The 57,671-nt window shown below is 65.1% G+C and carries 37 protein-coding genes, 1 pseudogene and 2 riboswitches (2 of these 40 cut by a window edge); of the genes and pseudogenes, 19 read left to right on the top strand and 19 right to left on the bottom strand.

Going from position 1 to position 57,671, the window contains the following annotated elements; all coding sequences use genetic code 11:
- The 3 genes and pseudogenes from sohB to CAG31_RS24820 all read left to right on the top strand — a co-directional run.
- On the top strand, positions 1-102 hold the 3' portion of the coding sequence (sohB, locus tag CAG31_RS24830) for a protease SohB (protein ID WP_085586180.1). It extends 921 nt beyond the left edge of the window; the window shows 102 of its 1,023 coding nt (coding positions 922-1,023); its start codon lies beyond the left edge, outside the window; the stop codon is at positions 100-102.
- A 198-nt stretch (positions 103-300) separates the two neighbouring features.
- Entirely contained in the window at positions 301-5,157 is a 4,857-nt protein-coding gene (locus tag CAG31_RS24825) for a dermonecrotic toxin domain-containing protein (RefSeq protein ID WP_085586178.1), read from the top strand.
- A 182-nt stretch (positions 5,158-5,339) separates the two neighbouring features.
- A pseudogene (locus CAG31_RS24820) lies at positions 5,340-9,200 on the top strand (dermonecrotic toxin domain-containing protein).
- 55 nt (positions 9,201-9,255) lie between these two features.
- Here CAG31_RS24820 and CAG31_RS24815 read toward each other — a convergent pair.
- Positions 9,256-9,750, bottom strand: coding sequence for a DUF934 domain-containing protein (locus CAG31_RS24815; RefSeq protein WP_085586176.1), 495 nt, complete (start codon positions 9,748-9,750; stop codon positions 9,256-9,258).
- Entirely contained in the window at positions 9,734-11,392 is a 1,659-nt protein-coding gene (locus CAG31_RS24810) for a nitrite/sulfite reductase (protein ID WP_085586174.1), read from the bottom strand. The genes CAG31_RS24815 and CAG31_RS24810 overlap by 17 nt, the downstream gene beginning before the upstream one ends.
- A gap of 524 nt (positions 11,393-11,916) precedes the next feature.
- Between CAG31_RS24810 and CAG31_RS24805 the strand changes: the two genes are divergently transcribed.
- Positions 11,917-12,990, top strand: coding sequence for an ABC transporter substrate-binding protein (locus CAG31_RS24805; protein ID WP_085586172.1), 1,074 nt, complete (start codon positions 11,917-11,919; stop codon positions 12,988-12,990).
- Positions 12,991-12,996: 6 nt separating this feature from the next.
- On the opposite strand, the gene CAG31_RS24800 is transcribed toward CAG31_RS24805, so the two are convergent.
- Together CAG31_RS24800 and metH are read right to left on the bottom strand one after the other, a co-directional pair.
- Positions 12,997-13,215 (bottom strand): DUF2970 domain-containing protein, encoded by a 219-nt coding sequence (locus CAG31_RS24800; RefSeq protein ID WP_085586170.1) that lies wholly within the window; start codon positions 13,213-13,215, stop codon positions 12,997-12,999.
- A 162-nt stretch (positions 13,216-13,377) separates the two neighbouring features.
- Positions 13,378-17,088: a methionine synthase gene (gene metH / locus CAG31_RS24795; RefSeq protein ID WP_085586168.1), complete on the bottom strand. Its 3,711-nt coding sequence runs from the start codon at positions 17,086-17,088 to the stop codon at positions 13,378-13,380.
- A gap of 156 nt (positions 17,089-17,244) precedes the next feature.
- Here metH and CAG31_RS24790 point away from each other — a divergent pair, with 156 nt between their 5' ends.
- Both CAG31_RS24790 and nfuA read left to right on the top strand, forming a co-directional pair.
- Positions 17,245-19,527 carry a fatty acid cis/trans isomerase gene (locus CAG31_RS24790; RefSeq protein ID WP_085586166.1) on the top strand — a complete coding sequence of 761 codons (2,283 nt, stop codon included), beginning with the start codon at positions 17,245-17,247 and terminating at the stop codon, positions 19,525-19,527.
- Positions 19,528-19,685: 158 nt separating this feature from the next.
- Positions 19,686-20,270, top strand: a complete 585-nt coding sequence (gene nfuA, locus CAG31_RS24785; RefSeq protein ID WP_085586164.1) for a Fe-S biogenesis protein NfuA — start codon at positions 19,686-19,688, stop codon at positions 20,268-20,270.
- A gap of 92 nt (positions 20,271-20,362) precedes the next feature.
- Here nfuA and cobM read toward each other — a convergent pair whose 3' ends face one another.
- From cobM to CAG31_RS24735, 10 genes are all read right to left on the bottom strand, one after another.
- On the bottom strand, positions 20,363-21,109 hold the full coding sequence (gene cobM, locus CAG31_RS24780) for a precorrin-4 C(11)-methyltransferase (RefSeq protein ID WP_085586162.1): 747 nt from the start codon (positions 21,107-21,109) through the stop codon (positions 20,363-20,365).
- Positions 21,110-21,199: 90 nt separating this feature from the next.
- Positions 21,200-21,613: a cobalamin biosynthesis protein gene (locus CAG31_RS24775; RefSeq protein ID WP_085586160.1), complete on the bottom strand. Its 414-nt coding sequence runs from the start codon at positions 21,611-21,613 to the stop codon at positions 21,200-21,202.
- Positions 21,610-22,311, bottom strand: coding sequence for a CbtA family protein (locus CAG31_RS24770; protein ID WP_085586158.1), 702 nt, complete (start codon positions 22,309-22,311; stop codon positions 21,610-21,612). The genes CAG31_RS24775 and CAG31_RS24770 overlap by 4 nt, the downstream gene beginning before the upstream one ends.
- A gap of 11 nt (positions 22,312-22,322) precedes the next feature.
- Complete coding sequence (locus CAG31_RS24765; protein WP_085586156.1) at positions 22,323-22,520, bottom strand: CbtB domain-containing protein; 198 nt, start codon at positions 22,518-22,520, stop codon at positions 22,323-22,325.
- Positions 22,521-22,638: 118 nt separating this feature from the next.
- A riboswitch (cobalamin riboswitch) is annotated at positions 22,639-22,859 on the bottom strand.
- Between the two features lie 34 nt (positions 22,860-22,893).
- Positions 22,894-23,220 carry an AzlD domain-containing protein gene (locus CAG31_RS24760; RefSeq protein WP_139831372.1) on the bottom strand — a complete coding sequence of 109 codons (327 nt, stop codon included), beginning with the start codon at positions 23,218-23,220 and terminating at the stop codon, positions 22,894-22,896.
- Positions 23,207-23,905 (bottom strand): AzlC family ABC transporter permease, encoded by a 699-nt coding sequence (locus CAG31_RS24755; protein WP_170930009.1) that lies wholly within the window; start codon positions 23,903-23,905, stop codon positions 23,207-23,209. The genes CAG31_RS24760 and CAG31_RS24755 overlap by 14 nt, the downstream gene beginning before the upstream one ends.
- On the bottom strand, positions 23,895-24,812 hold the full coding sequence (locus tag CAG31_RS24750) for a sugar phosphate isomerase/epimerase family protein (RefSeq protein WP_085586150.1): 918 nt from the start codon (positions 24,810-24,812) through the stop codon (positions 23,895-23,897). Before CAG31_RS24750 ends, CAG31_RS24755 begins: the two co-directional genes overlap by 11 nt.
- Positions 24,809-27,229, bottom strand: coding sequence for an acetyl-CoA carboxylase biotin carboxylase subunit family protein (locus tag CAG31_RS24745; protein WP_085586148.1), 2,421 nt, complete (start codon positions 27,227-27,229; stop codon positions 24,809-24,811). The genes CAG31_RS24750 and CAG31_RS24745 overlap by 4 nt, the downstream gene beginning before the upstream one ends.
- On the bottom strand, positions 27,226-28,506 hold the full coding sequence (locus CAG31_RS24740; protein ID WP_085586146.1) for a hypothetical protein: 1,281 nt from the start codon (positions 28,504-28,506) through the stop codon (positions 27,226-27,228). Before CAG31_RS24740 ends, CAG31_RS24745 begins: the two co-directional genes overlap by 4 nt.
- Positions 28,506-29,258, bottom strand: a complete 753-nt coding sequence (locus CAG31_RS24735) for a 2OG-Fe dioxygenase family protein (RefSeq protein WP_085586144.1) — start codon at positions 29,256-29,258, stop codon at positions 28,506-28,508. Before CAG31_RS24735 ends, CAG31_RS24740 begins: the two co-directional genes overlap by 1 nt.
- Positions 29,259-29,605: 347 nt before the next feature.
- Positions 29,606-29,820: riboswitch (cobalamin riboswitch) on the top strand.
- Positions 29,821-29,918: 98 nt separating this feature from the next.
- Here CAG31_RS24735 and cobW point away from each other — a divergent pair.
- The 6 genes from cobW to CAG31_RS24705 all read left to right on the top strand — a co-directional run bounded on the left by cobW (position 29,919) and on the right by CAG31_RS24705 (position 41,116).
- The gene (cobW, locus tag CAG31_RS24730; RefSeq protein ID WP_085586142.1) at positions 29,919-30,986 is read left to right on the top strand and encodes a cobalamin biosynthesis protein CobW; all 1,068 of its coding nucleotides are present in this window, start codon (positions 29,919-29,921) and stop codon (positions 30,984-30,986) included.
- 3 nt (positions 30,987-30,989) lie between these two features.
- On the top strand, positions 30,990-34,808 hold the full coding sequence (cobN, locus tag CAG31_RS24725; RefSeq protein ID WP_085586140.1) for a cobaltochelatase subunit CobN: 3,819 nt from the start codon (positions 30,990-30,992) through the stop codon (positions 34,806-34,808).
- A 135-nt stretch (positions 34,809-34,943) separates the two neighbouring features.
- Positions 34,944-35,945 (top strand): ATP-binding protein, encoded by a 1,002-nt coding sequence (locus CAG31_RS24720; protein WP_085586138.1) that lies wholly within the window; start codon positions 34,944-34,946, stop codon positions 35,943-35,945.
- A 2-nt stretch (positions 35,946-35,947) separates the two neighbouring features.
- Entirely contained in the window at positions 35,948-36,610 is a 663-nt protein-coding gene (locus CAG31_RS24715) for a VWA domain-containing protein (RefSeq protein ID WP_085586136.1), read from the top strand.
- 260 nt (positions 36,611-36,870) lie between these two features.
- A complete protein-coding gene (locus tag CAG31_RS24710) occupies positions 36,871-38,517 on the top strand; it encodes a phospholipase D-like domain-containing protein (protein ID WP_085586133.1) in 1,647 nt (548 codons plus the stop codon).
- Between the two features lie 73 nt (positions 38,518-38,590).
- Positions 38,591-41,116 (top strand): P-loop NTPase fold protein, encoded by a 2,526-nt coding sequence (locus CAG31_RS24705; RefSeq protein ID WP_170930393.1) that lies wholly within the window; start codon positions 38,591-38,593, stop codon positions 41,114-41,116.
- Positions 41,117-41,164: 48 nt separating this feature from the next.
- Here CAG31_RS24705 and CAG31_RS24700 read toward each other — a convergent pair whose 3' ends face one another.
- Complete coding sequence (locus CAG31_RS24700; RefSeq protein WP_085586129.1) at positions 41,165-42,388, bottom strand: NADH:flavin oxidoreductase/NADH oxidase family protein; 1,224 nt, start codon at positions 42,386-42,388, stop codon at positions 41,165-41,167.
- Positions 42,389-42,465: 77 nt separating this feature from the next.
- Between CAG31_RS24700 and CAG31_RS24695 the strand changes: the two genes are divergently transcribed.
- The 3 genes from CAG31_RS24695 (at position 42,466) to CAG31_RS24685 (ending at position 46,135) form a co-directional block, all read left to right on the top strand.
- A complete protein-coding gene (locus tag CAG31_RS24695) occupies positions 42,466-42,870 on the top strand; it encodes a MerR family transcriptional regulator (RefSeq protein ID WP_085586127.1) in 405 nt (134 codons plus the stop codon).
- 408 nt (positions 42,871-43,278) lie between these two features.
- The gene (locus CAG31_RS24690) at positions 43,279-44,838 is read left to right on the top strand and encodes a TerC family protein (protein WP_085586125.1); all 1,560 of its coding nucleotides are present in this window, start codon (positions 43,279-43,281) and stop codon (positions 44,836-44,838) included.
- Positions 44,839-44,995: 157 nt separating this feature from the next.
- Complete coding sequence (locus CAG31_RS24685) at positions 44,996-46,135, top strand: kelch repeat-containing protein (protein ID WP_085586123.1); 1,140 nt, start codon at positions 44,996-44,998, stop codon at positions 46,133-46,135.
- Between the two features lie 10 nt (positions 46,136-46,145).
- On the opposite strand, the gene mapR is transcribed toward CAG31_RS24685, so the two are convergent.
- The 3 genes from mapR to CAG31_RS24670 form a co-directional block, all read right to left on the bottom strand.
- Complete coding sequence (mapR, locus tag CAG31_RS24680; protein ID WP_085586121.1) at positions 46,146-47,555, bottom strand: GntR family transcriptional regulator MpaR; 1,410 nt, start codon at positions 47,553-47,555, stop codon at positions 46,146-46,148.
- A gap of 103 nt (positions 47,556-47,658) precedes the next feature.
- Positions 47,659-49,089, bottom strand: coding sequence for a cytochrome c oxidase accessory protein CcoG (gene ccoG, locus CAG31_RS24675; RefSeq protein WP_085586119.1), 1,431 nt, complete (start codon positions 49,087-49,089; stop codon positions 47,659-47,661).
- A 195-nt stretch (positions 49,090-49,284) separates the two neighbouring features.
- Positions 49,285-49,518 (bottom strand): DUF3203 family protein, encoded by a 234-nt coding sequence (locus CAG31_RS24670; protein WP_085586117.1) that lies wholly within the window; start codon positions 49,516-49,518, stop codon positions 49,285-49,287.
- Between the two features lie 121 nt (positions 49,519-49,639).
- Here CAG31_RS24670 and CAG31_RS24665 point away from each other — a divergent pair, with 121 nt between their 5' ends.
- Positions 49,640-50,140, top strand: a complete 501-nt coding sequence (locus CAG31_RS24665) for an MgtC/SapB family protein (RefSeq protein ID WP_085586115.1) — start codon at positions 49,640-49,642, stop codon at positions 50,138-50,140.
- On the opposite strand, the gene CAG31_RS28515 is transcribed toward CAG31_RS24665, so the two are convergent.
- A complete protein-coding gene (locus CAG31_RS28515; protein WP_170930007.1) occupies positions 50,128-50,304 on the bottom strand; it encodes a hypothetical protein in 177 nt (58 codons plus the stop codon). The genes CAG31_RS24665 and CAG31_RS28515 overlap by 13 nt on opposite strands.
- A gap of 212 nt (positions 50,305-50,516) precedes the next feature.
- Here CAG31_RS28515 and CAG31_RS24660 point away from each other — a divergent pair, with 212 nt between their 5' ends.
- The 3 genes from CAG31_RS24660 to glgB form a co-directional block, all read left to right on the top strand.
- Positions 50,517-52,511 carry an alpha-1,4-glucan--maltose-1-phosphate maltosyltransferase gene (locus CAG31_RS24660; RefSeq protein ID WP_085586113.1) on the top strand — a complete coding sequence of 665 codons (1,995 nt, stop codon included), beginning with the start codon at positions 50,517-50,519 and terminating at the stop codon, positions 52,509-52,511.
- A 162-nt stretch (positions 52,512-52,673) separates the two neighbouring features.
- On the top strand, positions 52,674-56,021 hold the full coding sequence (gene treS / locus CAG31_RS24655; protein WP_085586111.1) for a maltose alpha-D-glucosyltransferase: 3,348 nt from the start codon (positions 52,674-52,676) through the stop codon (positions 56,019-56,021).
- Positions 56,018-57,671, top strand: the 5' portion of a protein-coding gene (gene glgB, locus CAG31_RS24650; RefSeq protein WP_085586109.1) for a 1,4-alpha-glucan branching protein GlgB. 578 nt of this gene lie beyond the right edge of the window; 1,654 of the gene's 2,232 nt are visible here — the first part of the coding sequence; it begins with the start codon at positions 56,018-56,020; the stop codon falls past the right edge of the window. The genes treS and glgB overlap by 4 nt, the downstream gene beginning before the upstream one ends.

The following is a 57,671-nucleotide window of genomic DNA, read 5'->3' as shown; positions in this document are numbered from 1 at the left end:
CGCAAAAGCCTGCAGGAACGCATCGGCATGGCGGCCAGCGGTTCGGTGGACCGTGTGCTGCTGAACTGGTGGAGCCGCTTGACCCAGCAACGGTTCTGGTGAGTCCCGTCAGGCGCCTTGTCCGCATCGTCGCAGACAGGGCGCCAGACACATTCAAGTGTTGAATGTGCGGTGCTTATCTATTTCAAACTTCCATATTGTTGTTGCCTGACTCGGTTCAATGATCAGGTATTCCCGCTTTTTCCATGAATGTCTAAACCTTAAGCTGTTTGATCAAAATGGCATGAAAGGTTGTTTTACATGGAAGTTGAAAAGACCCAATCCCCTCCGCAGATGACCCCAGCTCAGCAAGGCGTATTCTTCGACCTGCTGAAGAATCAAATACCGGCCTGGGTGCTGGAATCATCGCAAGAGTCCAGGGCGGCGCTGTATGGAAGTCTGAAATCCGGTTTCCGTTCCCGATTCGCGGTGCTTGAAGAGTTGCGTGCCTTCAAAAGTCCGGAAAGTTTTTGTGCGCCGCTGCTCGCCAAGGCGTTGTCGGCAAAGCTGGTCGAGCCTGTACAGGTTGAAGGCGTCATTTTTCAACATGTTCGCTCCACCTCAAGCCTGCTCGGACTGAGAAGGAAACTGGTGCTGCCAATCGACCGCGATCTGTTGGGGGCCGCTTGCGAAAACTTCGAACTCAGCGAAACTCGCGCAGAAAACTATCATGAAAGTTCATTGATCTATATTCCGGAACGGGTCAGCGGACACCCCCACAGGATTCTCCCGATCCGGCCCCATGAGTTTGCGCAACTTTGCCGTGTGCTGGATCTGGGCAAAAGCTATCAGGCCCATGTGTCTGAGTTCTTTGGAAACAAGACGCAACTTGGCAGGCTGCGAAAGAAGGCGGTCGCTTGCCTGAAAGACCGGTTTGAGGTTGAACGGCATCTCGCGTATATGCAAAGGCATATAGGAAAGGATGTCTATGAGATGTTGAGGTCCGTCGTCGAGCGCAAGCCGTCGATCATCCTGGGCAAGAACACCCTGGGCTATCAACAGCTGAAGATGCTCGACACGACACTCAATGGCCCGATGTTCATCGGGCCCGTCAGCGAACATGAGGATGATGACTACCGGTGTGTTGTGTACGTGCCCGGAGATCCATTGCACCCCTTGAAGGAATATGCCTCGTTCTCCCACTTCGAGGGAGAGCTGAGCCGTCGCTTGAAGTCACCTGCATTCCGCCAGTTCTTCATGCGCTTCATCAAACTGGAGGATCGGGCCGAGTTTCTCGGAAGCCTGGATCAGAGCCTTTCAGTCAAGGTTTCCCTCTGGAGCAACAATTACGTGCAGGTCGATGGACTTGACCTGGACGCCGAAAGCAACAACGACCTGTTTCTGGCGATCTATCGACAGCATGCCGAGAAAGTGCTGGCCGATGCCCGCTTGCTCGTTGTCCCGACCGACGACGAGGATGAGAAAAGCCGGCTGGCGAGGCTCGAAACCTACAAGGCCATTGGCATCAATGCGTTGCTGTTCATGGGGGCATTCGTTCCGATAGTGGGCGAGGTCCTGTTCGCCGTCGCCGGCATCCAGCTGCTGGCGACGGTCTACGAAGGGGTTTCCCATTGGGCCGCCGGGGAACAGGAACTGGCGGCGGACTGCCTGTTCGATACCATCGAGAACCTGATCTTGATGGCGGCACTGGGTACGGCCGCCAAGGGGGGAAGCAGCCTCTTCAAAGTCGTGCGCCAGAGCGATTTCGTCTTGAGCTTGCGCAAGGTGCCGATTTCGTCCAAGGGTATGCGCTTGTGGAAGCCCGACCTTACGCCTTATCGCGCAAGGCAAAGTCTTCCCCAAGGACTTGAGGTGAGCGAGCAGGGGCTTGTCACGTTTGGCCAGGACCGATACTTGAATATCGGCGCGGATCACTTTGCGGTTCAGCCCAAGAAAGACACGAATGTCTGGGAAGTGCGCCCGCAACAGTCCGAACGCTATCTGCCGGTACTCGAAACCAACGGAGCCGGTGCGTGGCGGCACGACTCCGAGCTGTTCCAGGACTGGAGTCCGCTGACGTTGTTCCGGCGCCTCGGTTACCGCGCAGAACGTGTGCCGGATGCCCAGGCCTCGCAGATTCTGGGTGTCGTCGGCGTGGGAGAGCCTCAACTGCGCCGATTGTTTGCCGAACGCCGCAAGCCGATGGCGACATTGGAGGACACGGTCAGGCGATTTAGCGCCGACAGTGCCGTCAATCGGTTCATCGAGCAGATGGGCAAGCCGACATCCGCCCCTGCGGCGGATGCTGACCTGCAACTGTTCCTGCTGACCGCTTCCGCGAAATGGCCAAGAGACACGGCCGTGAGCGTTGTCGACGGCCTTGGCAACGAACTCAAGCGCTACGGCCCGGCAACGGCGGAACAAGAGCTGAGGCTCGGCCAAGAGCTATTGCGTAAGGGAACGTTTTACCCATCGCTGTTGGCAGGCCTCAAGGCCCCGCAACGACATCGGTTGCTGGGCATCACATCCCAAGACTCGGCCAGCCACACTGCAGCGCTCGTGGAAATGCTAGCCAACGACGCCGAACGCTTGCGGCTGAATGTGTTTGAGCGGTTGTATGAGCGCACCGACATCAGCAGTGAACCGTTGGCGGCTGCGGTGAAGCAAGCGTTCCCCGAATTGCCGGGGGCGGTCGCCGATGAGTTGGTTCTCAATGCCGACGCCAGTGAGTGGCAACAGCTCGAAGCCGGCAAGCTGCCATTGCGCATCGACGAGGAGGCGCGGCGATACACGCAGGTGGTGAACTTGAATCGCGCGTATGAGGGGCTCTATCTGGATGCTCCGCGTGACTTGAGCACTGACCTGATAGTGCTCGACACCTTGGCCAGGCTGCCGGGTTGGCCGGAGGATGTGTTCTTCGAAATCACGGAGCAGAACGCGGCCTCCAGTGACAGGGCCCAGACGGGCCCGGCCGAAGCCCGGCACAAAGTGTCGTTCAAGGCGCTTGAGGCGCGTTACCGGGCGGTCGATGCCAATGGGCAATTGCTGGCAGAGTCCGCCTCGAACACCCGCGCGCATTATTTCCAGACGTTGTGGCAGAGCCTGCCTGCCCACGCAAGAAAGGCGCTGGGTGTCGAGAGAGACGAGTCGGGCGCGCAGTTGCGCCGGAAAATCACCACGTCGGCCCTGCAACAGCGTGACGATATCGCCCGTTTGGTGGCCGGGCAGTCGTGGCGGGCAGGTTATCGTTCGCCAATGGGATTGGCCGACCCTCGCGGTGAACCTGTGGTGGAGTTCAAGCAATCGACTCCCGCCTCCGCGATCGCCGAAGTGGCAGCGCTGCGACAGCGGGCCCGTGAACTGTACCCCTTGCACTCACTTGCGCGGATCGAAAGTTTTCTGATGACGCTGGGCGACGACGAGGTGCTGGCGACGCGATCCCTCGAAGTGCTCAGGCAGCAATACCTGAAGATGCGCAATACCCTGGAGCAGTGGATAAACAGCCAAACCCATTACCAGAAAGCGGATGACGCCCGGCACACGGTTCCCCGGCGCAGCAAAGCCCTGGCTGCGCAGGCGATCCTGCGGGCATGGCGCAAAGAGCCGGGAACCGTCGGGCAGCTCCCTGAAATATTCGACAGACTGACGTTCGATGCGCAGCCGCTGGGATCGCTGCCGACGATCATCGCAGACTTCAGGCACATCGGCGCACTGGAAATGAACAACGTCGGAGAGAGCGCGGGGCTGAATGCGTTTCTGAAAAACTTCCCGAACCTGCACACGCTGAGCCTGACCGGAAACGGCCTGACCCGGCTGCCCCTGGCGATCCATGACATGCCGCGCCTGACCCACCTGGACCTGAGTGACAACCAGATCGTCCTGACGGCAGAGGCAGCGGCCGCATTGGGTGCCAAAGAACATCTGCAATCGTTGAACCTGAGTTTCAACCCCGGCCTCAGGCGGCTGCCGTCCTTTGCTTCGATGCGCAACCTGCAGCATTTGGCCTTGCGCGGCAGCGGAATCGACGAATGGCCGACGGGCCTTGAAGAGCATCCGATGCTTCGGACCCTTGACCTGCGCGACAACCAGATCAAAGTGCTGGCGGACGCGATCTTCAAGGCGCGGACGGAGCTGAACCAAGGCACCAACATCGACGGCAATCCTTTGTCGGCCAAGGCGCTGGAGGATATTGCCCGATATCAGCAGTCCACCGGCGTCAATCTCGGCGTGATCACCGTCGACTATACCCATCCGCCCGTCGACCTGTTGCCCGACAGTGGTCCCGGCGCCCATTGGGAGAGCGGGCTGGCGCAGGAGGACATTGCGCAGATGCAGGCCGCATGGGCCTCGTTGTCGGCTTATCCACGTTCCCGGGACTTCTTCCTGGTGCTCGATCAGATGCGCGATTCGGCCGATGACGTGCGTGAGCATTCGAACCTGGCCGCTCGCGTCTGGAACCTGCTGCGGGCGGCCGCGGAAGATGACAGCTTGCGCAGCGAACTGTTTCGCATGGCACGGATCGGACGGGTCAGCGCCGATGAGGCCGGCAGTGTGTTCAATGATCTGGAGATCAGGGTGCTGGGCTATCGCGCCATGAGGGCGGCACGCACGGGCGAGCGATCGCTGGAGGGCGAACTGGTGCGGTTGCTGCGAGGGCTGTTTCGCCTGCAGGAACTGAAGAGGCAGGCTCAGATCGAGATCGGCAATCGCCTGCGCGACAACACCCTCAGCCGCCGGCAGGCGTCGGAACTGAGCCTGATCTATCGGGTCAGGCTGGCGCGCCGCCTGGAACTGTTGGCCCAGCCAAGTGCGATCGACACCGCGTTCGACGTCGACGTGACCGAGCAGCAACTGGACAAGGCTTACGCAGAAGTGGTAAAGGCGGAAAACTCACCCGCGTTGCTTGATCTGATCGATACCCAGCCTTTCTGGACGGAGTATCTGCATTCGACCCATCAAGAGCTGTTCTTCGGCGTGGAGGAACGCGCCGCCCAAGCGTTTGCCGAGCTGGAGACGCAAAACGATCTGTCGCGTGAGGCCGCGACGCAGAGGACGATGGCGATCGTGGACAATTTCCGCAATGAAAACCGGAGCCTGTACCAACGACTGACGCAAGAGGCGCTGGCTCGGCATCCGGGCCTGGCGCTGCCCGAACCGGCGACGGCCGGGCTCCGATGAACGCTCTTGCCCTCGTCGGCGCCTGAACGAACCGTGGTCCTGCCACGGTTTTTCTTTGCCCGGCGCTTGCGGGCGACAAGGAGAAAAATCCATTCGGTGCCGCTGACCGTTCCTACTTTCAAATCACATGCGTCGGGTTACGTTGCGCTATCTCCAGCACCGCAAAGGATTGCATTGCGACCATGACCGACAACAACGACGAATCCCTTTCCCTGAACCCTCCCGGCCCGGACATGCGCTCGGCGCTGAACGCCACGGTGGCGTCGGCGCTGCCCTTGACGCCGGAAGCCTTCGGCATCGCCCGGATCCGCGCCCGGTGGGGCGCCGACATCGACCCGCAGACCGCCCGGATGGTCACGCTCGACTACGACCGTGACTGGGATCAGGGCAAAAACGGCGTGCATCACGGCAAGGTGCGGCGTTCGCACACGCTCATCCGGGCCTTGCTGGACAATGACCAGACCGTGGCGGACGGCGCGTTCGGCGAAAACCTGTTCGGCCTGTATACCCCGCCGGACATCGGTCCGACCGTCGTGATCCAGGACGAAAGCGCAGCGGACGCGACGAATGAGCCGGGTTGGCTGCGCGACTACGAAGGCATCTACCGCCAGACCACGCCTCAGGTCTACGGCCCTGCCACGCAATTGCCCATCCGTGCGGCGGACTTCAAGCGATGGGTCTGGACCCTGGAGCTGCGCCCGCTGTACCAGGACTACCTGGACAGTGTCTGGCCGTCGGACAGGATCCTGTTGGCCGATGCTCCCTATCCCTTGAGAACCACCGTGAAAGCGGCCTTCATCATGAGTGCCTTTCTCCAGCGCAGAGAGCGCAGCCTGAGCCGTGAAGGGTTGGCGCTGGCGTTGCGTTGCGCCGGTCTGGCGCCGGATCTGCGCTGGAAAGATCTGACCTTCGCGCAATTGCAGGCAGCCACCCGGCCGGCGGAAGGGATCGAAACCGGGCGTCTGGCCATCTACCGCTATACGTCAAAGGACATCTGATACTTCCATGACCGTGCCAGCCACCGGGTGCTTCTGCACATTCCCGGCAACTCGTCGCCGCTGCACGAATTCACGGACACCGGCCGGTTGCGCCAATGGCTCGCGGCTCAAGGCCGGACCGAAGGAGGACGGCGGGCATTGGGGACGCATTTTGCCGAGGACGACATCGAGGACGGGCTGTTCCACGCCGGTGTCCTGACCGCGCTGGACGGCATCGGGCTGTATCCGAAGGAGCACTGGCTGGGCCGGACGGCCGGATTCTTCAACAATGACGGTTACTGGAACCCCGACGACTACGTCGTGCTGGAGCCGTTCAAGGGACGCTGCGATCCGTTCGCCCAATGGGTGCTGACGATGAAACAGGACGCGCTGGCCAGTGCCGACGGCATCCGCGACGACGCCCAGGTCAATCGCGATGAACTCAGCGCCGTGGTCGAGCCGGTCGTGCAATGGATCAACCGTCTGGCGCCGTTGGCGTTGTTCGTGCCCGGGGGCGAGGGCGTGCTGGCGCTGGCGGGGCTGATCGATGCGGGCTATGGCCTCGATGCCGCCGTCAACGGCAGCTCCGCGCCGGCCCAGTCCGAAGGGCTGACGCGCACGGTGTTCGGCCTGCTGAACGCGTTGCCGGTGGCCGGGGAGCTCGCGGCGGTGAAGAGTGAAGCGCGGGCCTTGCGGGCGTCGGAGGAGGGGGCTGCTGTCCTGCTGCCGGCCGGCAAGGTCTCCGGCGATGCATGGGTGCCTGCCGCCGCGCGCCTGGCTGCGCTGCGCGGACTGGGCGAGCCTGTCGCCGCCTTCACCGATGAGGTGCTGATGCAGATCGGCCGGGTGATCGACTGGAGCGATGAGGAGCGGCCGCTGACCGGCGACGGTTCGACACCGTTTCCTTTGCTGGCGGACGCCATCGACCGGTTCAGGCTTGAGCAGAGCATTGATCCGACGCTGGATCCCGCCGTGCGCACAGAGCAGTTCAACAGGCGCTACCGGGCGCTCCAGCGCTCGGAGCGCGCATGGGTGCGGTTGTGTCAGGAACAGTACCCGGGATTGCCCAAGGCGGCCATCGAACAGCTACTCGCACGCCTAGACATCGATGCCGCACGTCCTTTCGATCCGAATGAAGCCCGGCGTGCGCTCCGGGCGCTGGACGGCAAGGCCCGTCAGTACCAGGCCCATGCCCGCCTGGATCAGGCCTATGCGGGGCTGTACCTGCGCGCCGTGAACCATCCCGACACGGACAGGCTTGCGCTGCACACCCTGAGGCATCTGCCGGGCTGGCCATCGGGTGTGGCCGTGCAGGTACTGGACAGCTCGATCAGCGGTCGTGTGCTGGAGCGTGCCGGGGTGCCGGGCGGCCATGACATCCGCCGGTTGATCAAGGCAGGCAGCCGTTACCGCGCCAGTGATGGGGCACCGGATGAAGCCGGCGATCTGTACCGGGCCTTGTCTGCCGTGCTGACGGAACAGGAGCGTTCCTCGCTGGGCCTGGCCTCGGCGGATCCTGCCGGTGCCTTGCGCCTGAAGCTGGGCGAGCATGCGTTGCCCCGCGACGAACTGCAGCGGGGCCTGCAGCGAACGGACGCGGGCCTGGCGTTCGAGTCCTGGGGGCGGCTGGCGGGGGGCGGCTTTCCCACAACCCTTGAAGGGCGGAGCTTGACGGTCGAGGTGGATCGCCTGCAGGTCCAGGAACTCTATCCCGAGTTCGACGCTGCCCAGGCGGATGCCTGGCTGCTTCAGGCCGGCCCGCAGGCGCAGTCGACGCTGGCGGCGTTGCGCCTGGAGCTGGATCAGCTGAACCTCGACCTGAATGACTGGATCGGCCTGTCGGCGACCGACGTCGATGAAATGGACATCGACTTTCTGGCGCCGGGCGACGCCGAGGCGGCGCACATGCCTCCGGCGCAACTGGCCGAGCACAACCAGAACCTGCTGGAGGAAGCCATTGCCCAGGAACGCGTCATGCGCACCGAACTGGCCCAGGAGTTGATCGCCATCTGGCAGAAGCGGCCTCCCAGGGTCAATCGTGTGACGGCCGGTGAGCAGAGGGAGGTGTACCGTCTCGATCTGGATTTCGAGGACTATTTGCGCCTGCCGATCACCCCGGTCCGTTTCGGGGAAGTGTTCGAGCTGTCGATGCGAGGCTTGCATGTGATCGAGCAGGAAAGCCTGGACGGTTTCCTCGAGAGCTTCCCGAATCTGCGCACCTTGAACCTGGAAAGCGTGGACATCCGTCGCCTCAACGGCAACAACGTGCTGGAGGGGGCATTGCCGCCATCGATCCTGAGGATGCGCCATCTGACCCGGCTGAACCTGCGCTCGACCTTCCTGGAGCTCAAGGAGTCCACGGCCTCGCAGTTCCGGGAACTGACGCACCTGCAAGAGCTCGACCTGAGCGACAACCCGCTCACGGAGGCGCCGGTGGTGCTGGGGATGGGCGAACTGCGCGTCCTGAACCTGAGGAATGCCGCCATCACCCGATGTCCCGTCGGGATCCCGGAGCAGCCTCGCTTGGCCCTGCTGAACCTGGCCGAAAACCGGATCGAACGGGTGCCTGCGGCGGTGTTCAGCCAGGCCGTCTCGCGTCAGCGGGTCATGCTCTGGGGCAATCCGCTGTCCGACGAAGAGACGCTGGAAAGGGTCGTCGAACACCGCAGGCGCACCGGCATCAACCTGTGGCTCGATCCCTCCCGGGAGGAAAGCGGCGCAGAACCCTGGCTTGGGGAAGGCAATGAGGTGCTGAACCGGGCACGCCGGTCGATATGGGCGAGCGTGGCCGCGAAACCGTCCGGCCCGGATCTGCTGCGGATGGTGAGCGGTTTGAGCCTGACGGCGGACTTCCGGGTGGCCTATCGGGATCTTCAGGTGCGCGTATGGTTGCTCCTGGTGCAGGCCGATGCCAGCGATGAGCTGTGGGGATTGTTGAGCGGTTGGCTGGCGAGTGCGTTCGGCGATGCCGAGAACCCGTTCGTGGCGTTCGAGGCGTTGGAGGGCCGGGTGAAGTTCTACAGGGACTGGGTGGCGTCGGGGCGGCCTGTGCCGATGATCGGCTGAGCCGGTGGTGCGTCGTTGTCCTGCCCGCTTCGGTCAAAGCGGGCAGGACGGACGTTCAGCGGCGACGGAACAGCGGCAGCGGTTCGTCGGTGGCGGCCTGGTAGGTCACCGAGAAGTCCTTGAGGCTTTCCAGGGCTTCGTAGGGATCCTTGTCGGCGCGCAGCGCGTAGGCGTCGAAACCGCAGCGGCGCATGTAGAACAGCTGGTCGCGCAGCACGTCGCCGATCGCCCGCAGTTCGCCCTTGAAGCCGTAGCGGTCACGCAGCAGGCGGGCGTTGGAGTAGTTGCGCCCGTCCGTGAAGGCCGGGAAGTTCAGGGCGATGACCTGGAACTGGTCCACGTCGTCGCCGATCTCCTCGGCTTCTTCGTCCGCGTCCAGCCAGACGCCCAGGCCGCCGTCGCGGGCCTTGAGCGCATGGGCGTGGTCACGCCACAGGGCCAGCGGCACGATCAGGTCGTCGCAGTTGGAGATGCCGTCGAGGGTCGAGTCCTTGGGCAGCAGGTGCCAGGTTTCGTCGATGACCTCGTTGTTCTTAATGATTCGCTGCATAGACGCGTTCCTTGAAGAGGTCGATGCCGATACGCTGGTAGGTGTCGATGAAACGCTCGTCTTCGGTGCGCTGTTCCACGTACACGTCGATCAGCTTGGAGATCACGTCGGGCATGTCTTCCTGGGCGAAGGACGGGCCGAGGATCTTGCCCAGGCTGGCGTCGCGGCTGGCGCTGCCGCCGAGGGACACCTGATAGAACTCTTCGCCTTTCTTGTCCACCCCGAGGATGCCGATGTGGCCGACGTGGTGGTGGCCGCAGGCGTTCATGCAACCGGAGATGTTCAGGTCCAGCTCGCCGATGTCGAACAGGTAGTCCAGGTCGTCGAAACGGCGCTGGATCGATTCGGCGATCGGGATCGACTTGGCGTTGGCCAGGGAGCAGAAGTCGCCGCCCGGGCAGCAGATGATGTCGGTCAGCAGACCGATGTTCGGCGTGGCGAACCCTTGCTCGCGCAGCTCGCCCCACAGGGTGAACAGCTGGCTCTGCTCGACGTCGGCCAGGATGATGTTCTGCTCGTGGGAGGTGCGCAGTTGGCCGTAGCTGTAGCGCTCGGCCAGGTCGGCGACGGCGTCGAGCTGCTTGTCGGTGATGTCGCCCGGCGCGACGCCGGTCGGTTTCAGCGACAGGGTGACGGCCACATAGCCCGGCTTCTTGTGGGCCAGGGTGTTGCGGGTGCGCCAGCGGGCGAAGCCCGGGTGCTCCTTGTCGAGCGCGGCCAGTTCGGCGGCCTGGTCGTCCAGGGCCTTGTAGTCCGGGTCGACGAAGTGTTTGGCGACGCGATGCACTTCGGCTTCGGTCAGGGTGGTCTGGCCGCCGCGCAGGTGCTGCATTTCGGCTTCGACCTTTTCGGCGAAGACCTCAGGGGTCAGCGCCTTGACGAGGATCTTGATCCGCGCCTTGTATTTGTTGTCGCGACGGCCGTAGCGGTTGTAGACCCGCAGGATGGCGTCGAGGTAGCTCAGCAGGTCCTGCCACGGCAGGAACTCGTTGATGAACGCCCCGACCACCGGGGTACGGCCCAGCCCGCCGCCCACCAGCACGCGGAAGCCCAGCTCGCCGGCGGCGTTGTGCACCGGCTCAAGGCCGATGTCGTGGACTTCGATGGCGGCGCGGTCGGAGGTCGAACCATTGACGGCGATCTTGAACTTGCGCGGCAGGTAGGCGAATTCCGGGTGGAACGTGGTCCACTGGCGGACGATCTCGCACCACGGGCGCGGGTCGATCAGTTCGTCGAAGGCGACGCCGGCGAACTGGTCGGTGGTGACGTTGCGCAGGCAGTTGCCGCTGGTCTGGATCGCGTGCATCTGCACGGTGGCCAGTTCGGCGAGGATGTCCGGGATGTCTTCCACCGCCGGCCAGTTGAACTGCACGTTCTGCCGGGTGCTGATGTGGGCGTAGCCCTTGTCGTAGTCGCGGGCGATCTTGGCCATCATGCGCACCTGACGCGAGGTCAGCTGGCCGTAAGGCACCGCCACCCGCAGCATCGGGGCGAAACGCTGGATGTACAGGCCGTTCTGCAGGCGCAGCGGCCGGAATTCCTCTTCGCTCAGCTCACCTGCCAGATAGCGTCGGGTCTGATCACGGAACTGCTTGACGCGGTCCTCGATGATCCGCTGATCGTATTCGTCGTATACGTACATATAAGTCCTGTTCTCAGGCTTGGGCCACTCGGAAAACGCTGCTTTTGTTTGCTTGCTTGAGACCGAGGGATGCTCTGCAATTCTGCGCGCACGGCCGCGCACTCCCAACGGAGCCGGGGCAATATACCCGTTTGCGTTTATGCGCAAAAGTGATGTTTGAGTATATGTAAAGAACCAAATCGCCTAACAGGGGCGGGTATCCGCTAACCCACATTTGTCGTGCGGACAATCATCGTCTTAACTGTGGTCGAGTCTTCTGCAATCACCGACAAAACCGACAAGAGGCGATGCAATGAGCAACCCAACCAAAGCAAGGAAGAGCGACAGCACCGTTGATGCCTGGGCCATTCTGTTCCTGATCATTCTGGTCGTGGGCACGGCGGTGTTCTGGGTCAGTCATCAATAAGCGACCCGTCCGGGCCCGCTACCGACGGTTGTCGGACAAATTGCAGGATCAAGCGCCAGTGGCCGGTTGATCGAAGGCTATAATGCGCCGCCGTTTTTCCTATGGGCCCGGATGTTTCATGTTGAAGATTCTCCACCTCAGCCTGCTGCTGTTCGGCGCGGTTTTCGGATCCTGCGCGCGGGCGGAATCGGTGCTGTTCCTCAATCCGGGCACGGAACAGGAAGCCTTCTGGGTAAGCTATTCGCAATTCATGCAGGCCGCCGCCCGGGATCTGGGCATCGACCTTGAGATCGTCTATTCCCAACGCCGTCCCGAACAGACCCTGGCCCAGGCACGGCTGGCGCTGCAGGGCACCCGCCGTCCGGATTACCTGATGTTCGCCAACGAGCAGTACGTGGCGCCGCAGATCTTGCGCATGGCGTACAACAGCGGCGTGAAGCTGTTCATGGTCAACGCTGCCTTGACCCCCAATCAGCAAAGCCTGGTGGGCGAGCGCGCCGACCGGATCGGCAGCCTGGTGCCCAACGACGAGGAGGGCGGCTACCTGATGATGAACGAGCTGATCCGCCTGCATCCGGCGGTGGCGCCCGGTGAGGAGATCGAGTTGCTGGCGTTCTCCGGGCTCAAGATCACGCCGTCGGCGCAACTGCGTGAAAGCGGCATGCAGCGGGCGCTGGCCGAGCATCCCCAGGTACGGCTGCGCCAACTGGTCTACAGCGGCTGGACACGCCAGCGCGCCTACGAGCAGGCCAAGCAGTTGCAGGCGCGCTACCCGAAGGTGTCGCTGGTGTGGTCGGCCAATGACGAAATGGCGTTCGGCGCGATGCAGGCCTTCGCCGAAGCGGGCAAGGTGCCGGGCAAAGACGTGCTGTTCAGTGCGGTCAATACTTCGCCTGCGGCCTTGCAGGCGTTGCTCGACGGTCGTCTGAGCGCGTTGCTCGGCGGGCATTTCACCTTGGGCGGCTGGGCGCTGGTGGAATTGCACGACCATGCGCAGGGCGTGAACCTGGACCGGTACGGCGGCCGCGACCGGCAGATCCCGCTGATGCAGTTGATCGACAAGGCCCAGGCCCGGCAGATGCTGGCCATGGGCAATTCGCCGGACTACGGCGTGCCGTTCCGCAAGCTGTCGGCCAAGGGGCGGCCGGCGTCCTACCGTTACCCCTTCAGCCTGCAGACATTGATGCACTGATCCGCGTCAGACCCCCGCCAGATGCACCACCAGCTTGACGATGGCGAACAGCGTCAGCGCGAACAGCGCCGTAAAGGCAATGCCGAGGATCACGAAGTGGCTGGGCTTGCCGTGGGTGAAGTCCCGGGCGCGGTTCTTCCCGCTCTGCACCCCGAACGCGGCGGCCATGACGCTGTGCACCATCTGCCAGAAGGTCGGTGGCTTGTTGTCGACTGGATCGTCCATAAATCCCCCGTCTGTGTGTTTGCCCTTTGAGCATAGCCAATCCTGCTCCCGTTGCCTGGAGCCTTGGCCGAGCCCGCACGGCGCGGGGACGATGCGGGGGAGGGAAGCCCGGAGAGGCCGGCCCTTGCGCCTTGGGCGGGCACAAGGGCGGCGAGGCCGGTCTCAGTCGTCGTAGCCCAGGTTCGGCGCCAGCCAGCGCTCGGTGACGCTCAGTTCCTGGCCCTTGCGCGAGGTGTAGCTCTGCACCTGATCCTTGTCGACCTTGCCCACGGCGAAGTACTGCGCCTGCGGGTGGGCGAAGTACCAGCCGCTGACCGCCGCCGCCGGAAACATCGCGTAGTGCTCGGTGAGGAACACGCCGCTGCGGCCGGCGCGCATCTCGCTGGACTCGGGGTCGAGCAGGGCGAACAGCGTGGCCTTCTCGGTGTGGTCCGGGCAGGCCGGGTAGCCCGGTGCCGGACGGATGCCGGAGTACTGCTCCTTGATCAGCGCTTCGTTGTCCAGGGCTTCGTCCTTGGCGTAGCCCCAGTGCTCCTTGCGCACCTGTTCGTGGAGCCATTCGGCGCAGGCCTCGGCCAGGCGGTCGGCCAGGGCCTTGACCATGATCGAGTTGTAGTCGTCGCCGGCGTCCTGGTAGGCCTTGGCCACTTCCTCGGCGCCGATGCCGGCGGTGGTGATGAAGCCGCCCACGTAGTCGGTCACGTCGCTGTCCTTCGGCGCGACGAAGTCGGCCAGGGAGAAGTTCGGCTTGCCGTCGGTCTTGATCGCCTGCTGGCGCAGGTGGTGCAGGCGGGCCAGCGGCTTGCCGTCGTCGCCGTACAGCTCGATGTCGTCGTCATGCACTTGGTTGGCCGGCCAGAAGCCGAACACCGCGCGGGCGCTGATCAGCTTCTCGTCGATCAGTTTGCTCAGCATTTCGCGGGCGTCCTTGTACAGCACGGTGGCGGCCTCGCCGACCACTTCGTCCTCAAGGATGCGCGGGAACTTGCCGGCCAGGTCCCAGGAGATGAAGAACGGCGTCCAGTCGATGTATTCGGCCAGCACGTTCAGGTCGATGTCGTCCAGCACCCGGGTACCGGTGAAGGTCGGCTTGACCGGCGCGTAGGCGGCCCAGTCGAACTGCGGTTTCTTGGCGATGGCGGCCGCGTAGCTCAGGCGCTCGGTGCGGGCGCTGCGGTTGGCGGTGCGCTCGCGCACGTCGACGTATTCGGCGCGGGTCTTCTCGACGAAGCCGGCCTTCAGCTCTTTGGACAGCAACTGGGTGGCGACGCCCACCGCGCGGGAGGCGTCGGTGACGTAGACCACGGCATCGTTGCTGTACTTGGGCTCGATCTTCACGGCGGTGTGCGCCTTGGAGGTGGTGGCGCCGCCGATCATCAGCGGCAGGTGGAAGTCCTGGCGCTGCATCTCGCGGGCCACGTGCACCATTTCGTCCAGCGACGGGGTGATCAGGCCGGAGAGACCGATGATGTCGCACTTCTCGTCGCGGGCCACCTGGAGGATCTTCTCCGCCGGCACCATCACGCCCAGGTCGACGATGTCGTAGCCGTTGCAGCCCAGCACCACGCCGACGATGTTCTTGCCGATGTCGTGCACGTCGCCCTTCACGGTGGCCATCAGGATCTTGCCCTTGGCCTCCGGCTTGTCGCCTTTTTCCAGCTCGATGAACGGGATCAGGTGAGCCACGGCCTGCTTCATCACGCGGGCGGACTTCACCACCTGCGGCAGGAACATCTTACCGGCGCCGAACAGGTCGCCGACGATGTTCATGCCCGCCATCAGCGGGCCTTCGATGACCTCGATCGGCCGGGCGAACGACAGGCGCGACTCTTCGGTGTCTTCGACAATGTGGGTGGTGATGCCCTTGACCAGCGCGTGTTCCAGACGCTTGTTGACGTCCCAGCTGCGCCACTCTTCGGTTTCGGCTTCCTTGACGCTGCCGTCGCCCTTGAACTTGTCGGCGATGGCGAGCAGGGCGTCGGTGGCGTCGCCGTTGCGGTTGAGGATCACGTCCTCGACGGCGTCGCGCAGCTCCTGCGGGATCTGGTCGTAGATCTCCAGCTGGCCGGCGTTGACGATGCCCATGGTCAGGCCCGCACGGATCGCGTACAGCAGGAACACCGAGTGGATGGCCTCGCGCACCGGGTTGTTGCCGCGGAACGAGAACGACACGTTGGACACGCCGCCGGAGCTCAGGGCGTACGGCAGCTCGTCGCGGATGTAGGCGCAGGCGTTGATGAAATCGACGGCGTAGTTGTTGTGCTCTTCGATGCCGGTGGCGACGGCGAAGATGTTCGGGTCGAAGATGATGTCTTCCGGCGGGAAGCCGACTTCGTTGACCAGGATGTCGTAGGAGCGCTTGCAGATTTCCTTCTTGCGCGCCTCGGTGTCGGCCTGGCCGACCTCGTCGAACGCCATCACCACCACGGCGGCGCCGTAGCGCTTGCACAGCTTGGCGTGGTGGATGAACTGCTCGACGCCTTCTTTCATGCTGATCGAGTTGACGATGCCCTTGCCCTGGATGCACTTGAGGCCTGCTTCGATCACGTCCCACTTGGAGGAGTCGATCATGATCGGGACGCGGGAGATGTCCGGCTCGCCGGCGATCAGATTGAGGAAGGTCACCATGGCCTTCTTCGAATCGAGCATGCCCTCGTCCATGTTGATGTCGATCACCTGGGCGCCGGCCTCGACCTGCTGCAGGGCGACTTCCAGGGCTTCGGTGTAGTTGTCCTCGCGGATCAGGCGGGCGAACTTGGCCGAGCCGGTGATGTTGGTGCGCTCGCCCACGTTGACGAACAGCGAGCTGCGGTCGATGGTGAACGGCTCCAGGCCCGACAGGCGGCAGGCCTTGGGGATGTCCGGGATCTGCCGCGGCGCGTAGCCGGCCACGGCCTTGGCGATGGCTTCGATGTGCCCCGGCGTGGTGCCGCAGCAGCCGCCGACGATGTTGAGGAAGCCGCTCTGGGCGAATTCTTCGATGACTTTGGCGGTGTCCGCCGGCAGTTCGTCGTATTCGCCGAACTCGTTCGGCAGGCCGGCGTTCGGGTGCGCCGAGACGTGGGTGCTGGCCTTGTCCGACAGCTCTTCCAGGTACGGGCGCAGCTCGCGGGCGCCGAGGGCGCAGTTCAGGCCGACGGAAATCGGCTTGGCGTGGGCCACGGAGTTCCAGAACGCTTCGGTGGTCTGGCCCGACAGGGTGCGGCCGGAGGCGTCGGTGATGGTGCCGGAGATCATGATCGGCAGTTCGAGGTTCAGTTCCTCGAACACCCCTTGCACGGCGAAGATCGCGGCCTTGGCGTTGAGGGTGTCGAAGATGGTCTCGATCAGGATCAGGTCGGCGCCGCCCTCGATCAGGCCTTTGGTGGCCTCGGTGTAGTTCTCCACCAGTTCATCGAAGGTGACGTTGCGGTAGCCGGGGTTGTTCACGTCGGGCGACAGCGAGCAGGTGCGGCTGGTCGGGCCGAGGACGCCGGCGACGAAGCGCGGCTTGGCCGGGTTCTCCAGGGTTTTCGCGTCGGCCACCTTGCGGGCCAGGCGGGCGCCTTCTACGTTGAGTTCGTAGACCAGCTCTTCCATGCCGTAGTCGGCCATGGAAATCCGGGTGGCGTTGAAGGTGTTGGTCTCCAGAATGTCGGCGCCGGCATCCAGGTAGGCCTTTTCGATGCCGCCGATCACGTCGGGGCGGGTCAGCACCAGCAGGTCGTTGTTGCCCTTGACGTCGCTCGGCCAGTCGGCGAAGCGCTTGCCGCGGTAATCCTGCTCTTCGAGCTTGTAGCTCTGGATCATCGTGCCCATGCCGCCGTCAAGTATCAGGATGCGCTCTTTGAGAGCTTGCTTGAGGGCCTGGAGGCGGACGCTGCGATCGGACATTGGGACTACTCGAAAAGACCATGACGAAGGGCCGGAATCATAACAAACCTGCGCGGATTTAGAGCAGGCGGCGCATTTTCATGAATATCGCTCATGTTGGAGCGGGCGTACCGGCGGTAGAATCGCGCGGTTTTCTTCAGGATCGGAATCAGGGATATGTTGAACCGCGTCATCGGCACCGTGTTGCTGCTTTTAAGCTTTGGCGCGGGGGCGCAGGGGACGGCCATTTCCTACACCCGCGACATCCAGCCGATCTTCACCGAGAAGTGCGTGGCCTGCCACGCCTGCTACGACTCCGCCTGCCAACTGAACCTGGGCAGCGGCGAGGGCGCGGCCCGCGGCGCCAGCAAGATGCCGGTCTACGACGGCGAACGCACCCAGGCCGCGCCGACCACCCGGCTGTTCTATGACGCCTTCGGCAAACGGCAATGGCAAGAGAAGGGCTTCTATTCGGTGCTCGACGCCCAGGGCAGCCAGGCCGCGCTGATGGCGCGCATGCTGGAGCTGGGCCACAAGACGCCCCTGCAACCCAACGCCAAGCTGCCCGAAGACATCGTGCTCGGCCTGCAGCGCGAGAACCTCTGCGCCATGCCCGCCGAGTTCGAGGGTTATGCCCAAAGCCATCCGACCGAAGGCATGCCGCTGGCCGTGACCGGCCTGACCCAGCAGCAGTACCAGACGCTGCAGCGCTGGCTGGCGTCCGGTGCGCCCATCGATGAGCAAGGGCTGACGCCCAGCGCCAAAGAGGCGATGCAGGTCGTGCAGTGGGAAAACCTGCTCAACACCCCCGGCGCCCGGCAGAGCCTGGTGGGGCGGTGGCTGTTCGAGCACTGGTTCCTGGCGCACATCTACTTCAAGGACGGCGAGCCGGGTCACTTCTTCCAGTGGGTGCGTTCGCGCACGCCGACCGGCCAGCCGATCGACCTGATCAACACCCGTCGCCCCAACGACGACCCGGGCACTCAGGTGTACTACCGCCTGTGGCCGGTGCAGGGGGTGATTGTGCATAAGACCCACATCACCTATCCGCTGAGCGCGGCCAAGCTGGCGCGGGTCAAGAGCCTGTTCTACAACGGCAAGTGGCAGGTGCATGCCTTGCCGGGCTACGGGCCCCAGAGCCGGGCCAACCCGTTCGCCACCTTCGAGGCGATCCCGGCCCAGGCGCGCTACCAGTTCATGCTCGACAACGCCGAGTACTTCGTGCGCACCTTCATCCGCGGGCCGGTGTGCCGCGGGCAGATCGCGACCGACGTGATCCGCGACAACTTCTGGGCGCTGTTCCAGGCCCCGGAACACGACCTGTACATCACCGACCCGAACTACCGCGGCCAGGCCACGCCGTTGCTGGCGATGCCGGGGCAGAACGACGACGTCGGCAGCGTGCTGAGCCTCTGGCACGACTACCGCAACAAGCGCAACCAGTACGAAGCCCTGCGCCGCGACAGCTACGCCGAAATGCCTGCGCCGAGCTGGTCCACGCTGTGGGCCGGCAACGACAACGCGCTGCTGAGCATTTTCCGTCACTTCGACAGCGCTTCGGTCACCAAGGGCCTGATCGGCGAAGTGCCGCAGACGATGTGGCTGTTCGACTTCCCGTTGCTCGAGCGCACCTATTACCAGTTGGCGGTCAACTTCGATGTGTTCGGCAACGTCTCCCATCAGGCGCAGACGCGCCTGTACTTCGACCTGATCCGCAACGGCGCCGAGCAGAACTTCCTGCGCCTGATGCCCGCCGACTCCCGCGAGGGCTACCTGGACGATTGGTATCAGAGCAGCGGCCAGTTCAAGATGTGGCTCGACTACGAGGCCATCGACGACGACAAGCCGACCGCGCTGAAGCTCGACGCCAAGGACCCGAAACGCGATTTCGCCCGCCAGTTGCTGGCCCGCTACGGTGACCTGAACGCCCGTCCCGACCCGATCAACCGCTGCGAGGACGCCTATTGCTCGCGGCCGAACATCGACCCGGCCCTGCAGAACGCCGAGCAGGCCCTGAGCCGCCTGGCATCGCGCCCGGCCGCCGGGCTCAAGGTGATCGATCAGTTGCCGGAAGCGACCCTGCTGCGCGTCGAGACCGCCAGCGGCAAGCGCGAGGTCTACAGCCTGCTGCGCAACCGGGCCCACAGCAACGTGGCGTTCCTGCTCGGCGAATCGCTGCGCTACCAGCCGGGGCTCGACACCCTGACGATCTACCCGGGCGTGCTCACCAGCTATCCGAACTTCATGTTCAACCTGCCGGCGGACCAGGTGCCGGCATTCGTCGATGCGATGGAGGGCGCGAAGGATCAGGAGCAGTTCGAGAAAATCGTCGAACGCTGGGGCATCCGCCGCAGCCATCCGCAATTCTGGTTCTATTTCCATGACCTGAGCCGCTACATCCACGATACGGATCCGGTGGAAGAGGGCGTGCTGGACATGAACCGCTACGAGAACCTCTGAAGCGGCGATGTCGCCACCCATCCTGCGGGAGCCACTGGAGGCTCCCGCAGGGTAGGGGCTGCCACCCGGCGATTTGCGAACTATTCCTACGTAAATACTAGGACTTTGTCCCGGGCGCCGATTGGCGTAAACTCCGCCCAAGCCTGCGAGGAGTTTCCATGACCGCTATCACCATCACCGACGCCGCCCACGATTATCTGGCTGATCTGCTTTCCAAGCAGAACACCCCGGGCATCGGCATCCGCATCTTCATCACCCAGCCTGGCACCCAGTACGCCGAAACCTGCATTGCCTACTGCAAGCCGGGCGAAGAAAAACCCGAAGACAAGGCGCTGGGGCTCAAGAGCTTCACCGCGTACATCGATTCGTTCAGCGAAGCGTTCCTCGACGATGCCGTCGTCGACTACGCCACCGACCGCATGGGCGGCCAGCTGACCATCAAGGCACCGAACGCCAAGGTGCCGATGGTCAACGAAGACAGCCCGATCAACGAGCGCATCAACTACTACCTGCAAACCGAGATCAACCCGGGGCTGGCCAGCCACGGCGGCCAGGTCAGCCTGATCGACGTGGTCGACGACGGCATCGCCGTGCTGCAGTTCGGCGGCGGCTGCCAGGGCTGCGGCCAGGCGGACGTGACCTTGAAGGAAGGCATCGAGCGCACCCTGCTCGAACGCATTCCGGAGCTCAAGGGCGTTCGCGACGTGACCGACCACACGCAGAAAGAAAACGCCTACTACTAAGGCGTTCCCTGCGGACACAAAAAAACGGCGCCCCGTGAGCGCCGTTTTTTTATGGGTGAACATCACGGATGCCATCACCGGCAGGCTGGCCGCTAAGGCCGATACAAATGCGCATGCCCCGCACGGTACAGCGACGATTCGCTGAAATGGTCGCTGCCCAGCACCCGCCCCACGATGATCAACGCCGTACGCCTGAAGCCCTTGGCGGTCACCTTCGCGGAGATGTCCTCCAGCGTCCCCATCACCCAGTCCTGATCCGGCCAGCTCGCCCGGTGAACCACCGCGATCGGGCAGTCCGCGCCGTAGTGCGGCAGCAGTTCGCCGACGATCTTCTCCAGATGATTGACCCCCAGATGAATGGCCATGGTCGCGCCGTGCTGCGCCAGGCTGCCGAACTCCTCGCCGGCGGGCATCGCGGTCTTGTCCGCGTAACGGGTCAGGATCACGGTCTGCGACACGTCCGGCAGGGTCAGCTCGGCCTCCAGCAGCGCAGCGCATGCCGCCGTGGCGGTCACGCCGGGGATGATCTCGAATGCAATGCCCAGCTCGCGCAGGCAGCGGATCTGCTCACCGATGGCGCCGTACAGGCTCGGGTCGCCGGAATGCACCCGGGCGACGTCCTGGCCATTGGCGTGGGCGGTCTTGATCAGGTCGATGATCTGTTCCAGGTGCAGTTCGGCGCTGTTCACCACGCTGACCGCCTGATGCCCCTCCAGCACCGCCGCCGGCACCAGCGAGCCTGCATAGATGATCACCGGGCAACTGCGGATCAGCCGTTGGCCTTTGACGGTGATCAATTCGGGATCGCCGGGGCCGGCGCCGATGAAGTAGACGGTCATTGTTCCATCCTGAAAAAGGGAGCGGTGCAGGGCGTCATGAGGGTCCCGCATGAGCGTTGCTCATGATCGAAAGCGGGGATTATCGGGAATTCAGGCCGCGCCGGCCAATGCCAATGTGGCCTGGGCGTACTTTTGCCGCGGAATCAGCAGCTTTGCCGGCGCCTGGATCAGTTGCTCGGCCAGCGCCAAGGCGGCGCTTTCCGCCACGCCGTAGCAGCCGGTGCGCTCGAAGGCGATCTGCGACTGGTGGCTCAGGCGCGGCCGGTAACCGGCCAGTTCCGCGCTGCTGAAGTACAGCAAGGGCAGCGCCAGTTGCGCGGCCAGTTCCCGCAAGCCGGGCTCATCGCGCTTGAGGTCGATGCTGGCGAGCGCCTTGACCGCCGCCAGTTCGATGCGATGTGCCTGCAGGGCCTGGTCGAGCAAGGCCCGCAGGGTGGCGGCCGGGCAGCCGCGCTGGCAGCCCAGGCCGACCACCAGGGCCGGCGCTGCGCCGTCCGCAGTCATGCGTGGTGTTGGCCTTCGCCGTTGCGGCGGAACAGCCACGCGCTGATCAGCCCCAGGGCCAGCCAGAACGCAACGTTGGTCAGCTGCGAGGCGATCTTGAACTGCGCTTCCAGCGCCTCCGGCGCCAGCATCGAGTGCACTTCCGGTTGCGGTGCGCCGATCACGTGGGGCACGGCGAGGATGGCCGCGCCGAGGATCTTCATCAGCCAGTTCCGGCTGAAGGCGATCAGGGCCAGGCCCACGGCGGTGGACGCCGCGGTGCCGATCCACCACGTCTGCCGCGAGGCCAGGTCGGCGGCGGCGGTGCCGGGCAGTTCGGGCGGCAGGCCAAGGGTCGGCGCCAGCACGAAGGTGGCGTAGCCGGCCAGGCCCCAGAGCAGGCCCTGTGCGGTCTTGGTCGGTGCGCGCAGGGTATAGAGGCCGGCGAGCATCAGGGCGAAGCCCACTGCCACCACCAGGTTGCCGCCGGTGGTCGACAGCACGCGCTGCCAGCCGTCTTCCGGCTCCCAGGCTTCGGCGTCATGGGTGTGGGCCGGGGTGCCGGCGGCGTGTTCGTGGACTTCGGCCGCAGGTTCAGCCTTCTCGTAGGTCTCGGCCTGCAGAATCAGCGGGGAGACCCAGAAGCTTTGCAGCAGGGTGAGCAGCAGGGCGGCCAGCAGGCCGGTGAACCCGGCGGTCCGGGCAATGCGCTTGATCATGTCGGCAGGTCTCAGTGGCACGGGAACGCGGCGCTGTGGCGGGTATCGTGGGCGGCGTTGTGCACCGCTTCGATGTGCGAGAACCCGGCGAAGTAGACGAGGCAGGCCCCCAGGATCGACGCGCAGACGGCGGCGGTCAGGCGTTGGCTCAGGGTAGTGGTGCCGGCGGAGCTCTTGTCAGTGCTGCCGGTGCTGGTGATGATCGACATGGCGCTTCCCTCTGTGGTGTCAGCGGGTGAATAGAGCGCATGGAAACCCTGCGGGACAGGCACGCAGGGTTCGAACAGCGCCCGCCCACCGCGGGTTTGTTATGTTCAGCGGCGCAGGTGCGCGCTGTGCGTTGCGGGCCGGTCTCCGGGCTCGCGAGGGGTCGGCGTCGGCCGACCTGCAAGCGTCACCTTCCCATGCCGCAGGCACAGTGGATCTGACGCTTCGCTCGCTTACCGTTGCGGGGGCAGCACCGGACTGACATGGCCTTGAAGTAAAGCACATGATTCACCGGTTTCCCGTTTCACCCTGTGAAGGGCACCCGTAACAAGTTGTGTAGGAGAGCATGGGCGCACGATCCGAGTCAATCGACGGCTAACGCATGGCCAGCAGAACGTAGGCGCCCAGCGCGATCAGAAAGGCGTAGTAGGACTTCATGCGCGTCAGGCCCAGCAGCCAGGCCAGCGCCACAGGCCCGATCCACAGGTGCGCCGACGGCTGCTGGCCGGCCAACGGTTGCAGCGAACCGGCCAGCAGGCTGATCAGCATCGCCACGGAAGTGTATTTGCCCAGCCGGTCGATGAACGCCCGGGCCCCGCCGGACAAGCGTTCGACATCCACCGCCAGCGGCAGCAGCCGGCAGGTGGCGGACACCAGCGCGCAAATCAGCACATACAGCCAGAACACACTAGGCTCGGTCATAGGCGTAACTCGTGAGGACGGTCACCGCGAGCACCGCCATCAGGCTGATGTCCCCCAGCCACAGCAGGCTGGCCGCCGCGGCGAGCCCGGCGATCCATTGCGCGTGCAGGCTATGCCGGTCGCGAGCCATCTTGCCCAGCGAAGCGCTGATGAAAATGGCGATCACCACGCTGACATGCTCCATCAGCCCGTTGGCGGCCAGGCTGGCGAAGCCGTAGCCGGCGGCGGTGCCGAGCAGGGCGGCGGCGTACAGCGCAAAGCACACGGTGTTGGCGTAGGGGCGGCTGACCGGCCCTTGTTCCTTGCGGATCGACATCAGGGTGAAGGCCGCGTTGGCCATCACCGCCAAGGCCGGGACAAAGGACCTGACGGAGCCTTTGAGGCTGGATTTGAGGCTCAGGGTGAAGACCAGAAAGCGCAAGTTGATGCTCAGCGCCGAGACCAGCACCCCGAAGGCGTTCAGCAGGTGCGCCGGCGTCTCCAGCAATGTCAGCTGCAGCGGCGAGGCCATCACCGTGCCGCTGAACACCACCATCGACGGCAGGTCCAGGCCGTGACGCCGGCCGAGCATGCCGATCAGGGTGAAGGTCAGCAGCAGCGAGAACACGAACGGCAACGCATCGCGCAGGCCGGTCGTGATCTCGCTGTGGGTGGCCGGTTCGGCCAGCGCGGACTCAGCCGGCATGGGCGCTCTGCCGTGCGCCCGCCAGCAGGCCCTCGACACCGTCCTTGTAGACCAGCGCCTTCTCCAGGTAGTACTCGGTGGAGAAGCGCGGGATGAACTCCTCGACCACCGCCACGCCGCGGTAGCCGTTGACGGCGAAGCGGTTGAGCACATCGCTCAGGCGCAGGTTGCCTTCACCGATGGGCAGGTGCTGGTGGTGGGTGTCGTTGAGGTCGGCGATGTGCAGGTGACGGGTCACCGGGGCCAGCTCGGCGATGGCCTGGAACAGGCTGTCGCCGTAGGGCATCAGCGAGCACAGGTGCGTCACGTCGATGGTCACGAAGCAGCCGGTCTCGCGGTGGAAGCGCAAGTGCTCGCCGACGCTGAACACCGGGAACTTCGGTCGCTGGCCGCCCATGTTCTCCAGGCACAGGTCGATGCCACGGGTGTCGACGCGCTGTTTGACCTCGTTGATCGCCACGATCAGGTTGTCCAGCAGTTCGGTGTTCTCCAACTGGTCCTTGTAGCCCGGATGGAACGTCACGCTGGTGGCGCCGGCCTGACGCGAGAAGTCCACGGCGGCGCTCAGGCAGTCCACCGCCTGGCCCCGTTCGACCGGATCGGGCGAGCACAGGTTGTACTGGCGGCCCCACCAGCCGGCGTGCACCGTCAGGGTGATGCCGTTCTGCTCGGTGAAGGCGCGGACTTGCCGCGCCAGTTCGCTGCGCTCCTCGGCGCTGAGCGACCAGAACACGGTCTCGGCGTCTTCGCCGATCTCGAACTCCACGGCCTTGAAATGCCTGGAGAGGTCGGTGATCGACCCGAGAATGTCCGCCGGGTTGTCGTACACGTTGGTGGAAAAGGAGATCAGCGGGAAGTTCGGGCTGATCGGGCCGTCGATGTGGAACAGGGTCTCTTGGGTGCTCATTGCGCCAGTCCTTGGGTGGTGAAACGAGGGTGGGAGATCGCGGCGCTGAAGACGTTCGGGTCGTCTTCGGCGGCGCAGGCCAGCAGCACGTAGCCGTGCCGGTCGGCGGAACGGCGGATGGGCCGGCCGAACTTGCCCTGGTCGAGCGTCGCGCGCAGGGCGAAGGGGTGCCGCAGCAGTTGGTCGCGCAGGTGTTCGGGGTCGGTCGTGCCGTCGGTCTCGATGTAGCGGATCGCCATTTGCACGAAGGCCTGCTCGGGGGCCGGCAGGTCGGTGCCGGTCATCGCCGCGAGGGTGCTGGCCGCCAGGTGCACGCCGGTGGTTTTCCAGACCATCTCCCAGATCTGGTCGCCGCCGAAGCGGGTCTGGGTCTCGATGAAATGCAGGCGCGATCCGTCGAGCTTGACCTCGGTGTGCGCCGGCCCCCAGCGGTTGCCCATGCGTTCGAGCAGCCACAGCACCGCGTCTTCGATCAGGGTGCGGCTGGCATCGTCCAGCGCGGCCGGAAAGTCATGGCCGGTCTCGACATAGCCCGGCGCGCCGCTGGTGTGCTTGCGGGTGATGCCGAGGATCCGGTGGCGGCCGTCGAGGCTCAGGGATTCCACGCTGTATTCGTCGCCGCCGGCGAAGGCTTCGATCAGGTTGCGGCCCTGCAGGGGCAGGGCGTCGACGTCTTCCGGGCGATTGACCGCGTAGACCCCTTGGCTGCCCGAGCCGCTGACGGGCTTGACGATCGAGGCGCCGTGGCGCTCGACGAAGGCGCGCACGGCCTCGGCGCTGTCCGCCGCCGCGCTGTGCAGTTCGTAGGGGCTGCCTTGCAGGAGCCTTCGGAACAGCAGCTTGTCGCGGCTGACCTCGACGCTGCGCACGCTGTTGTGGGGGATGCCCAGCCGTTCGCCCAGTTGCGAGGCTGGCAAAAGGCCCAGTTCCGAGAACGACACCACGGCGTCGAACGGCCGCTGACGGTGCAGGCGTTCGACCGTGTCGCCGCAGCCGGCCAGGTCCGCGATGTCGGGCGTCAGCACCAGCGCCGCGTGTTCACGCTGATAGTCGGACAACTGGTCGGGTTGCTGCACCAGGGTGAAGTGGAAGCGGTGTGCGGTGTCCCAGTCCAACCCTGAATCCCGCCCGCCGATCAGCAGGATGCGTTTGGCAGGCTCGGGGTCGGTGCGCTCGCCATACACGTCGATGTCGGTGACCGCCAGCAGCGATTCACGCAGCCGGGCGGTGTCGGGCTGGCGGAACTCGACGTACAGGTAGTTCTGGAACCCGTTGCTGGCCGGGCCGATGGCGTCGCCCGGCGCGGCGTAGGCGTACCAGCGCTGGAAGCCCGGCAGGCTGCGCAGGCGTTGGGCGTGATGCAGACCGTCGTAGATCCGGTGGGTGCGCGCGAAAGGCGTGGCGATCCCGAACGGCTGGGGGACGTCGCAGGCAGGCGGCAGCGCTTCGCCGGACAGGGCGCGGTGATAGCAGACATCCAGCGGCAGTCGCCACGCCTGGCGGATCACGTGGATCCGGCTGCCGCCGGGCCGTGCACCGACCTCCAGAACCCTCGGCCCGCGTGCGGTGAGGATGAACTCGACATGGGCGAACGTGCCCTTGAGGCCGAGGGCCTGCACGGCGTCGTGGGCCAAACGGTGGCAGCGCGCTTTGAGCGACGCGTCCGGTTCGATGGTCGAGGGCGTGTAGCGGGCGAAATGGTGGAAGTCGTCGCGGCCGATGTCGACCCCGGCGATCACATCGACGATGGGAAAGCTGCTGATGTTGCCGTCGGGGCCGATGGCGCAATCGATGGAATGGTTGGAGCCGTGCAGGTATTCCTCCAGCAGCAGTTGGTCGGTTTCCCGCTGCTTGCCGGCGACGTAGCGTTGCAGCGCCGGCCATTCGCGGCGGCTGTAGTCCAGCAGTTCGTGGCGGTCGCGGATGCAGCGCACGAACAGGCTGCTGTACAGGTTCGCAGGCTTCAGGACGAACGGGTAAGGCAGCGCATCCGGTGCGGCGAGCAGTTCGTCGATGCCCGTTTCGCGGGAGATCACGTGCAGGTCGGGATTGGCCGACGCCTGGAAGCGCTGGCGCTGCAGCACCTTGTCCAGCGTGTGCTCGACGTTGCGGTGCAGATGGGCCAAGGCCGGCACTGCCGCGCACAGGCGGCCGGTGACGGCGACATAACCTTCACGGAAGTTCAGCACGCTGGTGAACCTGTGCTCATCCAGCAGGCGTTGGGTCAGGTCGATCAGTTCCGGTGTCAGGCCTTTGGAAAAGTCGTAACGGGCCACCGGCGGCACCTTGGCCGCGTCGGCGATCTTGCTGGTGGCGCGGCTGTCGGCGATCAGCAGCGGTGTGATGCCCTCGGCGACCAGGCCTTCGTATTCGCCGTCGCGGATGTTGCCGACAATCAGGCAAGCGGCTGCGCTCATCGGCAGGACTCCTCGTCGAAACTGTAGTGAACCCGGTTCAACCGGTGACAGATGTGGGCCAGGCGGATCCGGTCGGCGGCGTTGACGCTGTCGGTCAGCACGTTGCGGATGATGTGGGCGAGGGCGTCCAGGTCTTCGCCGGCGATCCCCAGGCGGGTGATTTCCTGCACGCCGAACCGCAGGCAGTCGCGCCCGCCGATGCGTTTGTTGTTGACCCGTATCCCCAGCTCGTTGAGCTGCTGCGCCGCGTGCTGGCTGAAGGCGCCTTCGAGCAGCAGCATATGGGTGTCGGTGGCGTGCGCCGTCCAGCCCGGCAGCCCGGCCAGCGCATCGCGCAGTTGGCGGGCGTTGGCGCACATGCGTTCGGCGTAGGCCTGGCCGTGGCGTTCCATCTCCATCAGGGTGACGAACAGTTGCAGCAGGCCGGGCAGGTTGGGGGAGGACACCAGCGCGCCGCCGACGTTGTGTTCGATCTGCCGGGCCAGGTCGGCGCGTCGGCAGACGATCAGCGCACGGTGCGGGCCCGGCAGGGATTTGTGGGTGTTGCCCTGGAGGATGTCCGCGCCTTCGTCGAGCGGGTTGGGATAGGCCTGGCCGGCGATCAGCCCCAGCGTGTGCGAGGCGTCGCAGATGATCAGCGTGCGGTCGAGGCCGCGCCGGTTGAGCAGCTTGCGCAGCGGCTTGACGGCGATCGCCCGGGTGGTCAGGCCGTGGTCGAGCAGCACGGCGGCCGGCGGTTGCCCGAGGGACTGAAGTTGCGCATCGAAGGCGTCGAGATCGATCTGGCCGTCCGTGCCGAGCCCGAAAAACACACTCTGGCGACCGATCTTCTGCACCAGCGGCCCGGTGGCGAAATGACCGCCGCTCTCGGGCGCCAGGGACATGACGATGTCCCCCGGCACGCTCAGCGCCGCCAGCACGCTCAAGGTGCAGTGGACGCCGGACAGCACGCGGTACTCGACGAACTCGGCGTTGAACATCGTCTGCGCGGCCCGGGTCGCGAGCGCCTTCAGCGTTTCGACCTCCGGAAAGTGCTCGACCTGCATCCCGCCGAACTCGGCGGCGTAGCGCTGGCCCGCAATCGGCCGGACGTTGAACAGGTAACGGTCGTAATGGCGGTTTTGCCCCAAGGCCCGGGCCGTGTCCGACAATACATTTTCATTGGCGGTCAGAGACACTGTCGAGGTTCGGCGCGCCAAGGCCTCTTCGAACTGTTCGATAATGAAACTGTGCGCGCTGGGCGCGACGGAGGGCACTGCATAAGTTGAATGGTTCATTAGTAATCCGCCAGGTCGAAGTCGATGATCAACATGTCGCGAGTGCTGTGATTTGAACTAATGCCTAACTTCTGCAAGGGTGAAACTTCATGCAGAAGTATTCGGTCATTCAATACGACGGTTTCCAGGTAGTTCGTCAAAGTTGCGCTGAAAACATTGTCGCCGTTCTCGGTGAATATCCGGCTTTCGCCGCCGATGACGTGCTGGCGCTGGATCAGGTGCTGAAAGACGAAGTCGTGGCCGTCGCGGTGGCGGCCTTCGGGGGTGGCCTGGCCTTCGCGGGTTTCGTCGCACAGGATGCGAAACTGATGGCAGGTCACCAGCCAGTCGCGGTGGCCGACGGCCAGGTCCATCAGCGCCAGGTCCGCCGCCAGCAGGCTGCGCAGCACCGGCGATCCGGTGAAGGCCGGCTCGCTGTGCGCATAGGTGCGCTGGACGCCGCCCAGCAGCGGGTTGTGGGCCTGGGCCTGGAAGAAGTGGCAGTCGTCGAGGGGCGTCCAGTGGCGCTCCCGCTGGCGGTACTCGAACTTGCAGATGCGCCGCTCGCGGCGGCCGTTCTCTGCGTTCAGGTAGGTGTCCGGCGGCAGGTTGTCCCAGGTGCGGTCGAAGGCGCGGCACGCTTCGCGGCCCAAGGACGCCACCTGCGCCGCCGGAAAGACGTCGCTGTCGGCGTAGTGGTCGTTGCGCAGCCGTTCGGACAGTTCGAACAGCACGGCACTGCCCGGATGCCCGATGGCGCTACCGGCACTCATGGCGCAGGCACACAGGCAGGTTTCAGAGGAATAGACAGGCGCGGACACTGACGATAATCAGGCATGCAAGAAGTCCTTTCTAATGAAATACATATTCCTTATGTGGGGTCATGGTTCATTTCCTGTTTTGAATTATCAATTCTGTTTTTGTAAAGATATGTAATTTTGCTGTTCGGACGCTCTAGTCCGAGGGGAAGCGGGGTGTAGGAAAAGTTTCTGTTTTGTGAACTTGTAGGAAATAACTTACGTTGAACTTTTTAGTTGAGAAAAGGTCGCGGCCTATATATGAAAAAATAAAGTCTATATAGCGATAACGCACTAGACATTGACCCGCCTGCCGACCATGCGTAGCCTTGCGCTTTCGAGGTTCTTCGGCGGCTGCCGAAGCTAAGAAGGGAACGCGGTCCAAGCCGCGGCTGCCCCCGCAACTGTGAACGGTGATGTTCGCTGCCATGCCACTGCAAGCCTGCTTCAACAGGGCCGCGGGAAGGCGCAGCGGATGCCGGGCCCCAAGGCCGGCGCGCCGTCAGCCAGGAGACCTGCCTCGACACAGATTCTCACTACAACCGGGCGGGGTGATCCGGTGGCGAACGCTCCCGGCGCGCAAGCGCGTCGCCGGCTCTCGTCCCGCATGCCCGCCACCTTGCCAAAGGGCATCCGATGAAAACACTGGCCAAACTCCCCGTCACCATCGTCACCGGCTTCCTCGGCTCGGGCAAGACCACCCTGCTGCGGCACATGCTCGACAATGCCCAGGGCCGCCGCATCGCGGTGATCGTCAACGAGTTCGGCGAACTGGGCATCGACGGCGAAATCCTCAAGCAATGCACCATCGGCTGCACCGAAGAAGAGGCCACCGGCCGCGTCTACGAACTGGCCAACGGCTGCCTGTGCTGCACGGTGCAGGAAGAGTTCTTCCCGGTGATGCGCGAGCTGGTGGCCCGTCGCGGCGACCTCGACCACATCCTGATCGAAACCTCCGGCCTGGCGCTGCCCAAGCCGCTGGTGCAGGCCTTCCAGTGGCCGGAAATCCGCAACGCCTGCACCGTCGACGCGGTGATCACCGTGGTCGACAGCCCGGCCGTGGCCGCCGGCACCTTCGCCGCGTTCCCGGATCAGGTCGACGCCCAACGCAAGCTCGACCCGAACCTGGACCACGAATCGCCGCTGCACGAACTGTTCGCCGACCAACTGGCCAGCGCCGACCTCGTCATCCTCAACAAGGCCGACCAGGCCAGCGCCGAAGACCTGGCCCGCGTGCGCCTGGAAGTCGCCGAAGAGCTGCCGCCGGCGGTCAAGATCGTCGAAGCCAGCAACGGCCGCCTGCCGCTGGACGTGCTGATCGGCCTGGGCGCCGGTTCCGAGGAACACATCGACGGTCGCCACAGCCATCACGACCATCACCATGACGGCGATGACCACGACGACCATGACCATGACGCCTTCGATTCGATTTCCATCGAACTGCCGCAGGCCGACGAAAGCCTGCTGCTCGACGCGTTGACCCAACTGGTGGTTCAGCACGGCATCCTGCGGGTCAAGGGCTTCGCGGCGATCCCGAACAAGCCGATGCGCCTGCTGATCCAGGGCGTGGGCACCCGTTTCGACAAGCACTTCGACCGCCAGTGGGGCGCAGACGAGGCGCGCATCACCCGTCTGGTGCTGATCGGCCAGAAACTGGACGCCGCCCAGCTCGAAGCGCAACTGCGCGTCGCGCTCAGCGTGTAAGCCATGCACCTGCTCAGGACCCAGCCCGGCGGTTTCGTGTCGGATGACAATATTGCCGACCTTGGACAGACCCCCGCCGAACTGGTGATCCTGTGCAGCGGCGATTCCAGCCTGGCGCTGCTCGCCGAAGCCGCGCAGCAGTTGCCCGACGACTATCCGAGCCTGCGTCTGGCCAACCCGATGCAGGTGCAGAACCATGCCTCGGTCGACCTGTACGTCGACGAAGTGCTGCGCCACGCCAAAGTGATCCTGATCTCCCTGCACGGCGGCATCGCCTATTGGCGCTACGGCGTCGAGCGCCTGGTGGAGCTGGCCGGGCGCGGGGTGCAGGTGATCCTGGTGCCGGGCGACGACCGGCCCGACCCGGAACTCAGCGGCCTGAGCACCGTCGGCGCCGAGGACCGCGACCGGCTCTGGCAGTTCCTGCGCCAGGGCGGCCTGGGCAATGCGCTGGACTTCTTCCGTTGCCTGGCCAACCGCTGGCTGGATCGCCCCTACGCCTGGGGCGAACCGCAGGCGCTGCCGCGCACGGCGATCTATCACCCGAATAAAAGCACCGCCGCCCTGGGCGACTGGCAGGCCGATTGGCAAGCCGGCCGGCCGGTGGCGGCGGTGTTGTTCTACCGCTCGCATTTGCAGGCGGCCAACACGGCGTTCATCGATGTGTTCTGCCAGCGCTTGCAGGCGGCGGGGCTCAACCCGTTGCCCATCGCGGTGGCGAGCCTGAAGGAGCCCGGCTGCCTGACGGTGGTCGAGGACTGGCTGGACGAAACCGAAACCGGCGTGATCCTCAACACCACCGGGTTCGCACAGTCCAGCCCGGAGGCGCCGCACCTGCGGCCGTTCCGCCGCGACATCCCGGTGATCCAGGCCATCTGCGCCCAGGACAACGAACCCGGCTGGCGCGCCAGTGAACAAGGCCTGGGCCCGCGCGACCTGGCGATGCACATCGCCTTGCCGGAACTGGACGGGCGGATCATCAGCCGGCCGATCAGCTTCAAGGACCTGGCCTGGCGCAGCGAACGCAGCCAATCGGACGTCGTCTGCTACCGGGCGCAACCGGAACGCATGGATTTCGTCGCCGAACTGGCGCGGCGCTGGGCTGACCTGGCCCGTGTGCCGAACCACGAAAAGCGCGTGGCGCTGATCCTGGCCAACTACCCGACCCGTGACGGACGCATCGGCAACGGCGTCGGCCTGGATACGCCGGCGGCGGCCCTGAACATCCTCAGGGCGCTTCATCAGCACGGCTATCCGCTGCCCGCCGAACTCCCGGCCAGCGGCACCGACCTGATCCGCCAGTTGCTCGGCGGCGTCAGCAACGATCTGGACACTCTCGACCAGCGCCCCTGCCAGCAAAGCCTGGGCATGGACGAGTACCTGGCGATGTTCGACGCCTTGCCCGACGCCAACCGCGCGGCGGTGCTGGAGCGCTGGGGCACGCCGCAGCAAGACCCGATGTGCCGCGACAACCGCATGATGGTCGCCGGCCTGCGCTTTGGCCTGACCTTCGTCGGCATCCAGCCGGCGCGGGGTTATCAGGTCGATCCGAGCGCGGTCTACCACGACCCGGACCTGGTGCCGCCCCACGGCTATCTGGCGTTCTACTTCTGGCTGCGCCGCACCTACGGCGCCCACGCGCTGATCCACGTCGGCAAGCACGGCAACCTCGAATGGCTGCCGGGCAAGGGGGTGGGGCTGTCCGATCAGTGCTGGCCGGACGCGTTGCTCGGGCCTTTGCCGAACATCTATCCGTTCATCGTCAACGACCCCGGCGAGGGCGCCCAGGCCAAGCGCCGCACGCAGGCGGTGATCATCGACCACCTGATGCCGCCGCTGACCCGCGCCGAAACCTACGGCCCGCTGCGCAACCTGGAGTTGCTGGCGGACGAGTACTACGAAGCGCAACTGCTCGACCCGCGCCGTGCCCGCGAACTGCAGCGCGACATCCTGCAACTGGTGCGTGACACGCAGATCGACCGCGAACTGCAACTGGATGCCGCGCTCGACAGCGATGCGGATGCGGCGGTGTGGCTGCCGCGCTTGGACACCTACCTGTGCGACCTGAAGGAATCGCAGATCCGCGACGGCCTGCACGTGTTCGGCGAGTCGCCCACCGGGCCGCTGCGCACCGACACGTTGCTGGCTTTGCTGCGCATCCCCCGGGGCGACGGCAAGGGCGCGCAGTCGAGCCTGCTGCGGGCGCTGGCCAAGGCGTTCGGGCTGGGTTTCGACCCGTTGGATTGCGCATTGGCCGAACCGTGGGCCGGCCCGCGCCCGGATGAACTGCAAGCGGTCAGCGACGAGGCCTGGCGCACCTGCGGCGATACCCGCGAACGGCTGGAGTTGTTCGCCGCCCAATTGATCGCCTCGACGACGCCGTCCCCCTGTGGGAGCGGTGTGTCCGTTGAACGCAATGCTGAAGGCACGACCGATTCGCATCCAAAGGAACCTCGCTGGGCCCCGGTCAATGAGATCCTGGCGAACCTGCGCGAGGTCATCGCCCCGCGCCTGGACGCCTGTGGGCCGGCGGAGATGCGTGGCCTGCTCGATGCCCTGGACGGTCGTTTCGTGCCCGCCGGCCCCAGCGGTGCGCCGAGCCGCGGCCGCCTCGATGTGTTGCCCACCGGGCGCAACTTCTATTCGGTGGACGTGCGCAACCTGCCGACCACCACTGCGTGGCGCATCGGCTTCCAGTCCGCCAGCCTGATCCTTGAGCGGCATTTGCAGGACCATGGCGACCACCTGCGCCAGATCGGCCTGTCGGTGTGGGGCACGGCAACCATGCGCACCGGCGGCGACGACATCGCCCAGGCCATGGCGCTGATGGGCGTGCGCCCGGTGTGGGCCACCGGCAGCCAGCGGGTGGACGATTTCGAGATCCTGCCGCTGAGCCTGCTCGACCGGCCCCGGGTCGACGTGACGCTGCGGGTGTCCGGGTTCTTCCGCGATGCCTTCGCCAACCTGATCCGCCTGTTCGACGCCGCCGTGCAGGCGGTGGCCGAACTCGACGAGCCGGACGACCTCAACCCGCTGGCCGCCAAGGTGCGCGCCGAACGTGCAGCGCTGGTGCAGTCGGGTCTGGACGAAGAGGCCGCACGGCGCCAGGCCGGCTGGCGGATCTTCGGTGCCAAGCCGGGCGCCTATGGCGCGGGCGTGCAGGGCGCCATCGACGCACGCCTGTGGCAGACCCGCGAGGACCTGGCCGAGGTCTACCTGAACTGGGGCGCCTACGCCTACGGCGGATCCGATGAAGGCACCGCCGCCGGCGACCGGTTCGCCCGGCGCCTGAGCCAGGTGCAGGCGGTGCTGCACAACCAGGACAACCGCGAACACGACCTGCTCGATTCCAACGACTACTACCAGTTCCAGGGCGGCATGCTCGCGGCGGTGGAGAGCCTGCGCGGCGAGGCCGCCGCCAGCTATCACGGCGACCACAGCCAACCGGACCTGCCCAAGATCCGCACCCTCAAGGAAGAGCTCAACCGGGTGATCCGTTCCCGGGCGGCCAATCCGAAATGGATCGACGGGGTCAAGCGCCACGGCTATAAAGGCGCGTTCGAACTGGCGGCGACCGTGGACAACCTGTTCGCCTTCGATGCCACCACGCAGCTGATCGACGACCACCAGTACGCCTTGCTTGCCGACGCCTATCTGCTGGATCCTTCGACCCGCGAGTTCGTGCGCGAGCACAACCCCCATGCCCTGCGGGACATGACCGAGCGGATGCTGGAGGCGCAGCAGCGGGGGATGTGGCAGGATCCGGGCGCGTACCGCGAGGCGCTGGAGAACCTGTTGCTGGATATAGAAGAAGAGACCTGACCCATACCCCTGTAGGAGCGAGCCTGCTCGCGATAGCCTTGCCCAAGTATCCCTTGGGTTGCCTGCTCCACCGCGATCGCGAGCCTGCTCGCTCCCGCAGTTGCCCCAGGCCCGACCTTGATTGAGTACCGATAGATGACCGACACCTACCATTTCCCTCTGTCCGCCGTGGTCGGCGCCGATGACCTGAAACTGGCCCTGTGCCTGACCGCCATCGACCCGAAGATCGGCGGCGTGCTGATCGAGGGCCCGCGGGGCATGGCCAAGTCGACCCTGGCCCGGGGGCTGGCGGACCTGCTCAACGGCGGTCAGTTCGTCACCTTGCCGTTGGGCGCCACCGAAGAGCGGCTGGTGGGCACGCTGGACCTGGATGCCGCGCTGGGCGAAGGCCGCGCGCAGTTTTCGCCGGGCGTGTTGGCCAAGGCCGACGGCGGCGTGCTGTACGTCGATGAGGTGAACTTGCTGCCCGACCATCTGGTGGATCTGCTGCTCGACGTGGCCGCCAGCGGCACCAACCTGATCGAGCGCGACGGCATTTCCCACCGGCACTCGGCGAAGTTCGTCCTGATCGGCACCATGAACCCGGAGGAGGGCGAACTGCGGCCGCAGTTGCTGGACCGCTTCGGCCTCAACGTCGCCTTGGGCGGGCACACGGCACCGGCCGAGCGCGGGCAGATCATCCGTCGCCGGCTCGACTTCGACAGTGACCCCGAAGGGTTCTGCGCGCAATGGGAAGGCGAGCAGCAAGCCCTGCGCGAGCGCTGCCGCAACGCCCGCGACAGGCTTGCGGACATTCCGCTGGACGATGACGCCCTGGCGCAGATCACCGAGCGTTGCTTCGCCGCCGGCGTCGATGGCTTGCGGGCGGATCTGGTCTGGCTGCGGGCGGCCCGGGCCCATGCGGCCTGGCGCGGCGCCGGCGCGATCGAAGGGCAGGATATCAACGCGGTGGCCGAATTCGCCTTGCGCCATCGCCGTCGCGTACAGCCTTCGCCGCCTGCGCAGGCACCGGCGCAGTCTCCCGCCGACAGCCAGGCCGACAGCCGCGAAGGGCAGGGCCAATGGGGTGAGATGCCTGCGCCGGCGCAAGCCACCGGTGCCCGCCGCGAAGTGCCGCACTGGCCAAAAAAGCCCTAGGCATTCGCCCCCGGTCCGACGCGGGGGCGAATGCCAGACCCCGCGCCGGACGGCTCGACAACGGCAGGCAAGGGCGGCGCCACGCCGCCCGCAGCGGCTCGGTGAACTGGCCGGGTACCTTGCTCAACGGTCGGCCACGGTGCCGGGCGGACCTGCTGTTGCAGATGCGCACCCGCACGCCCTATGAACTGTGGCTGGTGATCGTCGATGCGTCCGGCTCGACCCGTCGCCATCAGGCCCTGAGCGATGCCAAGGGGCTGCTCGCCCAGGTGTTCGACGACGCCTACCGGCAGCGCGCGCGCCTGGCCTTGCTCACCGCCAGCGGCGCAGCGCCGAAGTGGCAGGTGCAGGGGCTCAAGTCCGGCAGTGGCCTGCGGGCCTGGCTCGACGGCTTGGGGGCCGGGGGCGGCACGCCGCTGCTGGCGGCGCTCGCAGAGGCCGGGCAATGGCTGACGCTGCGCCGCCAGCGTTTCCCGGCGGAACGGCAACGGTTGCTGGTGGTGACGGACGGGCGCCTGAAGGATCTGGGGGGGCTGCCGGCGCTGGCGTGCCCGGGCCTGTTGATCGACATCGAACGCGGACCGATCCGACTGGGCCGCGCCCGGCAACTGGCGACGGTGCTGGAGGCCGAATACCGGTATATCGATGAGCTGCACCTGAGCTGACCCAGCGCCATCGCCAGCAGGCTGGCTCCCACAAGGGATCCCGGTTATCCGCAATATCCATGTACCCCACAGAACCCTGTAGGAGCTTGCCTGCAAGCGATGAGGCCAACACAGTCGACATCTCTGCTAGCTGACCCACCGCCATCGCTGGCAAGCCAGCGATGACGTCGGCACATTCCGCATCGCTTTCGCCTGATCCACCGCGTAAAACCCCCCGCGCTGCTCTATGCTGCACCCCAGCCCATCACAAGGAGTGAACCATGCGCGTACTGGTCGCCAACCCCCAGGACGATTTCCGCGTCAAGGCCTACGCCGGCACCAACGGCGTGCTGCTCGCCATGGACGTCGCCGAACCCCGGCGCAAGGGCCTGCTCGGTTTCGCCATCGAGAAGCAGCAGGGCGACAAGCCGTGGCTGTTCCTGTTCAACAGCCTGACCTTCCCCGGCAAGGCGCACACCCGGCCGGAATTCCACGCCACCCCGAGCGACCTGGCCCCTTTGCAGAAATTTCGCTGGGCCGACTACGCCGTGAACCCCGGCATGACGATCCATTACCGCGTGCACCTGGCCTACGGCACGCCGGACGCCCCAGCGCTCGGCGAATCGCTGGAGCTGACCATCCGCTCCGACGACGGCCACCCGGCCAACCAAAGCGTGATCTTCAACCGTGCCGTCGCGGCCAGCCAAGCCTTCCAGCGCAAGTTCCCGGACCTTGACGCGCAGATCAGCGCCAACCGCAACCTGCCCATCGAGGCCTGGCCCGACGCGGCGCGCCAATGGCTGGAGAACGGCCTGCTCGGGCGTCTGCAAGGCTTCATCCAGCGCGCCACCGACGGCGAGTGGGCGCTGGACATCGCAATCTACGAATACCAACTGCAAGCCATCATCGACACGGTGAACGCGGCATTCGACCGTGGGGTGCAGGTGCGGGTGCTGTACCACGCCCGGCCCGACGACGAAGACACCACGATCAACCAAGCGAGCCTGGCGCACCTGCCAGAGGCCAGCAAGCGCGGGCGGGTCACCCACAACATCTTCCACGACAAGTTCATCGTCTTGAGCCGCCTCGATGCCGGCGGCGTGCGCCAGCCGCAAGCGGTGCTGTGCGGCAGCACCAACTTCACCGCCAACGGCGTCTACCGCCAGGCCAACGTGGTGCATGTGCTGGACGATCCGGCCATCGCCGCCAGCTACCTGCGCACCTTCGAGGAAATCTGGACGACGCCTGCCGATGTCGGCGCCACCCGCGACTGGATCACCGACGTCAATCCGATGGATCCGGCCAAACCGCTGTTCGCCGGGTTTTCGCCGCGCTCCGGCGGCGCCGACCTGCGCGAGTTCGTCGACATCATCAACGCGGCGAAAAAGGACGTGCTGTTCGTCACCGCATTCGACTTGCCCGACCCGATCCTCAACGCCTTGCTCGGCCAGCCTCACGACGACATCCTGCGCTACGGCCTGCAGAACACCGCGAGCCGGATCACCGGCTTCCATGCCGACCGCACCGCCGAGTTCGCCGCCACTGCGCTGCTCAACACGGGCCTTGAAGGCTGGCTGCGGGAAAACATGAAAGGCCAGAAGGGCAACCTGCTGGTGCACACCAAAGCGGTGGTCACCGACTTCACCACGGACGCCCCGACCATCATCAGCGGCAGCCACAACCTCAGCACCTCGGCCAGCAACGGCAACGACGAAAACTTCCTGATCATCCGCGGCGACACCGACCTGGCGGACCGCTACGGCCTGGAATTGCTGCGCTTCTACGAGCATTACCGCTTCCGCTATTTCGCCAAGAAACTGGATCTCAAGCAGGTGCAGCCGCTGGCGGCGGATGACAGCTGGACGGATGACTATTACGTCGACGGGGATTTGCGGCAGTTGTCGCGGTTGCGGTTTTCCGGGCGGTAGCAAGCCGGAACGGGACGTTCAGGCCTGTACATCTGAATGCGTTTTTTATGTTGTGGATGCGATGGAGTGTTACGTGGACAGAGAAAGTGATGAACCCGTAAACCGTGACGACGAGCCGAGCTCATCGGTGTCCCCAAGGAATCAAAGAGCAAAGTTCTACACGACCTCGCTATCGCCTTCCGATCTGAAAAATGACCAGCAGCGAGTGCGGGATCCAGACCAGGGGGCTTCTGCGCCACCGGAAAACAATCCGAACGGGCTGTCATCGTCGGACGACAAAAAGAAGACTGACGAGGTGACGAACGTCCCGGGGGGGAAGGGAAACACACGGGGTTCCCGTCCCGGCACCACCTCTATCGCCGTCACCCAAAACGACGATCCATGGGCGTCTGACCTGGATGACCGTCTGGGCGCCAACGATGAGGCGAAAGCCTTTGCGCGCCTGGCCGTAGCGAAAGATGTCATGCCGCCGCTTGCCATTGGGCTGTTCGGCAACTGGGGCAGCGGCAAGTCCTTTTTCATGCGCCTGATCCATCAGCACATCGAACGCCTCAGCCAAGGAAAGGCAAGTGCCCAGGCCCCGGAAGCAGGCTCGAAGGAATTCCATACGGATGTCGTGCAGATTCGGTTCAATGCCTGGCATTACGCGGAGACGAACCTGTGGGCCAGTCTGGTCAGCCATATATTCGTCGAGCTGGACCGTTGGTACACGAAGCACAATCCCGAGGTTCGCGACCCGTTGCTCGAACACCTGTCCACTTCGCGAATGCTGACGCTGGACGCTGCCAAGGAGCTGGTTCGTCGCCGTCGAGACCAGCGTGCGGCCGCAGAGCAACTGCTCAAGGCCCGCCAGGCGCTCGAAGAGGTTCAAGCCAAGACCGCGACTACGCCGTCTGTCTATCTTGCGGCGTTGAGTGAGGTGTTCAACGGCGCGGATGCCGGCCAAGAGATCAAAGACGCAAAAGACGAGTTCGCGAAGGCGGCCAAGATCCTTGGAATCGATGCCTTGACCGAGCGTGCCGAGGCTTTCCAGAGCGTATCCGATGCCCTGCATGAGGAAGCGGGAAAGGCTAGGTTGCTGGCCCGCGGATACAAGTCCCAACTGCTGAGCTGGTGGAACGTCGGTGCCTTTGTCGTGTTGGTCTTGGCGATGCCTTGGATGGCGACAGAGGGTGTGGCAATCCTCAAGGCACGACTCCCTTTCCTGCAAGGTCTGCAGGACGGCTTGATGTTGGCGAGTGTAGCGGTGGCAGCGGTGACTGCCCGACTGCGATGGGTCTGGGGCAAGGCCCGCGGGGCGCTGAAGCAATTGGAGGCGGGCAAGAGGGCGCTGGACAAAGCCATCGATAGCCGATTGGCCGAACAGAAGAAAGCGCTAGAGCACGCCGTTCAGAGGCAAGCCAAGGCGAATGCCAGCGTCGACGAGGCAAAGGCCTTGGTGCAAGTCACCAGCGAACAATTGGCGCTCGCCACTCACGATTTCTCTCAAGGAACCGGTGCCGGGCGCCTGAAGAAGTTCGTCCGGGCCCGCGCGACGGACGGCGACTATGCGCAACATCTTGGATTGATCGCCACGGTGCGCAAGGACTTCGAGGAGTTGGCGTTCAACGTGACGGAAGCGGGCAGCCTCCGGGATTCGGTCGAGGCGGAGCGCGCTGCATTTCTGCTGAAAATGGATGCGTTCCTGGAGGCCAACAAAACGTTCCTGGACGACGGAGACATCCAGAAGCTGCGGGCGGCGGCCACGCATTCCCCTGAGGAAGTCCGATCCTTCAAACGGATCGCCCTGTACATCGACGACCTGGATCGCTGTCCGCCGGACAAAGTCGTCGAGGTGCTGCAGGCGGTGCATCTGCTGCTGACCTTCCCCTTGTTCGTGGTGATGGTCGCGGTGGATGTGCGTTGGGTGCGTCAGGCCTTGCTCGATCACTACCCCAACTTGATGGCTGCGAACGGCCAGCAGCAACAGACGGCCTCTGTGTCTGACTACCTGGAAAAGATCTTTCAGATCCCTTACTGGATGCGCCCGATGGACAGCGTAGCCAGTGAGCAGTTTCTGCAAGCACAGTTGAAGAGGGTAAGGGGCGCTGATCAGACTGACAAAGTGCCAACGGGTCTAAACGAAACGGAAGGAGCCGTCGGCATTCAAACTGTCCCAGCCGAAATGTTGAAGATCTCCTCCGGTGAGACTGAGGCGCTGCAACTGCTGGCAAGGTACATGGGGTCCTCCCCTCGACGCGCGCTGCGTTTCCTGAATGTCTATCGCCTGATCAAGGTCAGCCTCAAGCCCGATGACCTCCGGGCACTCGAGGGGGGTGAATACAAAGCGCTGCTGACCTTGCTGGCGGTGGCGCTGGGCACCCCGTTGTGTTTTTCGAGTTTGCTGCAGCCTCTCAGATCGAAGAGTGACACCTTTGAAATGAACGAGCTGAAAGGCCTGGTCAGCCTCGACCCATCCGCTGAGAATCTCGCCGAATTTGAGCGCTTCAGGGAAATAATGGCGATATACGCGGACTTGATCGCCAAGCAGAAGAAGCCGCCTCGCCATCGAGTGAAGAAGTACGTCGCCATCATCCAGCGCTACTCGTTTGACGGCTGACGCACCGCCGGAGCGGTCTGGTGACGGCGAGCGTCGCAACCACGGGCGTCAGTCAGACATCGCCTGCCGGTACTGCCGCGTACGTCGCCCCAGGTACAACCGGTCGAGGATCAGCGCCCACAGCGCCGACACCTCGGGCCTGGTCTTGCGCCCCCGGCTCAGGCGGGCCATCTGGAAGCGCACCACGGCCATGTTGGCCAGCGACGCCAGCGGTTTGCGCTTCCAACGGATCGGCGGCAGTTGCGGCTCGCTCGGACGGCCGGCGCGCCAGTGGTTGACCAGGCCCGGCTCGATGGCCAGCGCCGTGGCGATGCCCGCCATGTCGAGGCCGCTGTCGAGCACCTGTTCGACGATCGGCAGGCGGCGGATGCCGCCGGTGACCATCACCGGCATCCGTGCCACGCCGGCCAGTTCGCTGGCCATCTCCAGGAAGAACGCCTCGCGGGCCAGGGTGCGGCCGTCCCGCGCCTCGCCCTGCATGGCCGGGGCCTCGTAGCTGCCGCCGGACAGCTCCAGCAGATCCACGGGCCGCTCGTTGAGCCATTCGATCACCTGACGCGCATCGTGGGTGTCGAAGCCGCCGCGCTGGAAGTCCGCCGAATTGAGCTTCACCGCCACGCAGAACTGCGGCGACACCGCCTGACGCACCGCTTCGATCACCGACAGCAGCAGGCGCGCGCGGTTTTCCAGCGAGCCGCCCCAGCGGTCGGTGCGGCGGTTGGTCAGCGGCGACAGGAACTGGCTGAGCAGGTAGCCGTGGGCCGCATGGATCTGGATACCGGTGAAACCGGCCTTTTCCGCCAGGGCGGCGCTGGTGGCGAAGCGCTGGATGACCTCTTCGATATCGCTTTCGCTCATCGGCCGGGGTTCGGCGAACAGCTTGGAGAACGCGCCCATCTCCAGCGCCACCGCCGACGGCGCCAGGGCCGGCTGGCCCAGGTTGGCGAAGGTCTGGCGGCCGGGGTGGTTGAGTTGCATCCACAACTGCGCGCCGCCGGAGCGGCCGATCTCGGCCCAACGGCGGAACTGCGCCAAATGACGCTCATCCTCCAGCACCACGCCGCCGGGGCCGGTCATGGCGCGGCGGTCGATCATGACGTTGCCGGTCAAAAGCAGGCCGGCGCCGCCGTCGGCCCAGGCCTGGTACAGACGGTACAGGGCGGCGGAGGGGGCCTGGTCGGCGTCAGCGAGGTTTTCCTCCATGGACGCCTTGGCGATGCGGTTGCCGACGGTCTGGCCGTTGGGCAGATTCAGGGTGTTGAAGGGCGACATGCTTGACTCCTCATCAGTGATGAAGCGAGGCTAAGCTTAAAGTCAAGTTTAAGGTCAAGCAGGAATGCGAGGTGTCCATGAAAATCGGTGAACTGGCGCAACAGAGCGGGCTGAGCGCCTCGCGGATCCGCTTCTACGAGGCTCAGGGCCTGATCCCCAAGGTCGAGCGGCTGGGCAACGGCTACCGGCGCTACTCGCCGCAGGTGCTGCAGACCCTGCACATCATCCAGAGCGCCCAGCGCGCGGGATTCTCCCTGGATGAACTCAAGCTGCTGCTGCCGGACGCCGTCACCGGCGAGTACGACCAGGACGAACTGGTGACCAGCCTGCGGGGCAAGATCCAGGAGATCGAGGCCATGCAGCGGCACCTGGCGCAGAGCCGGGCACGGTTGCTGGAGGTGATCGACGGCATCCTGTCGCGGCCCGAAGGCATGAGCTGCGGGGCGAATGCCGAGCGGCTGCTGTCGTCGATCAAGCGTTAGTCTGTGGCGGCCCCATCGCGGGCAAGCCCGCTCCCACAGTGTTTTGCGGCGAACGCGAGTTCCGAGTACAACTGAGATCCTTGTGGGAGCGGGCTTGCCCGCGATGAGGCCATCCCGGCCACCGCTCCGGCGAGGTGTTTTACAGATTTTGAAATGATTTGCCGCTGTGGCGATGGCCGCCTCAGCCTGTACTCTCCAAGTCCTTTTTCCCATTCAGGACTTGCATGAACACCCTCACGGAGCCTCCCAGTCGCCCCTTCCTCTCGCGCCCAGGCGCGGTCTTGACGCACTCGCAGCATCCGGTCTTCCGACTCCCGACTATCGTTGATGGCGCAGCCTTCGGGCTTTCGCGTCGCACTTTGCCGTGCCCGGTAGCCCGAAAACACTGAAGAGAGACCGAGACAGAATATGGAATGGTTAGCGGATCCCACGGCCTGGCTGGGCCTTTTGACATTGATCGTGCTGGAGCTGGTGCTCGGCATCGACAACCTGGTGTTCATCGCGATCCTGGCGGACAAGTTGCCGCCGCATCAGCGCGACCGCGCACGGATCATCGGCCTGTCCCTGGCCTTGATCATGCGCCTGGGCCTGCTGGCGAGCATCTCCTGGCTGGTCACCCTGACCCAGCCGCTGTTCGAGGTGTTCGGCAAGAGCTTCTCCGGCCGTGACCTGATCATGCTGTTCGGCGGTGTGTTCCTGTTGTTCAAGGCCACCATGGAACTGCACGAACGGCTGGAAGGCCACGTCGGCCAGCGTTCGGCCAACACCGCTTACGCGTTGTTCTGGCCGATCGTGGCGCAGATCGTGGTGCTCGATGCGGTGTTCTCGCTGGACGCGGTGATCACGGCCGTGGGCATGGTCGATGAGCTGGCGGTGATGATGATCGCGGTGATCGTCTCCATCGGCCTGATGATCGTGGCCAGCAAGCCGCTGACCCGCTTCGTCAACGCGCACCCGACAGTGATCATGCTGTGCCTGGGCTTCCTGATGATGATCGGTTTCGCCCTGACCGCCGAAGGCTTGGGCTTCCACATCCCTAAAGGCTACCTGTACGCCGCCATCGGTTTCTCGATCCTGATCGAGGTGTTCAACCAGATCGCCCGGGCCCGGCGCAAGCGTTCGATGCAGGGCCTGCGGCCGCTGCGCGAGCGCACGGCCCATGCGGTGATGCGCCTGCTGGGCGGGCGCAAGCTGGCGGTGGAGGAGGTGGGCGAGGAAATCTCCGACCTTCTGGATGACGGCGACGCGCCGAGCGCCGAGCTGTTCGACCGCCGCGAGCGGGTGATGATCAGCGGCGTGCTGCAACTGGCCGAGCGTCCGATCCGTGCCCTGATGACCGTGCGCGCCGACGTCGACCACATCGACCTGGCCGACGATGCCGAGACGATCCGCACGCGGTTGATGCATTCGTCCTACTCGCGTTTGCCGCTGGTGCGCAACGGCGCGGTGGACGAGCCGCTGGGCTTCGTGCACAAGAAGGAGCTGCTCAAGGAATACCTGGCCGGTCACGAACCGAACCTCGAACACCTGGCGCGCCAGACGATCAACCTGCTCGACAGCTACTCGATCCTCAACGCGCTGGAGCAGATGCGCGCCGCCTCGACCCACATCGCGTTCGTGGTCAACGAGTTCGGTGATTTCGTCGGCGTGCTGACCATGACCGACATCCTCGAATCGATCGCCGGCGAGTTGCCGGACGCCAGCGAGATCGAGGGGCCCGACGTGGTCGAGGAGCAGGGCGGTTTCCTGGTCAACGGTGCGTTGAACCTGGCGCGGATCCGTCAGCGCACCGGTTTCGGTGCGCCCGCCACCGAGGACTACCAGACCCTCGCCGGCCTGGTGATGAGCCTGCTCGACCGGTTGCCGATGATCGGCGACCGGCTGGAGCACGACGGCTGGCGGATGACCGTGATGGCGGTCGAGGAGCGGCGGGTGACGCGGGTGTTGCTGGTGCGCGAGGTGGTGTGAGTGTGAGGGCGGCGTTGAGCGAAGACGCCGCGTGCACCTGTTACTTCTGACAGTAGACGGTTGTGAGCGGGGCTTTTAGATTCGTCTGGGCGAAACGAGTGACGGGGCAGTCGATGCGTCACCCGTGGGTACCGACGATCTGCAATGGAGCACTGTGATGAACAATACCGTCGACGGTTCCTTTGTTCCGGCCGCCCCCATGAACGTTTTGCGGGCCTATCACTCGGCGACCGTGCTGCCCGATGGCGATGTGCTGGTGGTGGGCGGCACCAATGGCATGGAGCCCGCTTCATGGCTGAAGGACGGTACACGCGGGGCGAGCGGTCAGGTGCCTTGGCATCATCTCGGCCAGGGGCTGTCCGGCGCGCTGTCAGACGTCGAACGCTACAGCCCGTCAAACAATGCCTGGACGCGGGTGGCTGCGTTGCCTGGACCCCGTTTGGGGCATCGCGCTGTCTGTCTGAACAGCGGGCAGGTCATGGTCATTGCCGGCAGCGCGGCGGTGGGCTCGATCAACGGCGTCGAGCTGTATTCCCCGGCAACGGATCAATGGGTTGCGGCGGCGACGCTTGAGACTCCGCGCTTTGCCCATACCGCAACGCTCCTGGACAGCGGACATGTCATGGTCTGCGGGGGCAACCATCAGTCCCAAGGGCATGGGCAGGTGCTCGCCAGCGTCGAAATCTACGATCCGGTCACCAACCGGTGGCGTGCCGCCGCCGACGTTCCGTTCGCCCGCATGGATCACACAGCGACCTTGTTGGCGTCCGGAAAATTGCTGGTGTTGGGAGGGTATTCTGCGCAACTGAATGCGGCGATCGATGACGCTTCGTTGTTTGATCCGGCCACGGGTGGGTGGAGTATCGTCCAGCCGTTGCCCGAAAGGCGCATGCAGCACACGGCAACGCGGTTGGCCGATGGCCGGATCCTGGTGGTGGGCGGGGCTGATGCCCCGTTCAATCCTGGACGGGCGGATGCGTACCTCTACGACCCGCAAGCGGACAGCTGGAGCCTTGGCGGGACAATGGTTCATGGCCGCAAGGGGCACAGCGTCACACGACTGGCTTCAGGGCATGTACTGGTGATCGGAGATGGCCTAAGCGTGGAGTCCGGCAACATGACCGAAGTTTTTGACCCTGACACCCATGAATGGGCCATCGGCGCCGAACTGGCACACGCTCGGTTCATACACACGGCCAGTCTGTTGCCTGGAGGGCAGTTGTTGGTGGCGGCCGGCCTTCGGCCCGGAACGAGTCATCCGTCGTATCTGTCCAGCACTGAGCGTCTGATTGAGTGAAGGAGTGCGGTCAGAACGACCGCACGATCCGTCCCAGGGTCTCCATCGCCTTTTCCGACGCTTCGGTCCACGGGCTGCCGTAGTTCAGCCGGATGCAGTTGCGAAAGCGCTGGGTCGGCGAAAAGATCGGTCCCGGGGCGATGCTGATGCCCTGGGCCAGGGCCATCTGGAACAGTTTCAGCGAGTCCATCTGCGGCGGCAGTTCCAGCCACAGGAAGTAGCCGCCCGCCGGCTGGCTGACCCGGGTCTGCGCCGGGAAGTACCGGGCGATGGCCGCCAGCATCGCGCTTTGCTGTTCCTCCAGGGCATAGCGCAGCTTGCGCAGGTGACGGTCGTAGCCGCCGTGCTGCAGGTAGTCGGCGATGGCCGCCTGGGCCGGCATCGAGGCGCACAGCGAGGTCATCAGTTTCAGCCGCTCGATCTTCTGCGCGTAGCGCCCGGCGGCGACCCAACCGATGCGGTAGCCGGGGGCGAGGCTCTTGGCGAACGAGCCGCAGTGCATCACCAGGCCTTCGGTGTCGAACGCCTTGGCCGGCTTCGGCGCCTGCTGGCCGTAGTAGAGCTCGGCATAGACGTCGTCCTCGATCAACGGCACCTGATGCCGGCGCAGCAGCTCCACCAATTCCTGTTTTTTGGCCTCGGGCATGGTCGCGCCCATGGGGTTCTGGAAACTGGTCATGCACCAGCAGGCCTTGATCGGATGGCGTTCCAGGGTCTGGGCGAGCACGCCCAGGTCGATGCCGTCGCGCGGGTGCACGGGGATTTCCACGGCCTTGAGCTTCAGGCGCTCCAGCACTTGCAGGCTGGCGTAGAACGCCGGGGCTTCGATGGCCACCAGGTCGCCGGGCTCGGTCACCGCTTGCAGGCACAGGTTCAGGGCTTCGAGGGCGCCGTTGGTGATCAGCAGTTCTTCCATCGGCAGCATCAGCCCGCCGACCATGTAGCGCAGGGCGATCTGCCGGCGCAGCTGCGGGTTGCCCGGCGACATGTCGGTGACCACCATGCGTGGGTCCATCTCCCGCGCCGCGTGGGCCAGCGAACGCGACAGGCGCTGCAACGGAAACAGGGTCGGGCTGGGGAAGGCCGAGCCGAACGGCACGGTGCCCGGATCCTTGATCGACTCCAGCACCGAGAACACCAGTTCGCTGACGTCGACCTCGGTGGATTCGTTGACCTGGCTGCTGATCACCGGCTCCGAGAACGGGCTCGGGGCGTGGGTGTTGACGAAGTAGCCCGAGCGCGGCCGGGCGCGGATCAGGCCGCGACGCTCCAGCAGGTAATAGGCCTGGAACACCGTGGACGGGCTGACGCCGTAGGTCTGGCTGGCATAGCGCACCGACGGCACCCGCTGGCCGGGCCCGAGGACGCCGGAGCGGATCAGTTCAGCGATGTCGTCGGCGAATTTTTCGTAGCGTTTCATCGGTATCCCACGATGGACTGAATTCGAAAGGCGTTGCTTGCGCACGGAGCAGAGGGGGGCGAGGGCGCAAGCGCCCTCGCCACAGGGCAGCCATCTTACTGGCTCAGCGGTTCATTGGCGCGACAAACCGGCTCTTGGCCACGCTGTAGACCTGCGGGTCGTCGCTGTCGGCGATCCTGAAGCTCAAGGTCTGCGAACTGCTGGCGGCGCGTTCGGTGGTCATGGCCACCGACACCGGCACATCGACGATCTCGCCCGCGGCCAGGCTCAGTTCGGTGCGGCCCTGCAACTGGAAGCCGTCGCCGTCCTCCAGGCTCAAGGTGTAGTCCTGGCGCTGCTGGGTCTTGTTGATGACCTTGAGGGTGTAGATGTTCTCGATCTGGCCCTGGCCGTTCTCGCGGAACAGCCCGCGGTCCTTGGTCACGTCCAGCGACACCATCGGCCGCTCGGCCAGCGCCAGGGCTAGGGCGCCGATCATCACCACCAGCACGGTGGTGTAGCCGATCAGGCGCGGGCGCAGCAGGTGGGTCTTGCCGCCTTGCAGTTCGCGCTCGGAGGTGTAGCGGATCAGGCCGCGTGGGTAGCTCATCTTGTCCATGATCGAATCGCAGGCGTCGATGCACGCCGCGCAGCCGATGCATTCCATCTGCAGGCCGTCGCGGATGTCGATGCCGGTCGGGCACACCTGCACGCACATCTGGCAGTCGATGCAGTCGCCCAGGCCAGCCTCGGCAGGCTTGACGTCGCGCTTGCGCGGGCCACGGTTCTCGCCGCGGGCCGCGTCGTAGGAAATGGCCAGGGTGTCCTTGTCGAACATCACGCTCTGGAACCGTGCGTACGGGCACATGTGCATGCACACCGCTTCGCGCAGCCAGCCGGCGTTGATGTAGGTGGCGGCGGTGAAGAACAGCACCCAGAACAGGCTGACCCCGCCGATCTGCAAGGTGAACAGCTCTTGGGCCAGCGGCCGGATCGGGGTGAAGTAGCCGACGAAGGTCAGGCCGGTCAGCAGGCTGATGCCCAGCCACAGCGTGTGCTTGGCCGCACGCCGCGCCAGTTTGTTCACGCCCCAGGGCGCCGCCTGCAGCTTGATCCGCTGGTTGCGTTCGCCTTCGGTGACCTTTTCGCACCACATGAAGATCCACGTCCACGAACTCTGCGGACAGGTGTAGCCGCACCAGACCCGGCCGGCGAACACGGTGATGGCGAACAGGCCGAAGGCAGCGATGATCAGCAGCGCCGACAGCAGGATGAAGTCCTGCGGCCAGAACGTCGCGCCGAAGATGTGGAACTTGCTCTCCGACAAGTCCCACAGCACGGCCTGGCGGCCGCCCCAGTTCAGCCACACGGTGCCGAAGAACAGCAGGAACAGGAACCCGGCGCCGCTCATGCGCAGGGTGCGGAACAGGCCGGTGAAGCTGCGGGTGAAGATCTGGTTGTCGCTGGACTTGGCCGTCGCCTTCATTGGGCGTGCGGGCACACTTTTTATGTCGGGTGTTGGATCTAGGGTTCGGACGGGGATTTGTTCGCTCATGGTCGTTCGCTCATCAGCCTCCATCAGGCCAATGCACTATGAGCGCCGATCTGTTTGCATAACAGACTCAGGTATTTCCATAAAAAGCGTATCAGATGCGTTCTGCGCCCGGCCCTGCGACAACTTGAAGCAGCCCGCCGGCCAAGGCGCAAACGCCTATCGCAGGCGTCTGCGCTGGGTCTTGACCGGGGTCAGTCAAATCACCGAATCACTGTCGCTGGCCTTCAGGTGCTGGCGGCCGTCCTTGGCGCCGGCGACGGTCAGCGCGTCGGCCTCGGCTTCGGTGATGTAGATGCGCCGGCCTTCGATCTCGACGGCGGACATGGCCTTTTCGCTGTCGGTGATGACGGTGAGGTCGCCGCACAGACGGATCTGCTCACCGTTTTCGGTGGGGAAAAAACAGGTCTGGTTCTCGATGCGCACGGTCATGGGACGATCCTTTGGCAAAGGCTGTTGAAAGGTTAGGGCGCCGCGGCGGCGCAGGGTTCTGCGCAACCGATCAGCGGTCGGCGCTGTCCATCCCTTAAGGGCTCCTGGCGAGGACGGTGCGATGAACGCGTGGTGGCATGAAGTGTGGCAAACCCTGCAAGCGGAGTTCGCCGATGTCGGCGACGCCGCGCAAGTGACGCGCATCACCGTGCGCCTGCTGATGGCGGCGCTGCTGGGTGGGATCCTCGGCTTTGAGCGCGAGCACAAAGGCAAGGCCGCCGGCGTGCGCACCCACATGTTGGTGGCGCTCGGTGCGGCGCTGTTCGTGTTGGTGCCGCAGGTGTCCGGGGCCCAGGCCGACGCCATGAGCCGGGTGGTGCAGGGAGTGATCGCCGGCATCGGCTTCCTCGGCGCCGGCACGATCCTGAAGAACCACGAAGGCGACGAGGGCCACGTCAAGGGCTTGACCACCGCCGCCGGCCTGTGGATGACCGCCGCCATCGGCGTCGCGGCCGGGTTGGGCCGCGAGGCGACGGCGGTGCTCAGCACGTTGCTGGCGCTGGGGGTGTTCAGCGTGATGCCGAAGATCGTCAATCTGTTCGAAAAGGATCACAAACCCTGATCAGGCTGGACGATCACCGGCGGCATGGTCGTCGGCGGTTCCTCCTTGGCCGGCGGGGTGGTGCCGGGCGGATCCTGCTCCGGAACCTGCGACGGTTCGGTCTCGGGCAGCACGGGCTTGTCGATGTTCGGATCGGGTGTTTCGGCCGGGATCGGGATACTCATCGTGAACCTCCATATGGCACATGGCGCAAGAAGTGCTTAAGTGGATTGACCGCTGCAGGGCGGATTCGATCCGGTCTCGGCGCGCGGCAAATCCCGGTGAACTTTTCCCGAGGGCGTTCGCTCGGAACCTAAGTGAGTGCGCGGCGGGTGGATCCGCCGCCGCTTTCCGACAGGCACACGAGCGTCCTTGGGGCGTTAAGGAGAGATGCTCAATGACCGCTGAAAACCCTTCCGCTCCGGGCTGCAACCCGCACATGCCGCTGTCGCAGGCGTTGCTGCTGCCGCGGATCGTCATCGAGAACACTCGCCCGGTCATCGACGGCGGACAGTTCGCCGCCAAGGCCATCGTCGGGCGCGAGGTCGTCGTCACCGCCAAGGTGTTCGCCGACGGCCACGACAAACTGGCGGTGCGCATCCGCTGGCGCGAGGACGGCGAAGAGTCCTGGCACAGCCAAGTCATGGCCGACCAAGGCAACAACGGCTGGGAAGGGCGGTTCCGGCCCGGGCGCCAGGGGCGCCATTGGTTCCTGATCGAAGCGTGGATCGACACGTTCGCCAGTTTCCAGTACGAACTGGAGAAAAAGCACGTGGCGGCCGTACCGGTCAGCCTTGAGCTGCAGGAGGGCCGCGCCATGGTGCAGCAGGCCGCCGAGCGCAGCGAAGGGCCGCTCAGCGAACGGCTGGCGGCGCTGCACCACGAGCTGTCCGGCCTGCCCGAAGCCGAGCAGGTCGCGCTGTTCCTGCACCCGCGCAGTGCGCAGCCGATGGCCGAGGCCGACCACCGCGCCTTTTTGAGCATCAGCAATCCTTACCCGCTGGACGTCGAGCGCGAGCAGGCGGAGTTCGCCAGTTGGTACGAACTGTTTCCCCGCTCGGTCACCGACGATCCCGTCCGCCACGGCACCTTCAACGACGTGCACGGGCGCTTGCCGATGATCCGCGACATGGGCTTCGACGTGCTGTATTTCACGCCGATCCACCCGATCGGGCGCAGCCACCGCAAGGGCCGCAACAACGCCCTGACCGCCGGCCCCGACGACCCTGGCAGCCCCTACGCCATCGGCAGCGAGGAGGGCGGGCACGAGGCGATCCATGCCCAGCTCGGCACCCGCGAGGACTTCCGGCGGCTGGTGGCCGCCGCCGCCGAGCACGGCCTGGAGATCGCGTTGGACTTCGCCATCCAATGTTCCCAGGATCACCCGTGGCTCAAGCAGCATCCGGGCTGGTTCAACTGGCGGCCGGACGGCACGATCAAGTACGCCGAGAACCCGCCCAAGAAGTACCAGGACATCGTCAACGTCGATTTCTATGCGCCCGAGGCGATTCCGAGCCTGTGGCTTGAGCTGCGCGACATCGTCGTCGGCTGGGTGAAGGAAGGCGTCAAGATGTTCCGCGTCGACAACCCGCACACCAAGCCGCTGCCGTTCTGGCAGTGGCTGATCGCCGATGTGCGCGCGCTGCACCCGGAGGTGATCTTCCTCGCCGAAGCCTTCACCACGCCGGCGATGATGGCGCGGCTGGGCAAGGTCGGCTACAGCCAGAGCTACACCTATTTCACCTGGCGCAACACCAAGGCCGAGCTGGCCGCCTACTTCACCGAACTCAACGAATCGCCGTGGCGCGAGTGCTACCGGCCGAACTTCTTCGTCAATACGCCGGACATCAACCCGGCGTTCCTCCACGAGTCGGGGCGGGCGGGGTTTCTCATCCGCGCGGCGCTGGCGACCATGGGCTCGGGCCTGTGGGGCATGTATTCGGGGTTCGAGCTGTGCGAGTCGGCGCCGGTGCCCGGCAAGGAGGAATACCTGGATTCGGAGAAGTACGAGATCCGCGTCCGGGACTTCAACGCGCCCGGCAACATCATCGCCGAGATCGCCCAGCTCAACCGCATCCGCCGGCAGAACCCGGCGCTGCATTCGCACCTGGGGCTCAAGGTGTACAACGCCTGGAACGACCGGATCCTGTACTTCGGCAAACGCAGCCCGGACGGCGGCAACTTCATCCTGGTGGCCGTCAGCCTCGATCCGCACAACGTCCAGGAAGCGAATTTCGAACTGCCGTTGTGGGAAATGGGCCTGCCGGACGACGCCACCACCCACGGCGAGGATCTGATGAACGGTCACCGCTGGGACTGGCACGGCAAGCACCAGTTCATGCGCATCGATCCGGCGCACCAGCCGTTCGGCATCTGGCGGATCAGCGCTTAGGTACATTCCTGTGGGGCGGGCCTGCTCGCGATGACGAGGCACCAGGTCATGAACGGGTGACGGGCAAACCGCCATCGCCAGCAGGCCCGCTCCCACAGGGCATCGGCTGTTCTCGGGGCGGGCGGTCTGCCCGGCAATCCTCAGCACTGACAGGAGTTTCACATGGCGAAGAAAACCAGGTCAGCCACCTTTATCAAGGATCCGCTCTGGTACAAGGACGCGGTGATCTATCAGGTTCATGTCAAATCCTACTTCGACTCCAACAACGACGGGATCGGCGATTTTCCCGGCCTGATCGCCAAGCTCGACTACATCGCCGAACTGGGCGTCAACACCATCTGGCTGTTGCCGTTCTATCCCTCGCCACGGCGCGACGACGGCTACGACATCGCCGAATACCGGGGCGTGCACAGCGACTACGGCACCATGGCCGACGCCCGGCGCTTCATCGCCGAGGCACACAAGCGCGGCTTGCGGGTGATCTCGGAGCTGGTCATCAACCACACCTCGGATCAGCACCCCTGGTTTCAGCGTGCGCGCCGGGCCAAGCGCGGGTCGGCGGCCCGGGACTTCTACGTGTGGTCGGATGACGACCAGAAGTACGACGGCACCCGGATCATTTTCCTCGACACCGAGAAATCCAACTGGACCTGGGATCCGGTGGCCGGCCAGTATTTCTGGCACCGCTTCTATTCCCACCAGCCGGACCTGAACTTCGACAACCCGCAAGTGATGAAAGCCGTGCTGGCGGTGATGCGCTATTGGCTGGACATGGGCATCGACGGCCTGCGCCTGGACGCCATCCCGTACCTGATCGAGCGTGACGGCACCAACAACGAAAACCTGCCGGAAACCCATGACGTGCTGAAGGTGATCCGGGCGGAGATCGACGCCAACTACCCTGACCGCATGCTCCTGGCCGAGGCCAACCAGTGGCCGGAGGACACCCAGCTGTACTTCGGCGACACCGACGCCCAAGGCCTCAACGGCGACGAATGCCACATGGCGTTCCATTTCCCGCTGATGCCGCGCATGTACATGGCCCTGGCCCAGGAGGATCGCTTCCCGATCACCGACATCCTGCGCCAGACCCCGGAGATCCCGGCCAACTGCCAATGGGCGATCTTCCTGCGCAACCACGATGAGCTGACCCTGGAAATGGTCACCGACAAGGAGCGCGACTACCTGTGGAACCATTACGCCGCCGACCGCCGGGCGCGGATCAACCTCGGCATCCGTCGCCGGCTGGCGCCGCTGATGGAGCGCGACCGCCGGCGCATCGAGCTGCTCAACAGCCTGCTGCTGTCGATGCCGGGCACGCCGACCCTGTACTACGGCGATGAGATCGGCATGGGCGACAACATCTACCTCGGCGACCGCGACGGCGTGCGCACGCCGATGCAATGGTCGATCGACCGCAACGGCGGGTTCTCCCGCGCCGACCCAGCCAGCCTGGTGCTGCCGCCGATCATGGATCCGCTGTACGGCTATCAGTCGGTCAACGTCGAGACCCAGGCCGGCGACCCCCACTCGCTGCTCAACTGGACGCGGCGCCTGCTGGCGGTGCGCAAGCAGTCCAAGGCGTTCGGCCGCGGCAGCCTGAAGATGCTGTCCCCGGCCAACCGCCGCGTGCTGGCCTATACCCGCGAATACACCGGCGCCGACGGCAAGCAAGAAATCATTCTGTGCGTGGCCAACGTCTCGCGCAGCGCCCAGGCGGTGGAGCTGGACTTGTCGGCGTACGTCGGCATGGTGCCGGTGGAGATGCTCGGCGGTAATGCGTTTCCGCCCATCGGTCAGCTGAGCTTCCTGCTGACCCTGGCGCCGTACGGCTTCTACTGGTTCGGCCTGGCGGCGGAGAACCAGATGCCGAGCTGGCACGTGGAGCCGGCCCAGAGCCTGCCGGACTTCACCACGCTGGTGCTGAAAAAGCGCATGGAAGAGCTGCTCGAAGCGCCGGTCCGCGCCACGCTGGAGCAGGGCATCCTGCCGGACTGGCTGCAGAACCGCCGCTGGTTCGCCGGCAAGGACGCCGCCATCGAGCGGGTCGAGCTGGCGTACGGGGTGCGTTTCGGCGACGCCAGGCATCCGGTGTTGCTCAGCGAGATCGAAGTGATCGCCGCAGGCCAGGTCAGCCGCTATCAATTGCCGTTCGGCTTCATTTCCGAGGATCAGGTCGGCCCGGCGTTGCCGCAGCAACTGGCGCTCGCCCGCGTGCGCCGGGGGCGTCAGGTCGGTTTGATCACCGACGCCTTCAGCCTGGAAGCGTTCATCCGTGCGGTGCTGCAAGGCCTCCAGGCCGGGACGGCGCTGGCGTGCGAGGCCGGCGAGATCCGTTTCGAGGCCACACCGCACCTGGCGGCCCTGGGCCTGGGGGACGAGCCCGATGTGCGTTACCTGTCCGCCGAGCAGTCCAACAGTTCGGTGGTGATCGGCAACGGCCTGGTGCTCAAGCTGATCCGCAAGGTCGCCCCGGGCGTGCACCCGGAACTGGAGATGAGCGCCTACCTGACGGCGGCGGGATTCGCCAACATTTCACCGCTGATGGGCTCCGTGGTTCGCCGCGACGCCCAGGGCGAAGACAACCTGCTGATGATCGCCCAAGGCTACTTGAGCAATCAGGGCGATGCCTGGGAATGGACGCAGAACAATCTGGAGCGGGCGCTGCGCGATGAGCTGGCCGCTGCCCGTTCCGAACAGGAGCAGCACTACAACGCGCTGGGCGAGCTGAAGGACTTTGCCGGGATGCTCGGCCAACGCCTGGGCGAGATGCACCAAGTGCTGGCGGCCCCGAGCGACAATCCGGATTTCGCGCCGCAGGTGTTTTCCGCCAAGGAGGCCAAGGCCTGCGGCAAGGACGTGGCGGCCCAGGTCGAGCATGCGCTCACGCTGCTCAAGGCCCACCAGGGCGAGCTCGGCGAGGCGGACCGCGGACTCGTCACGCGCTTGCTGGAACACCGCAAGGCTATTCTCGGCCACGTCCAGGCGCTGGCGGAACAGTCCGTCGGCGGCCTGCGCATCCGCGTCCACGGCGACCTGCATCTGGGCCAGGTGCTGGTGATCAAGGGCGATGCCTACCTGATCGATTTCGAGGGTGAACCGGCGCGGCCGCTGGCCGAGCGGCGGGGCAAGCACAGCCCGTACAAGGATGTCAGCGGCGTGCTGCGTTCCTTCGGTTACGCCGCCGCGATGGCCCTCAACGTGCATGCCGTCGACAACAGCCCCGAGGCCGAGGCGGCGCGCCGGCGGGTGGCCGGGCGCTACCTGGAGCAATCCTGCGAGGCATTTGTCCAGGCGTATCGCCGGGCGGCAGCTAGTCTTGATCATGCCTGGCAAGATCCTGAAGGTGCCGACGCCGCACTGGCGTTGTTCGGCCTGGAGAAAGCGGCCTACGAAGTGGCCTATGAAGCCGAAAACCGCCCCGCCTGGCTGGCCGTGCCGTTGCGCGGCCTGCACGGGCTGCTGAGGGGGCTCAAACCCTTTTCCGGTCTTGATGGAGAGCAGTCATGAGTGTCTCGAACAGGGAACAGGGTCACGTCAAACACACCGCGCTGCCGCGCGCCAAGGACATCGAAGCCCTGGTGCGCGCCGAGCACCACGATCCCTTCGCCATCCTCGGCCCCCACGGCGACGGCGCCGGGGGGCAGTTCATCCGGGCGTACCTGCCGGGCGCGTTGAGCGTCTCGGTGCTGGACCGCGACAGCGGCGAGGAACTCGGCCCGCTGGAGGCGACGGCGACGCCGGGGCTGTACGTCGGCCATTTCGGCCAGGTCCGGCCCTATCTGTTGCGCACCCAGTGGGCCGGCGGCGAACAGGTGGCGGAAGATCCCTACAGCTTCGGCCAGTTGCTGGGCGAGATGGACCTGTACCTGTTCGCCGAAGGCAATCACCGCGACCTGAGCGCCTGCCTCGGCGCGCAACTGAAGACGGTCGACGGCGTCGATGGCGTACGTTTCGCGGTGTGGGCGCCGAATGCCCGCCGAGTGTCGGTGGTCGGCGACTTCAACGTCTGGGACGGGCGCCGCCACCCGATGCGCCTGCGCCATCCATCCGGGGTCTGGGAGCTGTTCGTTCCGCGCCTGGGGGCCGGTGAGCTGTACAAGTACGAAATCCTCGGGCCCCACGGCATCCTGCCGCTCAAGGCCGACCCGATGGCGCTGGCCACCAGCCTGCCGCCGGACACCGCATCGAAAGTCGCCACGCCGCTGCGCATCGACTGGCAGGACGAGGACTGGATGAGCGGCCGCGTCGAGCGCCAACGGCCTGCGGCGCCATTGGCGATCTATGAGCTGCACGCCGGTTCCTGGCAGTGCGAGCTGGACGACCTGGGCGAAGTCGCCCGCCAGTACACCTGGCCGGAACTGGCCGAGCGGCTGATCCCCTACGTCAAGGACCTGGGCTTCACCCACATCGAACTGATGCCGATCATGGAGCACCCGTTCGGCGGCTCCTGGGGCTATCAGTTGCTGTCGCAGTTCGCGCCGAGCGCACGCTACGGCACGCCGGACGAGTTCGCCGCGTTCGTCAACGCCTGCCACCTGGCAGGGCTGGGGGTGATCCTCGACTGGGTGCCGGCGCATTTCCCCACCGACACCCATGGCCTGGCCCAGTTCGACGGCACGGCCCTGTACGAGTACGGCAACCCGCTGGAAGGTTTCCACCAGGACTGGGACACGCTGATCTACAACCTCGGCCGCACCGAAGTGCACGGCTACATGCTGGCGTCGGCGCTGCACTGGCTCAAGCATTTCCATGTGGACGGGCTGCGGGTCGATGCCGTGGCGTCGATGCTCTACCGCGACTATTCGCGCAAGGCCGGCGAGTGGGTGCCCAACCGCCACGGCGGGCGGGAGAACCTGGAGGCCATCGACTTCCTGCGCCACCTCAACGATGTGGTGGCGCTGGAGGCGCCGGGCGCGTTGGTGATCGCCGAGGAATCCACCGCCTGGCCCGGCGTCAGCCAGGACACCCAGCAGGGTGGCCTCGGGTTCGCCTACAAATGGAACATGGGCTGGATGCACGATTCGCTGCACTACATCCAGCAGGATCCGGTGTACCGCGCCCATCACCACAACGAACTGAGCTTCGGCCTGGTGTACGCCTGGTCCGAGCGTTTCATCCTGCCGATCTCCCACGATGAGGTGGTGCACGGCAAGCATT

This window comes from Pseudomonas sp. R25(2017), from assembly GCF_002112565.1.
Taxonomy (GTDB): domain Bacteria; phylum Pseudomonadota; class Gammaproteobacteria; order Pseudomonadales; family Pseudomonadaceae; genus Aquipseudomonas; species Aquipseudomonas ekonensis.
The sequence above is the reverse complement of the archived record's forward strand: the minus strand, read 5'-3'. Positions and strand labels throughout refer to the sequence as shown.

Coding starts and splice junctions, on each gene's coding strand:
- CAG31_RS24660 (WP_085586113.1), top strand. CDS start 50,517: ATGACCGCTGAAAACCCTTCCGCTCCGGGCTGCAACCCGCACATGCCG.
- CAG31_RS24695 (WP_085586127.1), top strand. CDS start 42,466: ATGAAAATCGGTGAACTGGCGCAACAGAGCGGGCTGAGCGCCTCGCGG.
- nfuA (WP_085586164.1), top strand. CDS start 19,686: ATGACCGCTATCACCATCACCGACGCCGCCCACGATTATCTGGCTGAT.
- CAG31_RS28515 (WP_170930007.1), bottom strand. CDS start 50,304: ATGAGTATCCCGATCCCGGCCGAAACACCCGATCCGAACATCGACAAG.
- CAG31_RS24805 (WP_085586172.1), top strand. CDS start 11,917: ATGTTGAAGATTCTCCACCTCAGCCTGCTGCTGTTCGGCGCGGTTTTC.
- CAG31_RS24690 (WP_085586125.1), top strand. CDS start 43,279: ATGGAATGGTTAGCGGATCCCACGGCCTGGCTGGGCCTTTTGACATTG.
- CAG31_RS24815 (WP_085586176.1), bottom strand. CDS start 9,750: ATGCAGCGAATCATTAAGAACAACGAGGTCATCGACGAAACCTGGCAC.
- CAG31_RS24760 (WP_139831372.1), bottom strand. CDS start 23,220: ATGACCGAGCCTAGTGTGTTCTGGCTGTATGTGCTGATTTGCGCGCTG.
- CAG31_RS24740 (WP_085586146.1), bottom strand. CDS start 28,506: ATGAACCATTCAACTTATGCAGTGCCCTCCGTCGCGCCCAGCGCGCAC.
- CAG31_RS24745 (WP_085586148.1), bottom strand. CDS start 27,229: ATGAGCGCAGCCGCTTGCCTGATTGTCGGCAACATCCGCGACGGCGAA.
- CAG31_RS24700 (WP_085586129.1), bottom strand. CDS start 42,388: ATGTCGCCCTTCAACACCCTGAATCTGCCCAACGGCCAGACCGTCGGC.
- ccoG (WP_085586119.1), bottom strand. CDS start 49,089: ATGAGCGAACAAATCCCCGTCCGAACCCTAGATCCAACACCCGACATA.
- CAG31_RS24665 (WP_085586115.1), top strand. CDS start 49,640: ATGAACGCGTGGTGGCATGAAGTGTGGCAAACCCTGCAAGCGGAGTTC.
- treS (WP_085586111.1), top strand. CDS start 52,674: ATGGCGAAGAAAACCAGGTCAGCCACCTTTATCAAGGATCCGCTCTGG.
- CAG31_RS24790 (WP_085586166.1), top strand. CDS start 17,245: ATGTTGAACCGCGTCATCGGCACCGTGTTGCTGCTTTTAAGCTTTGGC.
- CAG31_RS24750 (WP_085586150.1), bottom strand. CDS start 24,812: ATGAGCACCCAAGAGACCCTGTTCCACATCGACGGCCCGATCAGCCCG.
- CAG31_RS24685 (WP_085586123.1), top strand. CDS start 44,996: ATGAACAATACCGTCGACGGTTCCTTTGTTCCGGCCGCCCCCATGAAC.
- cobW (WP_085586142.1), top strand. CDS start 29,919: ATGAAAACACTGGCCAAACTCCCCGTCACCATCGTCACCGGCTTCCTC.
- CAG31_RS24755 (WP_170930009.1), bottom strand. CDS start 23,905: ATGCCGGCTGAGTCCGCGCTGGCCGAACCGGCCACCCACAGCGAGATC.
- CAG31_RS24765 (WP_085586156.1), bottom strand. CDS start 22,520: ATGTCGATCATCACCAGCACCGGCAGCACTGACAAGAGCTCCGCCGGC.
- cobM (WP_085586162.1), bottom strand. CDS start 21,109: ATGACCGTCTACTTCATCGGCGCCGGCCCCGGCGATCCCGAATTGATC.
- CAG31_RS24670 (WP_085586117.1), bottom strand. CDS start 49,518: ATGACCGTGCGCATCGAGAACCAGACCTGTTTTTTCCCCACCGAAAAC.
- CAG31_RS24825 (WP_085586178.1), top strand. CDS start 301: ATGGAAGTTGAAAAGACCCAATCCCCTCCGCAGATGACCCCAGCTCAG.
- CAG31_RS24775 (WP_085586160.1), bottom strand. CDS start 21,613: ATGACTGCGGACGGCGCAGCGCCGGCCCTGGTGGTCGGCCTGGGCTGC.
- CAG31_RS24810 (WP_085586174.1), bottom strand. CDS start 11,392: ATGTACGTATACGACGAATACGATCAGCGGATCATCGAGGACCGCGTC.
- mapR (WP_085586121.1), bottom strand. CDS start 47,555: ATGAAACGCTACGAAAAATTCGCCGACGACATCGCTGAACTGATCCGC.
- cobN (WP_085586140.1), top strand. CDS start 30,990: ATGCACCTGCTCAGGACCCAGCCCGGCGGTTTCGTGTCGGATGACAAT.
- CAG31_RS24710 (WP_085586133.1), top strand. CDS start 36,871: ATGCGCGTACTGGTCGCCAACCCCCAGGACGATTTCCGCGTCAAGGCC.
- CAG31_RS24735 (WP_085586144.1), bottom strand. CDS start 29,258: ATGAGTGCCGGTAGCGCCATCGGGCATCCGGGCAGTGCCGTGCTGTTC.
- CAG31_RS24800 (WP_085586170.1), bottom strand. CDS start 13,215: ATGGACGATCCAGTCGACAACAAGCCACCGACCTTCTGGCAGATGGTG.
- CAG31_RS24770 (WP_085586158.1), bottom strand. CDS start 22,311: ATGATCAAGCGCATTGCCCGGACCGCCGGGTTCACCGGCCTGCTGGCC.
- CAG31_RS24720 (WP_085586138.1), top strand. CDS start 34,944: ATGACCGACACCTACCATTTCCCTCTGTCCGCCGTGGTCGGCGCCGAT.
- metH (WP_085586168.1), bottom strand. CDS start 17,088: ATGTCCGATCGCAGCGTCCGCCTCCAGGCCCTCAAGCAAGCTCTCAAA.